We start from the raw sequence: 57,671 nt of genomic DNA, 5'->3' as shown, positions 1-57,671 counted from the left end.
GGCTGGTCTTCGTGATCTACGTCGTTCTGCCTGCGATCGTCATCACCGCTCTCATCCTCATCGCCTGGCTCCTGCCGTAGCGCGGGCGTGGTTTCCCTCTGGGACTACCGGGCGTCGCGCCGACGACGCGCGCGCTCGAACTCCGCGACATCCGACATCCAGGGACCGTGCTGTTCGAGTGCGGTGCAGCCGCCGCGGACGAAGGCGCTCACCAGGTGCCGGTACCCGCCGATCCCGTCGACCAGGCTGTACTCGACCTGGTACTGCGGATCCGACCCGGCTTCCCCGTGTCGTACGGTCGTGATCCGGGCGATGGAGTCCGCATAGAAGTGCAGCTGGATCCCCTCGCCCAGCTCCTCGTCCTCGATGGTGAACACTTCGTTGTCCGCGGCAGAGCGATCGGCGACGAACTCCCAGAATTCGGCGGAGGCAGTGCGAGGGCCGTCCCGTCGCCACTTCCTCTCGCCGCCCTTGTCATCGGTGAACGACAGGGCCGTCTTTCTCGCACTCTCACCGAGGTCGGCGCGGTCGTCGGCAGCCTCATCGTCGTCTTCCGCCGGGGCGGTCCTGGAGCGGTCCGCAGCCTCCGAGCACATCAGAAAGCTCACCGTACGCACCGCGTCATCGACGAGTTCGGGGTACGCGTGGCGCACGGCCGCATCGACCGTCGCCGCCATCCGGTCCCAGTCGCGCTTGTCCGTGGCCCGCCTTCCCCGCCGCGGATCGAGGCCGATCCGCATCCCGGCGCATGCCTGCTCCGCGGTGGCGATCACACGCATGACCTGGGGGAGCAGTGCGGGGTCGACGGCATCGGGTATCCGCCTGGGAATCGTCGCGCCATGCAGATACTGGCCCGTGTACCGCAGAATCGCGGCGTCGAGTGGCCCGAGGACTGCTCCGCGCTCGGCGCGACGGCGGTCGGCGTGGTACTCCTGGGCACGTTTCTCGTTCGACCTCTCCGTCGCCGCGCGCATCGCCTCGCAGACGTGACCGCGCTCAAGTAGAGCGATGTCGGCGCCGTGGGCGACGAGCCGGCTCCTGTCCCACCGGATGCGTCGGAAGAGCGCGTCGACGTCCGCGGGCGAGGAGAGCAGGACCGGATCCAGGAGCGCGACGGCAGCGTCCTCGTCGAGCCGGCCACGGGTGCCGGCGGCGTCGCACAGCGGAAGGACCGCACTCCACAGGAGCAGGTGTCTGGCCAGGTCCTCCCGGATCACCGCGAGGTGGGCCTCCCCGATCGGGAACGTGAAGGTGCGGGGCTCATGGTTGGCGTCGGCCCCGGCGGCGAGCATCAGCTTCAGCTCGCCGTCCTCGCGGATCACGTTCGGGATCCAGCCGCTGCTACGCGTGAAAACGGCGTCTCTCACCGCTCAGGCCTGCCCGCAACGGCACCGGCTGGGCGTGGGCGCTCCGGGCCCCGCGGCGAGTGTCACGGCGATGGTGCGGCCCATTCCGCACCACCTGTTCACGACCACCGCGCAGTTTCGACGTCGAGGCGTGGGTCGGTGCGTACCCAGACCTCGCCCCCGGCGGCCCCGGCCGGGGCGTCGACTCGTTCGAGACCGAGGAATTCGATCAACTGGAGCAGTTCGGCTCGTTCGGCTCGGTCGTCGTCGACACCGTGCGAGTCGAAGAAGACGTAGTACTTGTCGCTCGGGTCGACAATGCCCGAATCTGCCCAGATCCGGGCGACTTCTTCGATCGCCGCTGCTTCCGTCGTGATCGTGGCGGCGCGGGCGGCACCGCGGGTCTCCGGTGACGCGTCGAGGTCCGAGAGGTTGGAGAACCACTGGCCGAAGCGGTCGAGGCCGGCATATCCGTTCTCGAAGAACAGCATCGCGCTCGGAAGGTAGCGGTTGGGCCGGTCGACCTGGAGGTGTTCCGATCGAGGTTGGTCCGCGTCCCTGGTCCGGGAGATCACCCCCAGCCGGGGCATGAGTACCAAACTCTGCCCCGCCGGCTCATCCCTGATGGTGTAGGTGTCAGACTCGCGACCCCGGAAGAACGCAGAGAACGCTACGTAGGCCTCCTGGGGGTCGCCCACCGAGACTTGTTGATCGTTGCCATCACCGACAGCGAAGACGAACTGCTTCGGTCCGGGTTTGTAGGGGCGGGCCATGCGTGTCCTCCGGTCACGTGTGACAGCTCCACCACCGTAGTGGATCAGTGCAGAACTGCCTGCGGCCCTGGTCACAGGCGTGCGGTGCGCGCTGGCCCCGCGCGAGCGACCAGCCGCCCGCAAGCCCTGAACGGGACCAGCCCTCAAGCGGACTGAGGAGGCGCGGTGGGGGTGGCGGCGGCGCCGGCCCCACTGTCACGTCCCGGGGAGCGGCGCCGGCGGGGCGAAACGTCGGCATTGGCGGTTGGTGAACGACTGCTATCCCGGGCGGCGGTCGGCCGCGATCATTGCCCGGAGATAGATGTGAGCCAATCTCACCTCCGGGTGGAACGCCCGGGCGCGGAGGGCGAGACGTCGGCACGGCAGCCGGGCGTACCGAAGGCCCGACTCCGCGTCCCCGGAGGAATTCATGCCCCGTCCCCCACTCCGCGCCAGGCTCGCGGCGTTCACCGCCGCCGTCCTGACCGCGAGCGTCCTGACCGTCACCCCGCCGTCACCGGCACTGGCCGCCGCCACGTTCGCCGCCAACGACTACTGCCTCGGCCAGTGCGCCGACATCCTGCCGCCCGGGCAGAACGGCAACGCCACGCTGGCCGCCATCCTGGCCCACCAGGCGCTCGGCACCCGCCCCGCGCACTCCAGCGACCAGCTCGACGAGTACGCGAACCTGGTCTACAACTACGCCGGGCTGACCGACGAGCAGATCGCCCACTTCTTCAACGACGCCTCCTTCGGCGTCCCCGCCGCGCAGGTCGAGAGCAGCATCTCGCCGCGCGCCGACGTCACCATCGTGCGGGACAAGGCCACCGGCGTCCCGCGCGTCACCGGCACCACCCGCGCCGGCACCATGTTCGGCGCCGGCTACGCTGGAGCCCAGGACCGGCTCTGGGTGATGGACCTGCTGCGGCACGTCGGCCGCGGCAAGGTCACCTCGTTCGCCGGCGGCGCCCCGGGCAACCGAGAGCTGGAGCAGAGCGTCTGGGCCAACTCGCCCTACACCGAGGCGGACCTCCAGGCCCAGGTAAACGCGCTGCGCACCAAGGGCGCCCGGGGCCAGCAGCTCTACACCGACGTGGTCGACTACATCGCCGGCATCAACGCCTACATCGACAAGTCGATCGCCGACGACAATTACCCCGGCGAGTACGTGCTCGCCGGCGCCGGCAAACCGAAGCACTTCACCATGACCGACCTGATCGCCACCGCCGGCGTGATCGGCGGCCTCTTCGGCGGGGGCGGCGGCAGCGAGATGCAGTCCGCGCTGGTCCGGGTGGCCGCCCGGGCCAAGTACGGCGCCACTGAGGGCGACCGGGTGTGGGCGGCGTTCCGGTCGCAGAACGACCCGGAGACCGTGCTCACCCTGCACGACGGGCAGAGCTTCCCGTACGGCGCGACGCCGTCCGGCGCGACCAGCGCGGTGCTCCCCGACGCCGGCACGGTGGTCGCCGAGCCGCTCGCCTACGACCAGACCGGCGGGGCCGCCGCGCGCACCGGCGCCAGCACCGCCACTGAGGGGCTGATCGGCGGCTTGGCCAACCTGCGCGCGCACGGCATGTCCAACGCGGTAGTGGTCTCCGGACGGCACACCACCACCGGTAACCCGGTTGCCGTGTTCGGCCCGCAGACCGGCTACTTCGCTCCGCAACTGCTGATGCTCCAGGAGTTGCAGGGGCCGGGCATCAGCGCGCGCGGCGCCGCGTTCGCCGGGTTGAACCTCTACGTGCTGCTCGGCCGCGGCCAGGACTACGCGTGGAGCGCCACCTCCGCCTCGCAGGACCTGACCGACACGTACGCGGTGCCGCTGTGCACCACCGACGGCAGCGCGCCGACGCTGCGCACCAACCGCTACCTCTACCACGGCCAGTGCCTGGCCATGGAGGCGCTGGAGCAGCGCAACTCCTGGTCGCCGACGCTGGCCGACTCCACCCCGGCCGGGTCCTACACGCTGCGCGCGCTGCGCACGAAGTACGGGCTGGTCGCCTACCGGGGGCTGGTGAACGGGCAGCCGACCGCGTTCACCAAGCTGCGCTCCACCTACCGGCACGAGGCCGACTCGGCGATCGGCTTCCAGGCCTTCAACGACCCGTCGGCGATGGGCAACGCGGCGGCGTTCCAGACGTCCGCCGCGAGCGTCGGATACGCGTTCAACTGGTTCTACGTCAACTCCACCGAGGCGGCGTACTTCAACTCCGGCTCGAACCCGGTTCGCCCGGCCACCGCCGACCCGAACCTGCCGGCGAAGGCCGAGCCGGCGTACGAGTGGGTCGGCTGGAACCCGGACACCAACGACGCCACCTACGCCCCGCTCTCGGCCCACCCGCAGTCGGTCAACCAGGACTACTACGTGAGCTGGAACAACAAGCAGGCGCGGGACTTCGGGGCGGCGGACGGCAACTTCAGCTTCGGCTCCGTACACCGGGGTCAGTTGCTCGACGGTCCGGTGCGCGCGGCGATCGCCCAGCGCAAGCTCGGCCGCGCCGACGTCGTCAAGATCATGGCGGACGCGGCGGTGACCGACCTGCGCGGCCAGCAGGTCCTCGGCGACCTGCTGCGGGTGCTCGACAGCGCGCCGGTCACCGACCCGGCGCTGGCCGACGCGATCGGCAAGCTGCGGGCCTGGCAGCAGGCCGGCGCCCGGCGGGTGGAGAGCACGCCCGGCTCGAAGGTCTACCAGCACGCCGACGCCATCCGGATCTTCGACGCGTGGTGGCCGCTGCTCGCCTCGGCGCAGTTCCGCCCCGGCCTCGGGCCGGACCTCTACGCCGCGCTGGTCGACGCCATCGAGGTCAACGAGGCGCCGTCGGGCGGCCAGAACGGCGGGCGTGACGGCGCCGCGAGCTGGGCGTTGCAGGGCCAGGCGCACAAGGGCTCGTCGTTCCAGTACGGCTGGTGGGGCTACGTCGACAAGGACGTGCGCACCGTGCTCGGCGACCCGGTGGCCGGCGGCCCCGGGCGGGCGTACTGCGGCGGCGGCAACCTGGCCGCGTGCCGGACGGCGCTGCTCGGCGCGCTCGGGCAGGCGGCGGCCGTGCCGGCCACCACCGTCTACCCGGGCGACAAGTCCTGCTCCGCCGGCGACCAGTGGTGCGCCGACTCGATCGCCCACTCCGGGCTCGGCGGCATCACCCACCCGGTGATCGCCTGGCAGAACCGCCCCACCTACCAGCAGGTCGTCTCGTTCCCGGCGCGCCGGGGCGACGACGTCACCAACCTGGCCCAGGGGCGCCCGGCCACCGCGTCGAGCACCCAGTTCCTGACCAGCCACACGCCGGACAAGGCCGTCGACGGCAGCCTGGGCAGCCGCTGGGCCAGCAGCTACAACGACAACCAGTGGCTGCGGGTCGACCTCGGGGCGGCCCGCACCGTCAGCCGGGCGGTGCTGCGCTGGGAGTCCGCGTACGGCACGTCGTACCGGATCGAGGTCTCCGGCGACGGCAGCTCCTGGACGCCGGTGTTCGCCACCACCGCCGGCAACGGCGGCGTCGACAACGCCACCTTCGCCCCGGTCACCGCCCGCTACGTGCGGGTGTACGGGGTCAAGCGGGCCACCTCGTACGGGTTCTCGCTCCACGAGTTCGAGGTCTACGGCCGGTGACGCCGACGGCCGGCCGGCGGGAGCCCTCCGCCGGCCGGCCACCGTCCGGGCAGGTCAACAGCCGCTCGTCGAACGGACGTGCGAGGATGCGGCCCTCGATCAGGTGCCGCAGTAGTCCCAGCAGCGACATCGTCGCGGGGAAGTCCGCGTTGGTCTTGTCGCGCTGCCCGGGCTTCGGTGGACGGACCGTATCGTCGGGTCATGGCGGAACTCGATGTGGTGATGCGCGGCCTGCTGCATGACCTCGGCGTCACCTTGCACCCACGGGGCTTTCACAGCTCCGGTGCGGTGTGGCGACTGATCAGGCCCGAGGGCGTCGCCGTCATTCACAAACAGCCGTCGGAGCGGTCACGGCCCGACGCAAGAATGTTCTACATCGATACCGCGGTAGCCCCCAAGGAGTGGTGGGACTGGCTGGCTTACCGGACCGGGCAGACCCAGCCGATGAACAAAGCGAGCGATATCTACAGCATCGGCCTCATGGAACGCCGCGTGCTGTGCCCGCACCCCGCCGACAGCGACCGCGAGCGCTGGCAGGTGACAGCCGACACCGATGTGGATCGGCTGCGCGCTGATCTCCTCACTGGCGTGACACGGGCAGCGGATCGACTGGTAGAACTTTTGCAGCCAGGCCGCTACCTGGCCGAGCTGAACGCATTGCCCGACAAGCGGATCGGCCATTGGCCACCACTGGTCATCCTGCTCTCCGGGCGAGGACCGTCACCGGAACTGGATGCTGCCTGCGCCAAGTTGCGCGCGGCCTTCGCCGAGCGGCCCCGGGCGGCCGGATACGTCGACGAACTCATCGGCTGGGCGCATGCCCGCGCGTCGCGCTGAGCGCTTGGCACAACTCCATGACGGCCGGTCCACAGCGGCTCGCAGTGCCGCCGGCCGAGGGTCCCGGCGCGGACCCCGGTCACCAGCGGCCCGGCGCTGACGGGGCTTTACGACGTCAGAGCGGGGCCGGGGTGGGACGGTCGGGCGGCGGATTGCCGGCGGCGGCCGAGTGACAGGAGCAGGCCGGCGGCGGCGAGGGCGGCTCCGGCGGCGGCGGTGTACGCGGGAAGTTGGGTGGGGATGCCCAGGTGGACGGTGATGCCGAGGATGCGGGACAGGCCCCAGGGCAGCAGCGCGAGCTGGTCGTTCCACACCGTCAGCGCGCGTTCCAGACCCACCACCGACACCAGGGCGGACAGCACGCCGAGGGGCACGCCCGCGGCGGTGAGGGTCAGCCCGACGGCGCTTCGGCGGCGCAGGCCGTACCGGTCCCGCAGGATCACGGCGGCGGCCACGAACAGCCAGCAGAACGCCGCGATCGCGACGGTGACGTACGCCGCGCGCAGACCCGGCGCGGTCCAGAAGGCGAACCAGTACCCGCCCGGTCCGCGCCCGGCGAGCGCGGCCAGCAGCAGCACGCTGCGCAGCAGCGCGACGCCGCCCACCACGGCCCACAGGTGGAACGGGTCCCGCCGGCCGACGACGAGGCGTACGACGAGGGCGAACAGCGCCCACCCACCGAGCGTGACCAGCAGGTGCGCCGGCGCGGCGAACCAGGTCAGCACGAGCCGGCTCGCCACCAGCACCACGGCCGGGACCAGCCACACCAGCACCCGGTCCGCCCGCGCCCCGGGCGTCGGCAGCGCGGCGACCCGCCACGGCCGGAGCGCGCCGAGCAGCAACCCGCGCGCGGCGGCTCCGCCGAACCCGCGCCCGCGCAGGCCGAGCAGCACCACGAGCAGGATCGACCCGAGCAACGCCCGGGCCGCCCAGGCCATCGCCGGGTCCCGGTCGGCGCGCCGCGCCCCGAGGTCGGCGGCGGTGAAGTTGTACGCGGGCAGGTCCAGGTCGGCGCCGTAGCGCTGCCGGTGCGCGTCGCGTGCGTCGTGGTACGCCGCCGCGGCCAGCCGCCAGTCGTGGCGGGCGGCGGGGGAGCCGGTGTCCAGCCACTGCGCGTGCCGCAGCACCATGGCCCGGTACGCGCCCAGCGTCTCGAACAGGTCGACCTGGTAGTCGAGCGTCGTGGTGAAGCGCCGGCGCAGTTCGGCGTCGCGCCAGGTCGCCGGGTCGGTCGCGGCGACCAGGTCGCGCATGCGCCGGGCCAGCGCGACGGCCTGCGTGCCCTCCTCGATTGCCTCGTCGACGCGGCCGCCGGTCACCGCGTAGATGCTGTCGAGCGCGGCGGAGTCGCCGGTCGGGATGTCCCACTCGAAGATCCACATCATGGGCGGCGGTTCCAGCCCGAGCGCCCGCACCGACCGGTCGGCGTACGGGCCGATGTAGAGGCCCTTGGTGACCGCCTGCCGGGACAGCGCCATGGCCTGCCCGATCGCGGCGACGGTGGCCGGGTCGCCGGAGAACGTGCGGTACGCCCAGTCCGCCGTGACCTGCGCCGGGTCGGCGTGCGGGTCCCAGGCCAGGCGGCCGACGGCGTACGTGTTGAGCTCGTAGAGCTGCCAGAAGCCGGCACGCAGGTGCAGCGACATGGGCCCGGCACGCAGCGGCCCGCCGTCCTGGGTCCAGTTCCAGACGCCCTCGACGTTCGGGTTGGCGGCGAGGAACGCGCGCAGCGCCTGGCGGTGCAGCGGGCCGAGGTCGTTGGGCAGCGAGCCGAACGCCTCGAACTCGCGCCGGGCCTGGAACTCCACGATGCGGCGGTGCCCGCCGCCGAGCAGGGTGGTGTTCAGCGGCAGGTGGCTGTAGAAGTCGCCCAGGGTGTACTTGGTGGACACGATCAGGTGCGGGTCGTCGAGCCCGCCGAGCACCCGCGCGTACGACTCCGGGTTGGTGTGCAGGTCGCCGACGGCGCCGACGCCCACCGTCCAGGTGCGGAAGATGATCTCCTTGCCGGCCGCGCCCGCGGTGTCCAGCAGCGCCCGCAGCATCGCGCGCACGGACGTCTCCGTGGTGACCGCGAGCCGTGACGAGTAGTCCCAGCCGGCCCCGGCGTACACCTCGCCGCCCTCGCCGACGCGGACCATCAGGCCGTCGACGAACGGCATGCTCTCGAACAGCTCGGCCAGACCGGCCTGGTAGACCGCCCACAGCCGAGGGTCGGCCACGTCGAGGCCGCCGACGGTCCGCGTCAGGTACGCCTCCAGCGGGGGCGACACCGCGAGCATGTCGGTCAGCAGGAAGACCCGTACGCCCATGTCCTCGGCGTACCGGAAGACGGGGCCGAACGCCGCGACCATCGCCCGCGCGCGGTCGACGTGCGGGTCGCCGGGCGGATAGACCGCGCGCCCGTCGCCGACCTTCGCGAACGTGACGTACTCCAGGAAGCCGGGCACGACGATTCCGTTGAATCCCTGCGCCACCGAGTGGTCGACGAACTGCCGGAACTGCGCGTCGATGCGGGCCACCGCGCCGGCGTCCACCCACGGCGCGTCAGGCAGCACCGCCGATGCGACCACGTCGGTGTTCAGGCCGTAGTCGTCGCCGGCGGCGAAGGCGGCCGGATCGGGCTCGCGCCCCACCGAGCCCGCGTCGGTCAGCCGCAGGCCGAGCCGGGGGACGACCACCCGACCCGCGTCCGCCGCGGGAAGCGCCTCGGCACCGGAGCGGATCCGGTCGGCCAGCCGGTACATCCCGGCTGCCACGCCCGCGACATCGCCGCCCTGGACGGCCAGCTCGGCGCCGTGCACGTCGAGCCGGTACGACTCGGGCGCCCCGCCGAGGGTGGCCAGCACGCGCGCCCGCAGCGTGGTCACCGCCGACAGGTCCGGGGCCGCGCCGGTCCCCGGCGCGGCCGGCGCGGACCTGGCCGGGCGCGGCGCGGCCGGGGCGAGCACCGGCCGGGGCAGGCCGCGGGAGACGACCGCGTCGGCCACGGCGGCCGCGGCCTTCCTGACGCGCGGCTCGTCGGGCACGACGAGGGACGCCAACGGCGGGACCGGTGCGGGCGTCCGCGCCGGGGCGGCGACGGCGTCCTCGCGCGGCACGGCGGCGGGGGAGTGGCTCAGCCCCAGCGTGTCGCCGACCCCCCAGGCCGTGGCCGCGCCGAGCGCCAGCAGGACCGCCGCGGCGACGAGCAGCGAGTACGGCCTGCGGGCCCGAGCAACGTGAGCCATGCTCGGATGGTAGTGGCCCACCGGCCCCGTCCTCGACGTACGGAAAGCGCTCCCTCAGTGGCCAGCGATCGCTGCGGCCCGGTGCCGCGCTGACCTCGCGTGGCAGTTCCGTATCGGCAGCCTCGATCGCCGGTGTGTCGACCAACCCGGCGTGCGCCGGAAGGCACTGGACGAAGCGCCGCCAACCGTTCACACGCCGACGCCGGTGGCGAGCTGAAGCGGTGCTTTGATCCACGCATCAGTAGCCGAACCGTCCCACTTCACCAGGCGAAGTACGTCAGGCAGGTGACGTCCTTCGCCTGGTGCCGTCAGCCGATCGCCCGGCTGCTCGGACCGGGTCTGGCCGTGATGGTCGTCCTGCTTAGCGCACGTCGCAGCGCCCACAACACCGTGACCGGGTAGGGGCACACCCCAGCGGGCTTCACCGCTCAGGCACCGTACCCCCGCTCCGCCAAGAAGATCGCACCGCCGCGACAACATCCGCTCCTGCCGCGGACGCGCGGTGCAGGGCGCCGTGGCCGCCCGGGATGTGCTTACCTTCTGACATGCCGCATCCCATCATGTTCGACGAGGCAGATCCGCTCCTGGACCGGCTGCGGACGCTCGCCCTGGCCTTTCCCGACGCGGCCGAGAAGATCTCCCACGGGCGTCCCGCCTTCTACACCACCAAGGTCTTCGCCTACTACGGGGGATCGGTGAAGGTCGACGGCGTTCATCAACAGCACGAACAGTCGGTGATCGTGCTGGTTGACCCCGACGAGCGCGCGGCGCTGCTGGCGGAAGACCGTTGCTTCGTGCCGGCCTACCTGGGTGTCTCTGGGTGGGTCGGGGTGGACCTGACCGATGAGACCGGCTGGGATGAGGTCGGCGAGCTACTCGACGCCAGCTACCGACGTACGGCCGGGGCACGCAGGATCGCGCTGCTCGACTCCCGGCGGCCCTGAGCACCCCGCAGCTGCTCATTTGCCCTCTGTGGTGGTTTCGACGCGGGCGATCAGCACCTTCAGGCGGCCGATCTCCTCGGCGAGGGCGGTCTTGCCTTCGGGGGTGAGGGTGATCCAGGTGCGGCCACGCTTGCCCTCGTAGCCCTTCTCGATGTCGATCAGACCGGCCGTCTCCAACACGGTGAGGTGCTTGGAAAGGTTGCCGGCGGTCAGGTCGAGCTGGGTGCGCAGGTAGCCGAACTCGACGCGCCGTGCCTCGTGCGCGATGGCGAGGATGCCCAGCCGCACCCGCTGGTGCACGACCTCGTTGAGGCCGGTGACCGGGTGGTCGGACGGGTCCGGGGTGTCGGCCTCGGCAGTCACCGCTGCCTCCGGCGGGCCTGTGCAAAGCCGATCCCGCCCGCCAGGAGCACGGTGCCGGTGATGAGCTGGGGTGACGTCATCGACAGCCGGAGCTGGGTGTCCGCCCCCGACATGAACGACGGGATCACCCAATCGGGCAGTCCCATGCCCTCGGTCGTCGGCAGCACCAGCAGCACCAGCGCCAGGTAGCCCAGGGTGAACAGCAGCAGCGCGACGTTGCGTTCCAGGCGGGCCAGCACCAGCAGCGCAAGCCCGATCAGACCCCACGGTGCGATCAGCCGGTCCAGCACGATCCACCAGAACGGCATCGGGCCGCCCCCGAAAGGCGGGTGGCTCGGGAAATAGGCGGCCGCCGCCGTGTACGCGGCCGTGAGGACGACGGCCGTCGCGGCACCGGTGATCGCGTACGGCAGCACGCGGGCACCCAGCCCTCGCGCCCGGGCGGCCCGCACGTAGCTGACGGCGATCGCCGTGTAGGCGAGCAGCAGCGCGGCCGGCCAGTAGTAGAGCATGCCCCGGCGCGCGAACGAGCAGCCATCGCCGTCGCACTGCACCTTCATGAAGAGCCAGTCGAACACGACGGCCACGAAGGTCACCGCGGCCAGCACCAGCAGCGCGACCCAGGTCAGGCGCTGGTCGCGGCGCACGCGGCCGGCCAGGTCGCGCACGTCGGAGAGGAGGCGGTGAGGGTCATCGCCGGCGGACAACGAGTCAGTGGTCATAGCAATAGGTTTCCACAGCAAACCCGTTTGCACCAGTCCCTTGCTTGGCGACGGACAAAACTCGGCGCGATCACCCACCGCGATCGGTCACCGTCGCAGAGCCGTGTCTCTCAATTCGGGCGTACGGGGCATCGTGGTGGACGTGGCGGTGAGAGCCTGGGCGCCACGACAGACCTCGGCGCCCGCTCGTGCCGACCGGCACGAAGCTGCTCGGGCTGGTCAGGCACGCGGCCTTGGTGACCGTCGGATCGGCCTGTGGCATCGAGCCTGGGCGCGCGCGGACGCGACGATCGAGGCGCTTCCGGTCGACGCGCCCGGCTCGGTGCGGTGGTGGCGCCACACGCCGGTGACGCTGCACCACATCCTCATGCACGTGTTCGCCGAGCCGAACCGGCGAACCGGAACACTCAGCCCACGCAGATACCGCAGACCGGTCGTCCGCTGGCCCGACCGTCGCAGCCCCGCGAAGACCCTTGCCGCGAAGTCCTTCGACCGCGCCCGCACCACGGCGAGTTCCCGCTCATCCAAGCGCCGCAGCCAGACATCGCCACGATGTCCGTACAGGCGGTACGCCCGAAGGCCTGACCAGGCGCTACTGGAAGGTGTCGGGGGTGCGGATGCGGTCGCGGATCCAGGCACCGGCCGGCTTGAGGCGGCTGGTGCCGCCGAACTGGCCACTGCCACAGGTGCCGGTGGTGAAGACCGCGCCGGAACGGAAGTCGTCGGAGAAGTTCCAGTTGGTCCAGCTGATCTTCTTGCTGGCCATCAGGTCGAGGTAGCGCTGGGCCATGGCGAAGTCGTTCGGGCCGTCACCGGAGTAGTCCTGGGTGCCGAACTCGGTGACGAACAGCGGCAGCCGGTCGGCGGCCCGGGCGAAGGTGTCGTAGTACGCGTTGCCGTGCGAGGCGGCGTAGAAGTGGAAGACGTACATCAGGTTGCCGCCGGCGACCGGGTTCGCCGCGATCGTGTCCACCCCGCCGCCGCTGCCGGAGACGCCGAGAGAGGACCAGTCGGGGGTGCCGACCAGCACCACGGCCTCCGGGTCTCGGCTGCGGATGACCGGAATGACCTGGTCGGCGTAGCTCTTGATAGCGCTCCACGACACGCCGTTGGGCTCGTTGGCGATCTCGTAGAGCACGTTGACCTTGTCCTTGTGCCGGTCGGCGATCTCGGCGAAGAAGGTGCGCGCCCGGGTCAGGTTGTGGTTCGGGTCGCCGGGGCTGAGCATGTGCCAGTCGACGACGGCGTACATGCCCCGGGCGGTGGCCAGCTCGATGTACTGGTGCACCAGGTCGGTGAAGCGGCGCGGGTCGGTCTCGTACCCGCCCTCCTGGATGTACATCGAGATGCGCAGCACGTCGGCGTTCCACTCCCTGGCGAGCACGTCCAGGGAGGTCGGGGTGGCGCAGTTCGCGTACCACTGGAGGCCGTGCGTGCTCATGCCGCGCAACTGGATCGCCCGGCCGTCGCGGTTGCAGAGTTGGCGACCGCAGACCCGGAGCTGGCCGTTGGCCGCGACCGGCGAGACGCCGGTAGGCGGCGGGGTCGTGGGCGGGGGAGTGGTGGGCGGCGGGGTGGTGGGCGGCGGGGTGGTGGGTGGCGGGGTGGACGGTGGCGGGGTGGTGGGCGGCGTCGTGCCGCCGGTGCAGGGCTGGCCGTTGAGCGTGCAGCCGGTCGGGGTGCCGGTGCCGGTGGCGACGAAGCCGAAGGTCACGGAAGCGCCCGGGGCGACCGTGCCGTTCCAGGACCGGTTGGTGAAGGTGTGGCGCTGGCCGCTGCTGGTCAGCAGCGCGTCCCAGTACGTTCCGACGGTGGTGCCGGCGGGCAGGTCGAACTCCAGCCGCCACGAGGTGATCGTGCTGCTTCCGGAGTTCGTGATCCGGTAGCTGCCCTCCCAGCCGGAGCCCCAGTCGTTCACCTTGGTGAAGCTCGCGGTCGGTGCCGCTGCCGCGCCGGCGGTGCCGGTCAGGGTCAGTGGTGCCAGCGCCACCGCCGCCAGCAGGCCGACGGCCAGGATCGTTCTGCCGCGAAGTCGCACGGGGCACCTCCGGTGGTCGGGGAGGGAATCTAGTGCCATCGAACTATAAAGATACTTAAGTATTAGTGCAACGAGATCCAGCCCCGGTTGGGTCGCCGGTCCCGGCCACGCCGCCCGTACCCGTAGTTGCTCTCCCCGACCTCACTGCGCGACATCGGCCGATGGTGCGGTGCCGTCGGTCCGCGGCGGCGCGGACCGACGGCATCGCTCGTCCACCAGTGGCGGTCAGCCCGGCAGGGCCACCTGTGCCGGGGTCGACCGGTGGGTGGTGGTGCCGTCGCCGAGCTGCCCGAACGAGTTGTCGCCCCAGCACCACAGGCTGCCGTCGGCGCGCATCGTGCAGGCGTGGTAGGACGCGGCGAGGCTGTCCGTCCAGGTGGTGGCGGCACCGACCCGGGTCGGGGTCGACCGGTGGGTGGTGGTGCCGTCGCCGAGCTGCCCGGACGCGTTGTTGCCCCAGCACCACAGGCTGCCGTCGGTGCGCGTCGCGCACGACGAGTCGATGCTCGTCTCGACCCTTGCCCAGGTGGTGCCGGTGCCGACCTGCAGTGGGGTGGTCTGGAAGCCGAGGCCCCCGCCCACCTGGCCGTACCCGTTCTCGCCCCAGCACCACAGCGTCCCGTCGGCGCGGACCGCGCAGGTGTGCACGTACCCGGCCGTCACGCCGGTCCACGTGGTCGCGGTGCCCACCTGCGTCGGCGTCGCCCGGTAGTCCCGGATGCCGAGACCGAGCTGCCCGTCCGAACTGCTGCCCCAGCACCACAGGGTCCCGTCGGTGCGGGTGGCGCAGGTGTGCGCGTACCCGGTCGTGACGCTCGCCCAGGTGGTCGCCGTGCCGACCTGCACCGGGGCGGTCGCCTGATAGGGGGTCACGCCGGTGCCGAGCTGCCCGTGGCGGTTCTGGCCCCAGCACCACAGGGTGCCGGTGGTCTGGACGGCGCAGGTGTGGTTGGTGGCGGTGCTGACGCTGGCCCAGGTGGTGCCGTCGCCGATCCGTACGGGGCTGCTCCGTTTCGTGGTCGTCCCGTCGCCGAGCTGCCCGTTGTTGTTGCTGCCCCAGCACCACAGCGTTCCCTCCGTGCGTACCGCACAGGTGGTGCTGATGCTGGCGTCGATGCGCGCCCAGGTGGTGGCGTCGCCGATCCGGACCGGAGTGGTTCGGTCCGTGCTGGTCCCGTCGCCGAGTTGGCCGTAGAAGTTGTTGCCCCAGCACCAGAGTGCGCCGTCGGTGCGGATCACGCAGGTGTGCAGATTGCCCGCGGCGACCCGGGACACCGGCCCGGCGGCGACCGAGGCGTTCGGCGTGCCCCGGTCGGCAGAGCTGACGCCCGCCGTGGCTGCGCCCGCCGTGACTCCGATGGCCAGCGCGGTGATCCCGACAGCGGCCGCTGCCGCGACGGCGGCTCGGGCTGCCCGCCTCCACCGCGTCCGTAGCCGCCCCACCCGATTCTCGTTCATGATCTGCTCTCCCTGGACATCGTCGGTTCCGTACGGTGGAGGCGGCGTTGCCCCGACAGGTCGCCAGCGACCTTCACATCGATGAAACTCTACATTGATATACGTCAGTCAACTCGCTCGGGCTTCGCCGACCGGCCGCTTCCTGGCGGCCCGGCGCCCTGGTGGGGTGGCGGCCGAGGACGTCGCGTGGGTGCCGGAGTCGGACGAGCGGATCATCGGTCCCCCCTGGCTGCCTGACGTCGGGTCGGCAACCGCGAGCCGGCCAAGCTGGCGGGAGCAGGTCGTCCCACCATCTGCTCGGTGTTCGACGGCGCCCGCCAGGCCGACCTCCGGACCACTGCGTCGACGACGCAGTCCCGATGACCTAGCGGGATGCCTCCGACCGCGCGGCGCGGCGGATGTCGAGCAGGTGGTGTTCGCCCTCGTGGATGGTGTGTCGGCCGAGCCACAACAGCGTGCGGGCCTGCGGTCGCGGCCACGGGTAGACCCCGGTGCGGGCGAGTTCCGCAGGACCGAGCACGCCGAACCGGGCGGCCAGGTCGTCGGCGGCCGCGCCCAGCGCCGCCAGCACGGTCGCGGGATCCTGCTCGTTGTACGCCGCCGCCACGGCGCGCTCGTCGCGTCCCATCGGGGCGAATTCCGGCTCCTCGACGCGCAGCGCCAGCGCGAGGCGTTCGGCCTGCACGCCGAGCACGTCGCGGACGTGGCAGGCGTACTCCAGCGGCGACCACACCCCCTCGGCCGGTCGCCGGCGCACCTGCCGCACCTCGGCGAGGGCGGCTGAGTATCGCCCGCCGAGCGCGCGCAGGAACGGCGGCAGTTCGTCGGCGGAGACGCCGGCATAGTCGAAGCCGCACTCGTCGCACCGGTCCACAGGCCGAGGCTAGCGGCGTTGCCGTCCGCCGTCACGCCCCCACGGGCGCCACGCGGCGGTCGGGTAGGGGCCCGCCCGGAAACGTGGCGCCAGCGCCGCCGGCAGCCGCCACAGTCCGGGCTCACCCGGTCGGGCGGTCGGTCCGGCGGTCCGCCCGGGACGGCGGGGAGGGCACGGTACGGCCGGCGCGGTACGGCCCACTGCACAGGTCCCTCGGCGTACCCGCGATCCGGCGCTGCCCGGCCCGTCCACCCGGTTCTGCACCACCGCCCAGGCCACCTGCGAGCCGGCCGGCGCGTTCGGCAGCGACCAGCTCTACGGCGACGCCGGCAACGACGGCGTCTGGGGTCAGGACGGCGACGACGCCATCCGAGGCGACGACGGCGACGACGACCTCTTTTGAGCACCAGGTGGCCCATGGGCTCGGCGGGGGATGGCTGGTCGTTGGGCAAGATCGCCATCTCGCTCTGGCGCCAACCCGTGCCACTTGGTCATGACCGGCATCATGTTTCAGGTACCAGCCGCCCGACAGATCCAACACTCTGCGTCACCGTCTTGTGACCCCTTGCGTTGCCCTTGGTTGATCGTTAGGTTCGTTGACAACCATCGATCAACTGGAGGATGGATGTCAGGGAACGGGCTTCGATCGGCGCGGTTGGCCGCCCTTGTGGCGGCCTCGATGCTGGTTGCCACGGGGGGATTCGCATCAGCGGCGGCGGCCGATGTGGGGCCATTGGATCACTGCACGTCGGTCGATGGCGGGGAGCTGGTCTACGACGACCTCACCAAGTACAACAACTCGTTGTCGCACGCGGTGAATCAGTGGAACTCGCTGAACCCGATCAACGTCAAAGCTGATACGGCTTCGACCTACGCGGACGTCGACGTGTCCGACTACACCTCTTCGAGCGACAGTCGGGCGGGCTGGTTCGACTGCAGCACGGGCGCGGACGACATCAAACTGAACACGCACCACATGGACGGCTACAACGAGTCGCAGAAGCATGCCGTCATGACCCACGAGTTCGGGCATTCCCTCAAGCTCGGCCACGGGCCGGAGATCGCGGTGATGGACTCGTGCCCGGCCTGTTACAACCCGAACATGAGCAACAACCTGCAGTCGTGGGACATCAGCTCGTATCACAGCGTATGGGGGTACTGATCATGAACCGCCGCCTTGTTCGACCGCTGGTCGCAGGCGCCGCCGCTGTCGCGGTGGCCTCTGGCGGGTGGTTGGCCTATGACTCGCTGCGCGCGGGTGAAACGCACTCGGTGCACGCGTCCTACGCGTTCGACGTGAAGGATGAGACGAAGGTGGCGGGGTTCGCCGACTACGTCGTCGTCGCGACGGTGGACCGTATCGCCGAGGTGCAGGAGCGCGATGGCACGCCCTACACCGTCTTCGAGGTGACCGTGGACAAGACCCTCAAGGGCGATCCGGTCAAGACGCTGCGGGTGGTCCAGCTGGGTGGAACCCTCGGTAAGGACACCTGGCGGGTGGAGGGTGAGCCCCTGCTGCGGCCCGGCACGACCTACGTGCTGGCGGCGAAGACGGAGCAGGGGCGTGGGACGCACCAGCTGGTGGGCGGGGCGGACTTCCCGGCCGTTGACCGGGCCGCAGCCCGTGCCGGGGGGTCGGCCCCGGTGGCCGAGTGGGAGACCAGCGTCGACCGCCAGCGGTGGCCCGACGAACTCCCCAAGAGTTCCTGACCGCCGTCCTTCGGCCGGACCCATTTGGCCTGCCGCCCCGGTCCCGGAGCGGCAGGCCAAATGCTGTCCTGGCGAGGAGTTCTCCGGCAAGCGGTGCGCCGGGTGTTCGCTTCGTAGAACCAGGAGGCGTTCATGGCGGGCCACGTCGAGGCGTTCCGGGTGCTGGGCGGGGTGCCGAACCGGCACATCCGCTACGACGGTGGGGGGCGTTCCCAACTGTCGAAGATCGGTTGTTGACAATGCTGTCCCACGAGTGTGAGAGGCGTTTGAACCTCGTTACTTGCGGCGTACGCCTCGGTTTATTGAGGTCTCGTTTCCATGCTCGGCGGCGTCGGTCCCCGGGACGGCGGAAATTCCTCGGGGGACTGTGCTCAGATGGGCAGAAGTCGAAACTGCTGGGTCAACCAGTCGCCGCACTCGTCGACGAGTAGGCGGTCGAGACACTTCCCGTCTGCTGGCTGGGGGCGGGGAGTGTCCGTCGTGCCGCTCCGGGTGGAGAGCCCACCACACGCTTGAACGCTCGGGCGAACGCGGCCTCGGAGCGGTAGCCGAAGCGGTTGGCGAGTTCGGCCACGGTGGCGCCCTCGTCGCGTAGCGCCGTCGCGGCCAGGTGCATCCGCCAGCGGGTCACGTAGCTCATCGCGGGTTCGCCGACCAGTTCGGTGAAGCGTGCGGCGAAGGCTGAGCGCGACATCGGGATCTGGTCGGCGAGCGAGGCGACGGTCCAGTTCCGGCCGGGTTCACGGTGGATGAGGGAGATCGCGCGGCCGATCAGTGGGTCTCGCAGGGCCCCGAGCCAGCCGGACCGGGCGGCCGGGTCGTTCTCCAGCCACGCGCGTAGCGCCTGCACGACGAGCACGTCGGAGAGGCGGGTGATAACCGTCTCGCCGCCGGGGCGCAGCCCGTCGGCCTCGACCGCCATCAGTCGCAGGGTGGACTGGATCCAGTCGAGCCGGGCGGGGTCCGTCGCCGGGTCGAGGACGAGGATCTGTGGCAGCAGGGCCAGCAGTCTTCCTGCCGCCGGGTGGTCGGAGCGTACGGCTCCGCAGACCATGTCGATGCGCTCGCCGCCGCCGCCGTGGCGGAGGATCTCGTAGCGCTCGCCGAGCTGTTCGCGCTCCAGCTCGAAGATGCTCGGTGTCGGCGCGTCGGGTTCGCTGCGCAGCCGGTGGCCCTGGCCGTGCGGGACGAGGGCCAGTTCGCTCCCGGTGAGGCGGCGCGGCTGTGCCCCTGGCGCGTCGAGCCAGCAGCTCCCACGCGTGATGACGTGGAACCAGAGGTGGTCCTTGAGTGGCGGAAGCTCGAGCCCGAACGGGGCGGTGAACTCCGAACGGCAGTAGAACGCACCCCGCAGCTCGAGGAAGTGCAGCGCCTCGCCGAGCGGGTCGGCGGCCGAGGGCCAGGGGGCACGTTCGTCGGGCATGCCGCAAGTGTGCCAGGAGCAACGCACCGACGATCCAGACCGGCTGGACGAAAGAGCATGTAATGCGGACAGGAAGTCATAGTCAGTCCCTGAAGCCCGGCGGATGCTGGACGCATGGCAAGACATGCCGACTGAGGGGGACTGACATGATCGCCGTGATGGGGGCGACCGGGAACACCGGTCGCAAGGTCACCGAACTGCTGCTCGAAGCCGGCGAGGAGGTCCGGGCGCTCGGCCGCTCGCCGGAGCGGCTCGCCGAGCTGGCCGCGCTGGGGGCCGCGACGGCCGTCGGTGACGCCCGCGATGCCGACCACCTGGCGAGCGCCTTCGCCGGCGCCGACGCGGTCTACACGCTCACCGCGTTCGACCCGACCCTGCCCGACTACCACGCCGACCAGGACCGACGCGGGGAGGCCATCGTCTCGGCGATCCGGAGGAGCGGGGTACGCCACGTGGTCGCGCTCAGCTCGATCGGCGCGGAGCTGGCGGACGGTAACGGATTCATCGCCAGTCTGCACCGGCAGGAGCAGCGACTGCGGACGCTCGACGGTGTCGACGTCCTGCTCCTGCGTCCCGGTGCCTTCTTCGAGGGCTTCCACTCGGCGCTGGAGACGATCCGCCATGAGGGAGTCGTCGCCGACTCCGTCACGCCCCACGCGAAGGTACCGATGATCGCCACGGCCGACGTCGCGGTGGCCGCCGCCGGGGCGCTGCGCGAGCGGAACTGGAGCGGCGTGGTCGTCCGCGAGCTGATCGGCCCCCGCGACCTCACGTACGCAGAGGTGGCGACCGCGATCGGTACGGCGATCGGCCGCCCGGACCTTCGGTACGTCCAGCTGTCCGACGAGGAGATGGCGGCGATCCTCACCGGGACCGCCGGGTTCTCGCCCGACTTCGCCGCCCTGCTCGTCGAGTTCAACCAGGCGCTCAGCGCCGGTCGACTGCGTCCGATCGAAGGCCGCAACGAGGGCAACGCGACTCCGACCTGGTTCGAGGAGTTCGCCGCCACGCTGCGGTAGCGGTGGCGGCTGAAGGGCGCGTCGCCGGCGCCCTCGGCCGCCCCGCGCTTCCCGCTGCGGCTGCGGGCACCGTCGCGGCGGTCACGCCACGCGACGCCGGGTGGTGCGAGTCTGGAGGTGGTCGCCGTCGCCGAAGGTGGCGCCGCAGCGGAGGGTGCGATGGCCGAGCCACCGACCGGGGCCCCGTCGGGCAGCGCACAGGCGCACGGGCGGCGCGCCAACCGGCGAAGCTACCACGACGGTGTGCAGGTCAACGGGTACGTCGACGACCCGTACCACCGGGTCCGCCGGGCGGTCGCGGCCCGGTTGATGGTCGACGACATCCGTGGGGGAGAGCCGGTGCTCGAGTTGGGCTGTGGTCCGTGCAGCACGGTCGACCCGGCGGAGCTGCCCGTGCCGCTCGTGGTGGCGGACATGGCCGAGGCCGCGCTGGGTGCGGCCCGCCGGGCCGCCGCCGGTCGGGCGCTGCCGGTCTGCCTGGACGCCACCTGCGCTCTGCCGTTCCGCACCGGCAGCTTCTCCGGGCTGCTGACCGGTGAGTTGATCGAGCACGTCTACGACCCGGTGGCGTTGCTGCGGGAGTGTCACCGGGTCCTCGCCCCGGGTGGGCTGCTGGTGCTCACCACGCCGAACCTGGCGACCGTCCAGGACCGGCTGGCGTTCCTCGCCGGCCGCGCACCCCGCCAGGTGGACCCGCTGCACCCCTACCTCTGGTTGCACATTCGTCCGTTCACCGCGTCGCTGCTGCGGCGGGTGCTGCGGCGGGCCGGGTTCGCACCGCTGGCGCTGCGGTCCAACCACGTCGGGTGGCGGCTGCCCGGCGGACGCTGGGTCACCTCCCGGCTGCTCGCCCGGCTCGCGCCGGGGCTCGGCGGCTCGCTGATCTGCGCCGCCCGGCGGCTGGACGGACCACCTTCGCCGCAGGGCGCGGGACTCGGGAGCAGTGCGTGATCAGCCATTGACATAGGGCTATCATGAGGGCTCCGTCGTCGACCGGGAGATGTCATGGCCGGCCTTCTCACCTGGGTCGTCAGGAATCTCGACGCGTTCATCGGGCTGCTCCTGGCACTGACCGTCGCGACCCTCGGGCTCAACAACGGCGTCAGCCAGGACGTGGTGAACAGCGCAATCCTGCTCGTGCTCGGCCTGCTCGCCCAGGCGCTGCTGCGCGACCGGCTGCGCCGGGAGACCGCCGAGCGCGAGGTGCGGCAGGTCATCCGGGACACCCGGGACCGGCTCGCGGAGCTGGTGCCGCAGATGGGCGAGATAACCGGTCCGGAGGGGGCGCTGAACCGGGCCCGGGAGGCGATCGACAGCATCTCCATGGTCCGCGTCCTGCACGGCAGCGAGGTCGGGCAGGCCCTGGCCGAGGCCCGTCGGCACACCGACCGGTGGAACTTCAAGGGCGGCACCGGCACCTACACCCGGGCGGTCACCCTGCCCGACTGCCTGGAGCACGCTCGTCGGCGTAACGCCACCCTGCACTTCGCCATCGAGATCATCGACCCGACCGACGAGGAGGTCTGCGAGCGGTACGCACGGTTCCGGCGCAGCCTCGCCCCCGACGAGCCAGGCGAGCGGTGGACCGTCGACCGCACCCGCAAGGAGTCCTACGCCACCGTGCTGGCCGCCTGTTGGCACCGGCAGCGCTCCGGGCTGCTCACCATCGACGTCCGGGTCTCCGCGCAGATGACCACCTTCCGCTACGACCTCTCCTCGAGCTGCGTCATCGTGACCCAGGAGAATCCGCAGACCCCGGCTCTGCGGATCGACCGCGGGGAGCTCTACTACAACCGCTACAACATCGAGTTGCAGTACAGCCGTGAACAGAGCCGGCGGGTGCCGATCGAGGCTGCCGGGCAGGTCAGGCTCGACGACGAGCCCTCCGTGGAGCAGGTTCGCCGCCTGTTCACCGCGCTCGGGCTGCCACTGCCCCGGTCCTTCGGCGACCGCGAGGTCGCCGACATCGTGGGCCGGGCCATCCAGGCGAGGAACCCGTACGCATGATGAGCTACGCCGACCTCGAACGTGAGATCGACCGGGGCACCCGGCCGGAGCTGCTCCGCGACTGGGTGTCGGGCGTCCTCGACGACGTCGCCGAGGGGCAGCGGCCGTTGCTGGCCGTACGGCACCCACTCGGCTTCACCTGCCTGCCGGTGAGCCGTACCGGCGCCGACGGGATCTGCGTGCACGCCTGGCCGGCCGAGCCGCCGACCGTCCAACCGACCACGTCCACCGTGCACTCGCACAGCTGGGACCTGCTCAGCCACGTGCTGCACGGTCGGGTCCGCAACGAGCTCATCGAGGTGACCGAGGCGTCCGCCGACCCCGCCTGGCGGGTGTACGAGGTGCACAGCCGGGGCGACGTCGACGAGTTGGCGGCCACCGACCGGCTGGTGACGGCGGCGACCGTCACCGTGGAGACGTACGGCGCAGGCAGCTCGTACGCGCTGCGCGCCGGCGGCTTCCACACCTCGGAGGTGGACCCGGGGCAGCCGGCGGTGACCGTGGTGCTCGGCCGGGCCGCGCCCGGCTTCTGCGACCTGAGCCTCGGCGCCGTGGGCGGACACCGCCACCGGATACGCCGGGACCGCTGCGACGCGGCGGAGACCGCTCGGATGGCGCGGCAGATCGCTCGACTGGTGGCACGGGGCTGAGGGGTGGAGGAACCATGGACGTGCAGCCGGGCAGACCCGGGCCGGACCTGCGTGAGGCACACCGGTTCGCGGTGGAGGCCGCGCAGGCCGCCGGGCGGCTGGTGCGCCGGGGCACCCGGGGCGAGTTGCACGCTCGGGCCAAGAGCGCGTCCGGTGACCTGGTCACCGACCTGGACCTGGCCGCCGAACGGCTGATCGTCGGCCGGATCCGGGCCCGCTGGCCGGAGCACGGCGTGATCGCCGAGGAGGGCGGGGAGTACGCCACCAACGACTCCTGGGCGTGGCTGGTGGACCCGCTCGACGGCACCAACAACGTGGCGATCGGGCTACCCGCGTACGTGGTCGGGATCGCACTCTGCGACCGGGGCTCGCCGGTGCTCGGGGTGGTGCACGACCCGGTCGCCGGCCGCACCTGGTCGGCCGTCCGTGGTCAGGGCGCCTTCGTGCACATCGACGGCCCGGCCGGGCAGCCGCTGCGCACGCGGCACCGGCCGGTGCCGCCGGCGCCGGTGCTGGCCTGGACCCAGGGATACGAGGTACGCCGGGACGACAGCACCGCCCGGGCCCTCAAGGTGGTGCTCGACTCCACCGCGCGGCGGGTGCTGCAACTGTGGGCGCCGCTGCTGTCCTGGGTGATGCTGGCCCGGGGCGACATCGACGGCATCGTCGGCTACCGTCCGGAGGCGGTCGACCTGCCGGCCGGGATGCTGCTGGCAGCGGAAGCCGGCATGGTGGTCCGGGCCCTCGACGGCGGCTGCTTCGACGACCGGTACGGGGGCCCCGCCGAGCGGCGCAGCTTCGTCGCCGGCCCGCCGGAGACGATCGACCGGCTGGTCAAGCTGGTGACCGCGGCACAGTGGATCGAGCCGAAGGTCCGCCACCTCACGCCGATCAGCCTGACCACCGTCGGTTGGTGAGGCCGGTCAGCCCGGCGGGGTGACCAGCAGGGCGGCGACGCTGGCGGTGGTGGCCAGGGCGGCGAGGACGGCGCTGGTGGCCACGAACCGCCCCAGCGGGACCGCGACCCCGGCGGCCCGGCAACGCTCATACCAGATCAGCGTGGCCAGCGACGCCCACGGGGTGGCGAGCGGGCCGACGTTGGTGCCCACCAGCAGGGCCAACAGTTGAGTGTGGTGGTGCACGGCGATGACCGCCTCCCCGGCCACGTACACGGGCAGGTTGTTGACCACGTTGGCGAAGAGGGCGCCGACGGCGCCGGCCCGCAGCGCGCCCTCGGCCCCGGGGTCGTCGCCGATCAGCGCACCCATCACGGTGTCCAGCCCGAGCCGACCGATGGTCTGCACCACCAGGAACAGCCCGGTGACGAAGACCAGCAGCCGCCAGGGGACCAGGTGGAGTCTCAGGCTGCCCCGGGCGCGGACCGCGAATCCGGCGACCAGGATCGCGGCGGCGACCCCGGCGGCGATTCCGATCTCGACCTCGGCGAGGATCCCGGTGACGAACAGCAGGCAGGCCACGAGCGCGGTGCGGTAGAGCACGGGGTCGGACGGCACGTGCGGCGGCGGTGGCACGAACGGGTCGGCGCCGGCCCGCGCCGGCCGCCAGTACCACCACCAGAGCAGCAGCATGGTGATCGCGATGGCGACCAGTTGCGGCCACCACATCCGGGCCGCCCACGGCAGTGGGGCCAGCCCGATCCGGTCGCTGGCCAGGATGTTGGTCAGGTTGGACACGGGTAGCAGCAGGCTCGCCGTGTTGGCCAGCCAGACCGTGGTCATCGCCAGCGGGACCGGCGGCACACCGAGCTTGCGGGCCAGAGCGATCATCACCGGGGTGAGCAGGACAGCGGTGGTGTCCAGGTTGAGCGCGATCGTGGTCACCGAGGCGAACCCGACGCAGAGCCAGAACAGCGCGCGGAAGTCGCCTCGCGCGGTGATCGCCATCCGGGCGGCGAGCGCGTCGAAGACCCCGGCCACCGCGGTCAGCTCGGCCAGCACCACCACGGCGCCGAGGAAGATCAGGATCGGCAGGATCCGGCGTACGGTGGCCTCGGCGTCCGCGCGGGGGAGGAGGCCGGTCAGGACGCAGAGGACGCCGCCTGCGAACAGGCCGATCGCGATCCAGTCCAGTACGTGCAGCCGACCCCAGGAGGATCGGTCCGGGGCGGCCGACGGCAACTCGCCGGTGGTGTCCACAAGGCACGATCCTCGCACACCGTCGCCCGCCGGGTTGCGACCGACTCGACCGCGCATGGTGGCGACGGGTTGACCCTGAGTGGTCATAATGGCGGGGTGGCTGTAGGCGCGCAACCGACCCGGTCCGACCGCCCCATCGACTTCTTCGTCAGCTACTCGCCCGCCGACGAGCGCTGGGCGACGTGGTTGGCGTGGGAGTTCGAGGCCGCCGGCTACCGCACGATGCTCCAGGCGTGGGACTTCGTGGCCGGCACCAACTTCATCGACTTCATGGACCGGGGGGTCCGGGAGGCTGCGGTCGTGGTGGCCGTCCTGTCCGAACGCTACCTGCACTCCACGTACGGCAAGCTCGAGTGGCAGGCGGCGCTGCGCGCCGATCCGGACGGCACCGGCAACAAACTGGTCACCGTCCGGGTGGAGGACTGCCCGATCGACGGCCTGCTCGCCACCATCACGTACGTCGACCTGGTCGGGGTCACCGACCCGGTGCAGGCGCGTTCCCGGGTGCTGGACCGGATCCGGGAGGCGCTCGACGGCCGCGCGAAGCCCGTCCGGCAACCCGCCTTCCCGCACCATCCGGCCGACCCGGCCGGGGTGCTCTCCGCGCCCGTGGCCGGCCCGCCCGCGCCCCGCCGGGCCCGCCGTACGCCGATCAACCCGCCACCGTTCCCCACCGCCCCGGCGACGGTGCCGACCGCGCGGACGGCGCTGACCGTGCTCCAGGTGACCGGCCCGCGGTTCGGTCGGGGCATGATCGAGCCGGGCGCCCCGGTCACCCCGGGGGAGCTCCAGGAACACCTGATGGGTGATCTGACCCTGCTGATGAACGACGAGGTCCCCCGACCCGACCTGTTGGTGGTGGCGGGCAACCTGACCGAGTCCGGCAGTCCCCGCGAGTTCTCCGACGCGCTGAGTTTCCTCACCGGGCTGCGGGTGCTGCTCGGGTTGGAGCCGCACCGCCTGGTCGTGGTGCCCGGCCCGCGCGACGTGACCATGGCCGCGAGCCGCGCGTACTTCGCCACCTGCGAGGCGGACGACGTCGACCCGCAGCCGCCGTACTGGCCGAAGTGGCGGCACTACGCGCGGCTCTTCGACGACCTCTACCAGGGTCTGGAGGACCGGCTCTTCGACAGCGAGCAACCGTGGACGCTGTTCCCGGTGCCGGACCTGCGGGTGGTGGTGGCCGGGTTGAACTCCACCGTCGCCGTCACCCACCGCGAGGAGGACCGCTACGGCTTCCTCGGCGAGGCCCAGTCCACCTGGTTCGCCCAGCGGCTGCGTCACTACCAGCAGTCCGGCTGGCTGCGGCTGGGCGCGATGGCGCACGTTCCCGGCCCGCGCACCCCGTACGCCGACGAGGTCGCGGTCCCGGACGGGGTGACGCTGCGCGACCGGGGGTCGTTCAACCGCCTGCTCGGGCCGATGCTCAACCTCCTGCTCTCCGACGCCGTGCCGACCGGTGCCCAGGTCGACCCCGTGGTGCCGCTGGCCACCGCGACCCGCGACGGCCGGGCGCAGGTGCTCCGGCTCGCCGCCGACGGGATGACCCGCTGGGTTCTCGGCCGCGACGACCGGCGCGAGGTGGGCGAGTCGACGGCCGTGCGCTGGCCCCGGGCGGAGGCGACGTTCGGTGCTGTCGGGCCGGCCCAGATTCCGGACCCGCGGCAGCCCACCTCCGCCGAGGGAGCCGTCGGGGACGCGCCGGCCAGCACGCCGGCCGTGCTCCCGGTGGCGCCGCTGGACCGACTGCTCGACCGGCTGGCCGAGGTCTGCGAGGCGCGCCACGACCGGGTGCTGGTGCGTCGGGTGACGGTCGAGCCGCCGCACCTGTTCGTCACCTACCGCGCCGACGGGGTGGTCCGGCAGCAGCGGGTCGGGGCGTACGTCGGCACCCCGACCGCCACGGACCTCGACCACTTCGCCCGGCGGGTGCACGCCACCGACCCGGACATCGCGTCCGAGTTGGTCTACGACGGCGACCGGGTCCCGCGCGGACTGGCCGAGGAGGCACAGCGGCGCGGCGTACGGGTGCTGCACCTGACCGAGTTCCAGGGGCTGCTCGATCTGCGTGAGTACGTCGCCGCGCAGACCGCCCGGTTGCAGGCCGACCGGCTCTACCCGCCCGGCCAGTACGTGCCGCAGCGCTACCGCCACCTGGTCGGCGCCGACCAGCAGGTCCGCGAGGACGTGGTGGACCAGCTGCTCGAGTTCGCCGCCGCGCCGGACGGCCGGTTCGTGCTGGTGCTCGGCGACTTCGGCCGGGGCAAGACGTTCGCGTTGCGCGAGGTGGCCCGCCGGCTGCCGACGGCTGCCCCCGACCTGATCCCGATCCTGGTGGAGTTGCGTGCGCTGGACAAGGCGCACTCGGTCGACGGGCTGGTCGCCGCGCACCTGGCCAACCACGGCGAGCAGGTGATCGACCTGAAGGCGTTCCGCTACATGCTCCGGCAGGGGCGGATCGTCCTGCTCTTCGACGGCTTCGACGAGTTGGTGGCCCGGGTCACCTACGACCGGGCGGCGGACCACCTGGAGACGCTGCTCCAGGCGGCCGAGGGGAACGCCAAGATCATCGTTAGTAGTCGCACCCAGCACTTCAAGACCAACTCGCAGGTGCTCACCGCCCTCGGTGAGCGGGTGGGCATGCTGCCGCACCGGCGGGTACTGGCCGTCGAGGACTTCACCCCCGCGCAGATCGAGACCTTCCTGCGGCACCGCTACGGCGGGGACGAGCGGGCGGCCCGGGAGCGGATGGACCTGCTCGGCGGGGTACGGGACCTGCTCGGCCTCTCTCGTAACCCGCGCATGCTCGGCTTCATCGCCAACCTCGACGAGGGACGGCTGACCGCCGTGGCCGGTGCGGGCGGCACGTTCAGCGCCGCCGCGCTCTACCGGGAGATCCTGGAAGCCTGGCTGGACTTCGAGGAGCGGCGCACCCAGGGCGTGCCGGGTGTGCCGGTCAGCCTGCGCCGTCCCGAGCTGTGGCGCGCGGTGAGCCGGTTGGCCTTCCAGCTCTGGGAGAGCGGGGAGTCGTACCTGCGCCTGGCCGAGCTGGCCGAGGCCGCCGGGCAGTTGGCCGGGCTGGCAGAGTCCCAGCTCTCCGGATCGCAGGCGACGCACGCGGTGGGTGCGGGCAGTCTGCTGGTCCGCACCGACGACGGCCTGTTCGGCTTCATCCACACCTCCGTGATGGAGTGGCTGGTCGCCGCGGGGACCGCCGCCCAGCTCAATGAGGGCGAGGAGCCGTCGGCCCTGGCGGCGCGCCCGCTGTCGACGCTGGCCGTGGAGTTCCTCGGCGACCTCGCCGACCCGGCCCGCTGCACCGCCTGGACGTCCCGGGTGCTGGGCGACGAGGCAGCCGGCGAGACGGTTCGGGCCAACGCGTTGCGGCTCAGCGCCCGGCTGCGGCTGCCCGACCGGGCCGACCTACGTGGCGCGGTGCTGCGCGGTGAGGACCTGTCCCACCGGGAGCTGGCCGAGGCGGACCTGACCGGCGCGGACCTGACCGACACCCGCCTGGTCGCCACCAACCTGACCGGGGCCCGGCTGACCCACGCCCGGTTGCGCGGCGCCCGCCTGGACCAGGCTCGCCTCACCGGGGCCGACCTGAGCGGGGCCGATCTGGCCGGAGCCCGACTGTTCCGGGCCGACCTGCGTGACGTGCGGGTGGCCGGCAGCAGTTGGCACCGGGCCGCGCTGATCGACGTGAGTGCCCACCCGGCGCTGCTGCGCGCGCCGGAGCTGCGCGGCGCCGTGGTCGCCCCGGGCCGTCCGGTGACACCGGGCCTGGCCCCGTCCGCCGTGGGCGTCTCGTACGGCTTCGAGGTGGGCCGGCTGCCGTTGCCGGCTGCGTACAGCCCCGACGGCACGGTGCTCGCCGTGGGCAGCGACGACGGAGGGGTGCTGATCTGCGACACCACCACCGGCCTTCCGGTGCGGACCCTGCAGGGCCACCGGGGCCGGGTGTACGCGGTCCGATTCGACGCCGCCTCGCACCACCTGGTCACCGGCTCGGCCGACCTCAGCGTACGACTGTGGGACGCGGACCACGGCGACGTGCGGCACGTGATCGAGGACGTCTTCGCCGGCTGGGTGTGGCCGCTGCTCACCGACGGCGCCCGGGGCCGGCTGGTGGTGGGCGACGCGGCCGGTGTGGTCCGGCTCTACGACACCCGGACCGCCCGGCTGCTCCAGGAATGGCCCGGGCACGCCGCGCCCGTCTGGGGCACCTCGTTCAGCCCGGACGGGCGGCGGGTCGTGGTCGTGGACAGTTCCGGCGCGGTCCGTGGCTGGGACATCGCGTCGGGCGACCTCGCCTTCGAGGTGCGGGAGCCGGAGGTGGTCTACCGGGTGGTGCACACCCCGGACGGCCGGTCGCTGGTCGCCGTCGGACAGCACGGCCGGGTGTGGATCCGCCGGGCCGCCGACGGGGAGCTGCTGCGCCAGCCGCGCGGCCACGAGGCCGACGTCTACGCCCTCGACGTGCACCCCGACGGCGGGCTGATGGCAACCGGCGACACGCATGGCGCGCTGCGGCTGTGGGAGGTGGAGACCGGCCGCCCGGTCCGGGTGCTGGACCGGCAGCGTGGCGCCATCTACAGCGTCCGGTTCAACGCCGACGGCACCATGCTCGCCACGGCCGCCAGCGACGGCGCGATCCAGCTCTGGACCACCGCCGACGGCCAGCTCCGGCACGAGCTGAGCCGGCACCGTGGCTCGGTCTGGCCGGTGGTGTGGCGGCCGGACCAGGCCCAGGTGGCGACCAGCAGCAACGACGGCACCACCCGCCTCTGGGACACGCGGACGGGGCAGCTTCAGCACACCCTGCGTGGGCACGGGCGGCGGGTCACCTCGCTGTCCTTCCGCGACGACGGCGAGGTGCTGGCCGCCTGCGGCAACGACGGTGTGGTGCGGCTGTGGGAGCCACGCACCGGGCGGCTGGTCCGGCAGTTCGCCAGCCCGGCCGACCGGCTGCTCTCCGCCGTGTTCTGTCCGGGTGAGCCACTGGTCGCCGCACCGAGCGGGGACGGCGGCGTGCACCTGTGGAACACCGACACCGGGGTCGACGAACGCGAGCTGAACGTGGACACCGACCATGTCTGGGCGGCCGCGTTCAGCCCGGACGGCGATGCGCTGGCCACCGCCAACGACGATGACACGGTCCGACTGTGGTACCGGCGTACCGGCCGGCACTTCGCCACCCTCGCCCCGCACCGGGGCCGGGTCCGGGCGGTGGCGTTCAGCCCGGACGGCGAGACCATCGCCACCGGCTGCGACGACCACCTCGTCCGGCTCTGGGACGCGGCCACCGCGACCTGTCGCCATACGTTGGAGCTGCACACCGACCGCGTGTACGCGGTGTGCTTCAACAGCGAGGGGACGCTGCTCGCCAGCGCCAGCAACGACGGCACCGCCGTGGTGTGGGACGCGCTGACCGGCGAACGGCGCGTGGCGCTCACCGAGCACACCGGCCGGCTCTGGTCCTGTGCGTTCAGCCCGAACGGCGCGCTGCTCGCCACCGCCGGGGACGACCTGATCATCCGGCTGTGGGATCCGGGCACCGGTCGGCTGCACGGCACCCTGGCCGCGCACACCCGGCGGGTCTGGTCGGTGGCGTTCAGCCCGGACAGCAGCATGCTGGCCAGCGCCGGTGACGACGGCACCGTCCGGCTCTGGGACGTCGTGGACCCGGAGCACGCTCAGCTGCGCGCCACCCTGATCGGCCTGCCGGACGGCTGGGCTGCGGTCAGCCCGGACGGACGCTACAAGCTGGACGGTGATTCGGGCGGTCAGTTCTGGCACGTCATCGGCACCTGCCGGTTCGAGGTGGGCGAGCTGGACCCCTACCTGACGCAGGTGCGTCGACTCCCGGTGGACGCCCCGTTCTGACCGGTCGGACCCGTCGACGTGCCCGCGGTCGTCGTCGGCCGGCCGGTGCGGCGTCGACGTCATCCACCAAGCCCCGCCCGACCGGCTGCTGCCGTCGTGTCGATCGAGCGGGGCGGCGGATGCGATGACGGTCAGCGCGGCATGAGGTGGCGGGTGAAGAACCGGACCGCGCTGTCCAGCTCATGCTCCGGGAGCCGGTCGCCGTGGCGGCCCGGGTTGGCGTGCAAGGTCTTCTCGGCCGAGCCGAACGCGTCGAACAGGGCCAGGCTCTGCTCGCGGGGCACCCGCTCGTCGTCCCACTGGACCAGGAACTCGATCGGCACGGTGATCTGTGCGGCGGCTACGGCGGAAGCCGGGGCCGCGGCGCCACCCAGGCCCAGCACCGCCGCGCGGACCCGGGGCTCAGCGGCCACGAACGGCACGCCGAGCCCGCATCCCAGCGACACTCCCCAGTAGCCGACGGCTTCCGACCCGAGGTGGTCCAGGACGGCCCGCCACTCCGGTACGGTCTGCTCGGCGACGATGGCCTGGAACCCGGCGAGCAGCGGGGCCAGCTCGTCGCCGGAGTCGACGCGGGCTTGGATCTCGGTGGCGATGTCCTGGTAACGGGCATCGGTCGGCCGGTCGCCGTGGTTCGGAACGTCCACGCAGACGGCCGTGAATCCGCTGGTCACGAAGCGGTGGGCGCGGTGCAGGATGCCGGGGGCGGTCTTGTGCTGGCCGCCGCCGTGGCCGAGGAGGATCAGCGGGCGAGGGGCGGTGGTGTCGTCGTCCTGGGTCCACCTGACAGCGGGGACGCCACCGACGGTGAAGAACTCTTCGTGGATGTGCATCGGGAACGTGGGCCTTTCGGGTGCCTTTGCGGGCGCTCCCTAGACCATGCGGGGCAGGGAGTCCCGACCTGTCACAGCGTTGATCGGACTCACCTCCTCGGTCGGCAACCATGCACGGCAGGGTCGACCGTACACGAGCTGTCGCCGAGCCGGAGTGGAGTGCTCCCCTGAAGCGGCATCACCCCCGGTCATCGCCCGATGCGGCACCGGCGACGGGCACGCCCGGGGAGTGTCACCGCCGGGCGGACCAGTAGGATTCTCTGCTTATGACCTCTGTTGAATCTGAAGCGCCGACGCGGGCGCCTGTTTCTCGCGTGCAGCTTGTCATCGGCATCGTCCGGCGAGGCGACGAGATCCTGCTGGTGCGGGAGAGCCTCGGCGCGAACGGCGAGATGCTCTGGTCGCTCCCCGGCGGCGGCGTCCAGGACGGCGAGGTCTTCCACGAGGCGCTGCGGCGGGAGATGCAGGAGGAGACCGGCCTGGTGGTCGGCGACCCGGTCGCCACCGCGTTCGTGATGCACATCGACTCCGAGCGGTACCCGTCGGCACTCGCGATCGCGTTCGAGATCAACGACTGGGAGGGCGAGACCCTGCCGGAGGACGACGAGATCGCCGAGGCGGCGTTCTTCCCGCTGCCGGAGGCCCTCAAGCTGATCGGGCAGCTCGAGAGCGACAACCAGCGGGAGCCGATCCTCGGTTACCTGACCGGTGAGGTGCCGGCCGGCACCACCTGGATCTGGCGCAACCGGGACGACCGGGAGGTCCTGCTCGGGCGCTGGTGACCCTCAGTGCGCGCAATCCTCCACGACGTCGGGCCGGTCACGCCGGACGAGCGTGTCCGGGTGGAAGGCGGCCAGGAAGTCTCCGATCGGGCCCGACAGCCGCATCGTCGCGCGTGCAGCGGCGTCGGCGTGGCTGTCGGCCACCGCGACCCCGACCGCCGCAGAGGCCAGCAGGCACCGGTCGTTGCGCCCGTCGCCGAACGCGATGACCCGCTTCAGGTCGGCCTCACCGGCCTGCTCGGCCAGCAACGCCGTCACCGCGGCAGTCTTGCAGGTCCCCGCAGGCCGCAGCAGCTTCGCCGCGGTGCCGGCGAACGGGATCGCCTCGACCGCCCCGCCCAACAGCCCCTCGGGCAGCGGCACACGATCCAGCACCAGCACCGAGCCGACCTGCGCCCCCCCGCCGAGCTGCGGGTCGACCTCGATGGACGATCGGGGCAGCCGGTGTGCCATCGCGAACCACGTGGACGCCCGCCGGGACGTCGCGACATAGCGGTGATCCAGCTCCGCGACCAGCTCGGTGAAACCTGCGGCGAGCAGCGCTGGCACCACCTCGCGGGGCAGCGCGCGGCGATATGCCGCCCGGGCGGTGGCGCGGTCGTACTCGACGTTGCCGTTGTCGAGCAGCAGGCGCGGCCCGAACAGTTCGAGGAGGTGCTCGGGTAGACCGAGCGCCTCGAACAGCACCGTCGATCGTCCCGTCACCAGCAGGAGTGCCAGACCGCGGTCGCGCAGCCGGGCGAGCCCTTCGATCGTGCCGGGCAACGGCACACCGCGCTCGTCGACCAGCGTGCCGTCCAGGTCGAACGCGGCGAAGGCGAGGTCAGGCACGCAGCGTTCCGAGCGCCTCGCGGATGGAGCTGGACAGATTCACCAGCGTGTTGCGGGTGCCGAGCTCGGCGACCAGGATCGGCAACCGCATGAGTGCCTCGAACGTCCGCCCGGCCAGGGTGCCGATCTCGTCGCGGTCGCGGGTGCGGGCATGCAGCCAGTCCTCGACGAACACGTCGTCGTCCGGAGTCATCAGCTGCTCGGTGAGCACTTCGCGCGCCTGGTCCGGATCGACCCGACGCACGCTGAGCACTGCGGAGTCCTTCGTCACGCGGGGCAGCACGATGGCGGTCAGCCGCACGGAGGGGACCAGGGGGGTACCGGTGCGCGCACGCCACTCGACGGGCAGCAGGTTCAGCTTGGAGTCTCCGCAGAAGCTCTGCCAGTCGCTGGTGACGAAGTCCGGCTGCCGGCGGGCCAGCTGCCAGCTGGTCGCGTCCTTCAGGCCCAGCGCGTGCATGGTGCCGCCGTTGATGCGGATCGGCACCGGCATGCCGCAGGCCGTCACCTGCTCCCCGTCCGCGCGGACCATGACCCGGTCGTTGGCGACGAAGGCGCAGCCGGAGGCAGCGGCCAGGGCCAGGGCGGTGGTGGACTTGCCGGCACCGGAGCGGCCGATCACCACCACGTTGCCCTCGGGGGTGGCCGCGCAGGACGCGTGCAGCCCGGCCCAACCGTCGCTCTCGCCCCGCCGGTAGCCGAACTCGCGCAGGTGCCGGGCCAGCGCCAGGTGGGCGTAGGGGCGCGCGGTCGTGACGAACACCAGGCCCCGCGGGGACTGCACGACGAGGTTGGTGCCGTCGATCTCGTCGGGCTCCGAGACCACGGCGCAGGTCCCGTCGGCCAGCTCGTAGCGGATCCCGGGTGCGGCCACGTGCAGATGTACGGCTTGGCGCCGGACCGCCTGCGCCGCGTAGTGCTCGACCAGCCGGGCGAAACACGCGTCGGAGACGGCGAGGTTCACGGCGGTCAGCGAACAGGGCGAGAAGTCGTCGGGCAGGTGCTCCCAGATGTCGTTCGCCGGGGTGAACAGGTCGTGCAGGTACGTGATGGCTCGCGGGTCGGCGCTGCTCACCGCGATCCGGGTCTGGCCCAGCCGGACGGTCCCGGCGCGTACGCCGAGCCGTGCCGCCAGCGCGTGCGGATCGGCCAGCTCGGCCGGATCGGTGTCGAGGAGGGTTGCTTCGCTCTGGATCATCGGGTCCCCGTCGGTCGCAGGACGGCCCGCCAGACTGAGCGCTGGCCGGGGTCGGCATCGTGGAGGTATTCGAACGGGCCGTCGACGAACTGGAATCCGGCGCCACGGCAGAGCTCGGCGATCCGCACCGGCGGCAGCAGCGTCATCACCTGTCCGTTGGGGAGCCGGTGGCGGTCGTCGGCGAGCGGGGTGAGCCGGTGGTCCAGATGCGCCGCGCTGAACAGGTTCAGCGACACCACGCCGGCGGTGGCGACGACCCGACCCAGCTCGCCGATGGCCGCGGAGACCTGTTCCGGCCGGGGCAGGTTGTGCAGGACCCCGTGACACACCACGACCGCGGCCCGCGCGTTGGCTACCGGCAGCGCAGCGACGTCCGCCTGGCAGAAGGCGGCACCGGGGGCGACGCCCTGTGCGCGCAGCACCATCTCCGCGTGCAGGTCGAGTCCGACGACCCGGTAGCCTCGTTCGGCCAGCAGCGGCAGGTTCCGCCCACCACCGCAGCCGACGTCGAGCGCCACCGCGCCGGGGCCGCCCTGCGGCACGATGTCGGCCAGGTATCCCGGCGGCGACGCCGTGGCGAACGCCGTCACCACGTCCGGCCGGTTCCAGTAGTCACCCGTCGCGCGCATGGCGCTTCACCGTGCACTCGTCGATCAGGTAGCCCTGGTCCCACGGCATCGCGCGGAACGTCGTGAGGCCCGCGGCTTCGAAGCCGGCCGCGACGGCGTCGGGCTGCTCGGTGAGAGCGAAGAAGAGCGGCCCGACCGAGGACAGGCTGAGCACGGCGGCCTGTTCCGACTCGAACAGCTGCCGCACCTGCTCCGCGTACTGCAGCAGGCGGGGGTGCGAGAAGGCGCAGTTGCGGATGCTGCCCATCTCGAACCGGTAGTCGAAGACGAGCTGCCCGAGGGTGCGCGGAGTGCCGGTGACCAGGTCGGGCCAGCACTCGTGCAGCAACCGGTAGGCGATCTGCGGCGCGTATCGGCGGCCGGTCTCCAGGAACCCGTCGAAGTTCTCCGCCTCGGCGCGAAGGCTCTCCGAGGCGTCCCAGCTGCGCAGGTCCGGTGGTACGGCGAGCACGATCGTGTGCCCGGCCGGCGCGGGGGCGGCCAGCAGCGCGACGGCGTTTCCGGAGACCACCTGGATCGCGCCGGGTACCAGACCGGCGGCGGCCGAGCCGCCGATGCACTGGACCGGCATGATCTCGTCGTCGTTGCCGTCGATCTCCTCGCCGTGGTTGTCGACCAGCAGCCGCATCAGCGTCCGGTGGTCCAGCGGCCGACCGCACAGTTCGTTGATCGCCGCCGCCACGGCCGAGAGGACGGCGCTGCTGCTGCCGAGACCGACGTGCGGAGGCAGCGGATGCGAGCGGATCGTGATCCGCATTCCGCCGGTGAGGCCGAGGACCTGGCGCATCAGCAGCGCGGCGTGGCGCCCCAGGACCGGCCGGGCACTGTCGGCGGCGATCTCGACGCCGTCGCCGGACGCCGTGGCCTGGACCTCGACGCTCGTGAAGAGGTCGGTGACGAAGACCAGCTCACCGGCGGGGTAGGAGCCGGCGCCGGGCAGCACCTTGCTCGGGTCCAGTGCCATCGCGTTGAGCCGGTTCGGGTAGCGCAGGCGCACCCGGCCCTCGATTCCGGCGGCGGGTGGCACGGACGGGACTGCGCCGCGCACCGAACCCACCCGTACGGGGGCGAAGCCCGCCACACTACCGGTCGCGGTCATCGGCGCTTCCTCTCCGCTCTCGGGGCAACGGCAGCGTCACCGCGGCCTTGGAGGTGGTGATCTCGATGAGGTGGTCGAGGGCCTCGACGGTGTAGCCGCCGCTGCCCAGCGAGCCTTCGGCCCGGATCGCCATGTTGGCCCGGGCCACCTGGCGGTGGGGGTAGCGGAAGCGCAGGATGCGCTTGAGCAGCGCGGCATACTCCGCGCGCACCCGGGGCGACTCGAGCAGGCAGCGCAGCAGCGGCGAGTTGCCGCTGCGGTACGCCAGGAGCGTGTCGTCGCACACCGCCCGGTGGGTGGGCGGCAGGTAGAGCACGTTCTCCACGAGATAGTCGTCGTGCCACGCGCCGAGCTGCCCCGGTTCGCTCGGCGCGAGCAGAAGCACGTCGAGGACGAGCAGTGGCATCTGGGCGCCGCCGGGACCCATGTAGGCCTTCCCGCCGATGTCCATCGTCGGGAAGTAGGGCCGGAGCCGGTGCGAGAAGTAGTCGGGGGTGATCGTCCGCTGGACCGTACGCAGGTTCTTGCGCAGGACCTCGACCCCGTCGTGCACCTGGCCGAGTGCGGCGAGGAGCACGTCCTCGTCGAGGTCGGCGCGGTCGCGGCAGGCGGCCAGGTCGTCGACGGCCAGGTTCAGCGCCTGGGTCGCGGCGACGACCGAGTCGATGAACACGTGCTCTTCGTCGCTGAGCAGGAAGCCGCGGCGGCGGGGGCCGACCGGGTTGCGCGTGGTGTAGCTGTACACGGTGTCGCGGGGGACCTCGTCGGCGACGGCGGCCAGGCGTAGGAGTGTCGGCTCGATGCCGTGCAGGTCGGCGTCGGGATCGTGCCGGACGAGTGAGGCGGCGAGGAAGCCCAGGTCTCGCAGGGCGGCTCGGGCCGTGTGGACGTCAGCCGTATCGAAGTCGGCAATGAGGTCGGCCAGCGCGTCGACCATCCACGCCGTGTCGGCGCGCTCGTTGGCGGCGGGCAGTTCGGCGAGGATGTCGTCGGCGCGCAGCGGGTCCATCGCGGCCACGGCGAGGTCGTCGGCGTTCTGGTCGGCGCCGATGAAGGAAGTGGTCATGCCGCGACCCCGACCGCGGTGGCCAGGACCGTCTCGGTTCCGCCGTCCGTGCTCCGTACCGCCGCGTGCGCCCGGATCAGGTCGGCGCCGTGATCGGCGACGGCGACGACGTCGTCGACACGCAGCCGTTCCGGTTCGGAGACGTCGAAGACGGGCAGGAGGCGGGCCATTCGCTGGCCCACACCGGTGTCGACCGTCATCCGGGTCCGCCGTCCGGCAGGCAACGACGCGGTGGTCACGACAAGCTCGCCGGCGTTCCCGGACACGTCGGGTACACAGCGGCCGACCAGGCCCGACCGGGCGACCAGCGCGTCCGCCGCCGACGCGGCGACCAGGTCGGACAACCGCCAGGCGTCCGCCGATCGGGCGCCCACCACGACCGTGCACTCGATGTCGAAGAAGCGGTTCGGGAACCGCTGGTACTCCTGCCGTAGCAGGTGTGTCCGCCGGGGCAGCAGCGGATCGCCGCTGACCCGGAGCATGTCCAACCGGGCCGGGCGGTCGTCGTCGGCGAGTTCGACGGTGCACTCGAACGACGTGTCGATGGAGAACGAGTACTCGTCGCTGTGGGCGCGCCGCCGGAAGCCACGCGCGCTCTTTCCGAGCTTCACCACGACGCGGTCCCGGAAACACTGGATCTCGTCGGTGAACTCGCCCTCGCCGAACTTGTACTCCAGCGACCGGAACTCGCCCGTGCTCTCCAGGTTCATCAGCACCCGCTCGCCCGGGTCACCGGTGCCGACGCAGAAGTGCACGCCCCCGACCAGGGACAGCTTCTGCTGCGACCGGTCGAGCACTTCGACGTAGTAGTCGGCGGTCCGCACGCCGAACAGTTCGTTGCCGAACGGGTCGGCGAGATCCGGGGCGTACACGTGCGCCTGGCGACCCGTCGCGGTCTCGCCCCATTCCCGCACCTGGAGGGGTTCGCCGGTGGTGGAGCGGTGCAGGAAGGTGTGGAAGGAGTACCCGGGCTCGTCCGGATCGCGGCGGCCCGGCGGATGCACGATGTAGTGCCGGAAGCAGTCGGTGTCGGCGGCGATGTCACGCAACTGCTCCGGCACACCGGCGTCGGCCTTCCCGCGCCCGGGCCTGGCACGTGCGGCCCTGGCCTGCGCGACCGCCTCGGACAAGCCGGTGGCGAAACGGGCGATCTGCTCGTCGGTGAGGCTGTGTCCCGCGTAGAAGTGGTGGTAGCTGCGGCGTCCGCCCTGTGGCGCCGGCGCGCTGACCGCGAGGAGCCGGTAGCGCTCGGTGAATTCCTTCGGCAGCAGCCCGTCCGGTGTGGAGAAGCCGGCCACGACGACAGGTGAGGCGGGTGCCGGCCGGATCTCCGCCTCCGGGTCGGCGGCCCGGATCGCGTCGGCGATCAGGTCCCGGCGACGCAGGCACTCCTGGATCGCCGCGGTGAAACCGGCGTGGCCGAGGCCGAAGACGGTGGCCCACAGGGCGGCGGCCGCGGCGCCGGGGCGGGACCCGGTCAGGGTCGAGTCGACGATCCCGGTGACCGGGCTCGCCTCGGTGACGTGCCCCAGCAGGCCCTTGCGTACGAGCAGCACCCCGCACGAGTACGGCAGTAGCCCCGACTTGTGCGGGTCCAGGGCCATCGCGTGCACGCCGACGTTGCGGAAGTCGAAGGCCAGCGCGGGATCGCTGAACGGGAAGATGAAGCCGCCGTGGGCCGCGTCGACGTAGCAGAAGAACCGCACCTGGTCGGCGAGCTGCACCGCGCGGCGCCGCAGCAGCGCGGCCAGCTGATCGACCGGGTCGCACAGGCCGCTGTTGTAGTAGCCGGCCGTCAGCGCCACGATGATGCCGGTCGCGCCGGCGGCGACCGCCGCCTCGACGGCCTGCGCCAGCTGCTCCGGCTCGATGACCCAGCTCGGGCCGGGTGCGATCGTGCGCAGGTCGAGGCCGAGGACCTCGGCGGCCTTCGTGACGGAGTGGTGGGCGAACTCGCTGGTGATGAGGGTGACCCGCGACGCCGCGTCGGCCCGGACGGCATTGCGCCCGATGCGCAGTCCCTGGAGCACCGCCTCGGTCGCGCCCGAGGTGATGTGGCCGTCGGCCGAGTCGGCGTGCAGCAGGCCGGCGAGGCCCAGCAGAGCTTCTCGTTCGAGCCGCCGGGTGCCGGCGCGCCCGGCGCCGAAGGGGGTGTGTACTCCGACGTTGTTGCTGTTGAGCGCCAGGAACCGGGTCCAGGCGGAGAGGGCCACCTCGTGCGGGGCCGACATGGCGAAGCCGAGCCGGGTCACCGTGGGATCGTCCCAACCGGTCGTCTCCGCGTACGCGCGGTCGAGGCCGGCGGTCAGCTCGCTCGGGCTCAGCCCGGCGGCCGGGAACGTGTCGCTGATCGTCCAGCCGTTCTCCAGGTCACCCACCGGTACCGTCCTTGCCGTGCCGGGCGGCCGGCGTTCGGCCGAGCCGGACCTGCAGTCGCTGGGGTGTCAGCGGGTGCCGCGGCTGTTCTCCCGCCAGCACGCGCAGGATGTCGTCGGCGACGATGTCGGCGACCGCGATGTTGGCGTCCCTGGTTCGTCCCGCGATGTGCGGCAGGTGGACCACGTTGTGCCTGCCGATGAGGGGATCGCCCTCCGGCAGCGGTTCGACGTCGTACACGTCCGCGGCCCAGGCCAGTTCGTCGGCGAGCACCCGCTCCCGCAGCGCCGCGGCATCGATCGCGGCCGCCCGGGTGATGGTCACGACGAGCGCGCCCCGCCGCAGGGCGAAGACGTGGTCGCGGTCGACCACGCCGGTGACGCTGGGGGTGTCCGGTGCCGCGACGACGAGGATCTCGGAGTCCCGCACCAGCCGGTCGAGGTCCACCGACTCCGCCGAGACCTCGGCGAAGCGCTCCGGGGAGCGGTACGGGTCGTACGCCAGCACGGTCGCGCCGAGCATGGCGCACCAGCTGGCGATGCGCCCGCCGATCTCGCCGACCCCGATGATGCCGACGGTCTTGCCCGCCACGGTGCCGTTGGCGAAGCGCGGATCGTCGCAGAACTGCACGTACGGGTAGTCCCAGGGGCGGAAGCCGGTGATGACCTCGTGGTGCCACTGCGGGATGCGACGCAGCCCGCACAGGATCAGGCTCAGTCCGCACTCGGCGACCGACTGGCCCCAGCCGGGAGTTCCCTCGACGAACGGGATGCCCGCGTCCCACAACGCGTCCATGGCCTCGATCCCGCAGGTGTCGGTTTCGCTGGCCACCACCTTCAGCCGGGTCGCGGCGGCGATCATGTCGTGGGTGAGGTCGCCGCCGAACAGGGCGACGGCGTCGATGTCGGCCCAGTCGGCGGCGGCCAGATCGCTTTCGCGTACGTCGAGGTAGCGGATGTCGCAGGTCGGGGACAGGCGTTCTTCCAGCCGCTCGCGCAGGAACGCCCAGAATTCCGAGAGCAGACCGTCGTCGGTCAGCAGCACGACGGGTCGGCGGGAGGTGAGGTCGTTCATGCCCTGGCTCAAGATTCCTCGCTGTCACGTGTGCCGCGATGGCCCTGCTCGATGGTCCGGAACCACAGGCTGCTGCCGGGGGCGACGATCGCGTCGACCGCCTGACGGGCCTGTGCGTCGACGGTGGTCTCCGTCGCCCTGAGCGCGAGCGTGAGTTGGTCGAGGGTCCGGGGACCGATGATGGTGCTGGTCACGTCGCTGCTGCCGGACAGCCACGAGTGGGCGAACTCGGGCAGCGACTGCCCGTGCTCGGCGGCGAGCTCCAGCAGCGCGGCCAGGGCCCGCTGGACCGGCTCCCAGACCGTGCCGCGCGGTGACCACCATTCGGTGAAGCGGGCGTCGGCGGGCGGTTCCCCGAGGAACCGTTCGCTGAGGTAGCCCATCGCCAGCGGGCTGTAGGCGACGAAGCCGACGCCGTACTCGCGGCAGATGGGGAGGATGTCCCGCTCCACCTCGCGTTCGAGCAGGTTGTAGGGCGACTGCTCGGCGATCGGGCCGGGCGTGCCGAGCGAGCCTCGTGCCAGCACGGCCATCTCGACCAGACGCCAGGTCGGCACCACGCCGAGGCCGGGCTGCTCGGCCATCTCCTCCGGGCTTGGCATCGTGGACGTGCCGATGTAGCGGATCTTCCCCTCCCGTACGAGGTCCGCCAGGGCGCCGAGGGTCTCCTCGACGGGCGTCCGTAGGTCGTGCCGGTGCAGGTGGAAGATGTCGATGTGGTCGACGCCCAGGCGGCGCAGGGACCGCTCGCACTCACGCTTGACGGCGTACGCGGAGTTGCCCCAGTCGTTGGGCCCCGGTCCGACCTCGTTGTAGCACTTGGTGGCGATCAGGACGTCGTCGCGGCGGTGACGGATGGCCTTGCCGAGGATCTGTTCGCTGCGGCCGTCCTGGTAGGCGTTGGCGGTGTCGACGAGGTTGACGCCGGCGTCGAGAGCCGTGTGGATGATCTCCTCTGCCGCGGCCTCGTCGGTCGGGCCGCCGAAGTTGAAGGTACCCAGAGTGACCGTGGATACACGCAAACCACTGCGGCCCAGTTGATGGAACTCCATCCACGCCCCCTGCTGTCTCCACCGAACCCAGCGGCCATTGTGCCGCTGACGGTTATAGTGATCAAGATCGGAGCGAGAGTCCACTAATCAGCTGAACGATCGCCGGGCAGCAGTTGAGCGCTGGTCAACCTCCTTGCCGGCCCGGGCCCCACGCCAGCGCCCCACCCAGCAGCGGAACGCGCCCCGTCGGCGGCGACGCCCTTGCCCGCGTCTGGCCGACAGGCAGGTGAAACGCTTCCTGGAGACCGTTAAGCTTTGCCGCCGGTCCAGGGGCGAGCTTCACGCAGAGTGATCTCGTGGCCACTGCGGACGGATGTCGAGTCAGCGCCGTGCAATGCCGGGGCACCGTCGAGAAGGAGGCCGAATGGCCGAGTTGTCAGCCGAATCGGAGTTGTTGCTCCTGCTCAGCAGGCAGCAGGTGACGGACACGCAGATGGCTCGTGTGCGCACGATCATCAGTCAGGACGAGCCGCGCCTGGACTGGGGGCATCTTGCCGTCCAGGCCGCCAGGCACCGCGTCGCCCCCCTCGTGGGCTGGCATCTCTGGCGCCTGTTGACCACCGAGAGGGTCGCGGGCATCGACTCTCCCGTCGTGCTGCTCCTGTACTCCGCCTACCGGGACACGCAACGTGCCAACGAGCTCATGCTGGCTGAGGTCCAGGCGATCAGCGACGCTGCGGCGGACCAGGGCATCACGGTGCTCATGCGCAAGGGCGGCCATCTGGCCTTCGCGGTCTACCAGGAGCCCGGGACGCGACCGATGGGTGACCTGGACGTCCTCGTCACCAGGGAGGAGGCGCCCACCCTGGTCAAGGCGCTCGAGGGACTCGGTTATGTGGAAGGCAACCCGACGCGCGTCGACATCGTCCCGCTGAGCAAGCGGGAGCGGGCCTTCTGGCGTCTGTACGGCAGCGACCTGCCCAAGATGAACAAGTTCGGCGAGTTCCACCGGCCGATCGTCAGCATCGACATCAACGTCTCGCTGGCGCTGCCCGGCAAGGGTTACGACGTTCCGGTCGGTGCCGTCCTGGCGCACGCCGGCCGCCACCGGTACGGGGACGCCTCGTTCCTCGTGCCGTCCCCCGAGGACGCGGTCATCGACCTCGCCGCCCACATCTACAAGACCTCGACGACCCTCAGGTTCATGAACCGCGGCAAGCACCGGCAGTTGCTCAAGTACGTCGACATCGCCGAGGTCGTACGCCGTGCCGGCCCGGACCTCTCGTGGGACCTGTTGCTCGAGCGGGTGGACGAGTACGCGGTGGCCGGCCCCGTCTTCTACGGGCTCGCGCACCTGCGGATGCTCTTCCCGGACGCCGTCCCCGCGGACGCCCTGACCGCGCTGCGGCAACGGTGCCCGGAGCCGGAGCGCCTGCTCAACGAGTACGGCCAGTGGGACCTGCCGGAGCCGCGCGCCTGGCAGCAGGACTTCCTCACCCGGTTCTTCGACCCGGACGCCGACCGCGACCTGCCCGCCTCGAAGTCACTCGTGTGACGACAGGAGGCGCTTGGGCGATGCCGCCCGAGCGCCTCCTGCCTCGCGAGCGACGCGAGGACCGGTCTACCGTTCGGTCTTCCCGGACAGCACCGGCGTGCCCACGCGCCAGGAGCGGAGCATGCGCAGGAACATCAGCCACGGGCCGGTGGCGCTGACGAAGGGCGCGGCGACGAACGTCGCCACGAGCGTCAGCCGCGGACGTCTCCCGGTCAACCAGCTGACGGAGCGGTCCTGGCGGTCGATCCCGCCCAGTCGCGGCAGCAGCGCCAGCAGCAGGACGGCGGTGACGGGATATGCCACCAGGCCGGTGCCGACGGCGAGCACGGTCCACCAGCCGCCCCCCAGCGCCGTGATCACCAGCCCGGCGGGGATGAGCAGCACCCCGGCGAACCAGATGCCGATGTCGAACAGCTCTTTCGCCACCAGCAACCATTTGCCTGGCAGGCTGACCGGCGACGGGTAGGGGCGTACGTGGTCCAGTTCCCGGGCGACCCCCAGGCTGCCGTAGCAGACATTGGCCCACCCGTTCATCATCGACCTGGTCTGGTAGTAGGGCTCGGTCAGGTTGAAGCTCGGCACCAACGCCTGCTCGACGCCGAGCAGCGAGGCGCGGTGCCCGACCGGCTCCTGCATCTCCGGGAACGGGCCGAGCTCGCGCCACGCGCCGAGATGGACGAACGTCCCCGAGCCGATCGCGTAGATCATCGGGCGGAACGGCGCGGCGAGCAGTCGCACCAGGCGCGGGCTGCGGCGCAACAGGTCGTTCTGGAGTATCCGCCCGACCTCGACGGCCAGGCCACGCCGCAGCCAGTACAGCACCTGTCCGCGCATCAGGGCGCCGTCGGCACCGGGGGCGAAGGGAGCCCGGAACCGCAGCGGCAGCTGCACCTGGTGCAGCAGCGCCGGCGGGCGGCGGCCCGCGGCGACCGCCCCACGCACCAGGTCTCCCACCGCCACGAAGGTCTCCCCGTGGGCCACCGCGTCGAAGTCGTAGACGGCCAGGTAGACGCTGTCCGGGTCGACGCCCGGCAACAACTCGGGTAGCAGCTCCACCGCGTAGTTGAGCTGGGAACCCTTACGCCCGTCGGTGTGGGGGAAGTGGACGTGGCACGAGCGGTGCGTACCGGGCCTGCCGTTCAACTCGGCGGTGATCTGCCGGCACAGCTCCTCGGTGGTGGGCGTCGCGTCGAAGGCGCGGCGCAGCACGCCGGGCCACTCGTCCGGTGACGTCCGCTCCAGCTCGTCGAGGGTCGCGGCGATCACCGACGGCGCGAGCACCTTCTCCAGTGCCCGCTCCCGGCCGCCACGCCTGGCCAGACCGTGTAGTTCGGTGACCACGGCGGGCAGGGCCGCCTCCTGGGCGGCACGTTCGGCCGTCTCGCGTTCGCTCGTGATGGCGACCGATATCAACGTCCCGGGATAGCGCGCGGTGGCGAACGATTCCAGCGTCTCGCGCACCAGCCGCTGCTCGCGCAGGGCCGGCAGCATGACCACGATGACGGGAAGGTCCGCGGGGGCCGTGGCCGGCGCCGCAGGGCGGTCGCGGACCGCCCGTGCCGCCACGATGATCCAAACGAGTACCCAGACCGCGTGCGCGGCGAACAGGATCGCCACGACGCGGCCCAGCACGGTGATCGTCTGCAAGATGGTGCCTACTCTTTGTCGTCGGTGGTCGGACCGGTGGACCCGAGCGGGCGCCGATCGCGGAAGTAGGGCACGATCCGGTTCTCGAACATCGCCAGCGCGGAACCGATCGCCATGTGCATGTCCAGGTACTGGTAGGTGCCGAGCCGTCCGCCGAAGAGCACGTTGCGCTCGGCGGTCTCCTGCCGGGCCAACATCCGGTACGTCCGCAGCGCGTCCCGGTCCCCGGCCGTGTTGATCGGGTAGTACGGCTCGTCCTGGTCGCCGGCGGAGCGCGAGTACTCCCGGACCAGCACCGTACGGTCGCCGCGGTACGACCGTTCCGGGTGCATGTGGCGGTACTCCACGTTCCGGGTGAACGGCACCGACTCCTCGGCGTAGTTGATCGTCGTGGTCCCCTGGTAGTCGCGGACCGGCGCCACTTCCCGCTCGAAGTCGAGCGTGCGCCAGCCGAGCCGACCCCCGCTGTAGCGGAAGTAGCGGTCCAGCGGACCGGTGTAGACGACCGGCGTCCCGTCCGGAATGGCGTCGGCCAGTTCGAAGAAGTCCGTGTTCAGGCGCAGGTCGATGCGCGGGTCGGCCGCCATCCGCGACAGCCAGGCGGTGTACCCGTCGACCGGAAGGCCTTCGTACGTGTCGTTGAAGTACCGGTTGTTGAAGTCGAACCGCACCGGCAGCCGGGCGATGACCGACCCGGGAAGTTCCTTCGGGTCTGTCTGCCACTGCTTGGCCGTGTATCCCCGGAAGAACGCGTCGTAGAGGGGCCTTCCCACCAGTGAGATGCCCTTTTCCTCGTGGCTCGGATCAGGGGGGAGTTGACCGATCTCGGCCGCCTGTTCGGCAATCAGTGCCCGTGCCTCGTCCGGGGTGAGGTAGCGGCCGAAGAATTGGCAGATCGTCGCGAGGTTGACCGGCAGGGGATACACCTGCCCCTGATAGAGGGTGAAAGCCTTGTGCCGGTATCCGGTGAACTCGGTGAAACGGTTGACGTAGGCCCAGATTCGCTCGTTCGAGGTGTGGAAGATATGGGGGCCATATCTGTGCACCTCGATTCCGGTGTCCGGGTCGACCTCCGAGTAGGCGTTGCCACCGTGATGGTCGCGCCGTTCCAGGACCAGCACCCGCTTGTCCAACTCGGCGGCGGTCCGCTCAGCGATCGTCAATCCGAACAGGCCGGATCCGACGACCACCAGGTCGTAGCCTTCGAATGTCATGTCACTGCCTCTCCGAGTAGCCAGGCCGCCGACCGGCGCTCGTCGCTGAGGCGCTGCTTCCATTCGGCCACTGCCTGCGGCTCCTTCTCGGCGAAGAGGGCGACGTAGGAAAGAGCCGTGATGATTTTGTGCAGGTGCAGCCCGGCTTCGACGTCACGTGGCGGGGTCGGGTGGGTCCGGTGCGCCGCATAGGCGGTGTGGAACGCCGCCCGTTCGGTGTCGTCCGCGAAGCACCACCAGTCGAGCTTCACGAAGTCCTCCACCGGGTCACCGGGCCGGGCGAAGTCCATGTCCAGCAGCCATACGTCGCCGGATCTGTCGACCAGCACGTTGGGTAGGTGCACATCGAGGTGGGTCAGCCGCGGAGACATCGACGGCAGCACCTCGGTGACCAGTTCCAGCAGTTTGGCGACGAGCCGATCAAGATCGCTGGGGGTAAATATCTCCAACCTGGCTGCCCGGGCGGCGTAGCGGCGGATCTTGACTGCGACCGTGTCGTGGATGCTGGTCGGCCCCTCCACGGTGTAGGGGATGTCGTGCAGCCGGGCCAGCACCGCGCCCAGCCGTTCGAGCACCCGCCGCCGCTCCCGCCCGTCCCGGGCGGCGAAGTGGTCCTCGGCATCGGTGCCGTCGATCCACTCCTGGACGAGGAAGGCGTGCCCGTCACCGTCCGATCCCGAACCCAGCAGGCGCGGCACCGGCACGCCGTGCGCCAACGCGGTCTCGGTGGCCCTGCGGGCTCCCAGGAAGTCGTCCGCTGCCCGGGAGTCTTCGTTGATCTTGACCAGGTAGTCGCCGTCGGTGGTGTGTACCCGCCATCCGGTGCTGAAGATGCCCTTCGTGACCGGTGTCGCCCCCAGCGGGGCCGCCTGCGGCACCACCGAGGTCAGGATGTCGATGGCCGCGTCAGCTTGCATCGGAGCCTCCGGGGGAGTGGACGCCGTCGTACAGGTCGGTCAGCTCGGTCAGGCAGCGGTGCGCCAGCGCGGCCGAGGCGGCGCCCGGCCTGCTGCTCGCGCTCATCAGGCGGCTGAACAGGTGCAGCCGCAGGTAGAGGTCGACGGTGGGCGACCGTGGGTCGAGGCCGACCCATTCCGCCCACCGCGCCGGCGGCAGGCGCCACTCCCAGGCCAGCCTGACCAGATCCAGGTCGGGGTCGCCGAAGGTCGCCAGCTCCCAGTCGACGAGAACCGGGCCGTGTTCGGTCAGGATGACGTTGCCGGGGTTCGGGTCGCTGTGCAGCAGGTGGGGGCGGGTGTCTTCGAGCACGTCGAGCGCGTGGTGCAGGGTCCGGCACTGCCGCGCCTGCGCGGTGAGACCCAACGTCGCCAGTGTCTCGGCGTACGAGTCGAGCCGGCCCGCCAGGAACCCGGCCCAGCTCGGTTGGTCGGGCGCGTGCAGCCGACCGAAGGCGGGTCCGGTGATCGTGTGCGCGGCCCGCAACGCGGCGACCGACGCCCGCACGTCGAGGGCGCTGGCGGGGTTCGGTGCGCTGCCCCGCACGTACCGGATGAGGGCCGCGCTGTGCCGCCCGAACGTCGCGCTGCCGATGACCGCGGGTACCGGCGCGCGTCCGCGCAGCGACTCGAGCGCCGTCACCTCGGTGTCGCGGCGCCAGGCAGCGGTGTAGAGCTTGAGCACGGCGAGGGGGCGCACCACCAGCACCCGGTTGGTCTCCCGCTCGGTCACGACCGCCGCTCCGGTCCGGCGGCCGGTGCCCCACATCCTGGCGACCCTGCCGGCGACCGGGCGGGGTGGCGGTGCGCGGCGACAGTGGCCGGCAGCTTCAATTTCCGTGGCATTGCCCCGCCCGTACTAATTGGTTTGCTGGTGTCTCTCAAGTGTTTTGTCGAGCAAGGACGGACGGCATTTCTCGAACGTCGCGCCCGCCTTCGACCGGACACTGGCCAACGGTCTCGGGGCCTGCATAGTACCGACCGTGATGGTGATCCACAAGCATGCCCGTATCCCATTTGCGTCAGAGGGTCGCCACCCTCCGTGTTGCTCGGTCGCAATTCGACATGGACTGCGGCGGTTCCCCGCGCCGGACAATTACCGACCGTCCGCAGGGCGTTTACGCGCTGATGCTGCCGAGGTGTCCCGGTCCTGCTTGAGGTCGAACTGTCGGTGCGTTCGCCGTCACCGTTCGAATTGCTGTCGGCGGCGTCTGGAAGGCGTCTGCCTGCGGTTGTAGCATGGCCGTCACGGGTATTTCGTGACGGACGGGTAATGGTGGCGGGCGGCTAAATCGTCGGGTAGGTGCGACTGTGTGTTGTCGCAGGCGCATGGGCGATCAGCGCCAGCGCAACCATTCTGACTGTGGCGACTTGGCGCGAGGGACGAATGAAGAGACGACCGGATAGCGACTCCACCGCGCAGCCCGCCCAGGCGGGGGAGGCAGCGGCTCCGGAGGTCGACGTGGCCGACGTGCGCTCGTTGCGGGTCGGCTTCTCCCCGAGACTGGACGGGATCAGCGCGAGACACGTCACGACCCTCGTCGAGCTGACCGTCGAGCTGCCACCGATCGTCGTCCAGCGGTCCTCGTTGCGGGTGGTGGACGGCATGCACCGGCTACGGGCCGCGCGTGTGCGGGGTGACCGCCACGTGCCGGTCGTCTACTTCGACGGCTCCGACGCGGACGCCTTCGTGGCCGCGGTGCAGTTGAACCTCGAGGACGGCCTGCCGCTGAGCGCCCGGGACCGGCTGGCCGCTGCCAAGCGGATCCTCGCCTCGCACCCCCAGTGGTCCGACCGCCGGATAGCCGCGGTGTGTGGCGTCGCCGCCAAGACCGTCGCCGGCCTGCGGCGGCGATCCCTGGACACGGGCCACCACCAGGACGTCCGGATCGGCCGGGACGGGCGCCGGCACCCGGTCTCGACGGAAGAGGGCCGGCGGTTGGCCGAGGCGATCGTGCGTCGCGAGCCCGATGCCAGCCTGCGCGAGGTGGCGCGCCGGTCAGGCATCTCGGTCGGGACGGCTTTCGACGTCCGCCGCAAGGCGCTCGGCGGCGGCGCCTGTGTCCCGGCCGGGCAGAAGGCCCCGGCGCCGTCGCTCGCCGAGTTGGCAGCCGTCTCGTCCCCCGACGGGCTGCCGGTGACGGATCAGGATCTCGCCGCCAGCATCCGGCTACAGCTGGAGCGGCTCCGCCAGGATCCCGCGCTGCGCTACACGGACCACGGCAAGGCCCTGCTCCGGCTGCTCACCGGGACGCTCGCCTTCATCTCGCAGTCGTCGAACACCGCTGGCAACGTTCCCGCGCATTGCCACGAGTCGCTTCGGGCTGTCGCCCAGGCCTGCGCGGGGGGCTGGTACCAATTCAGCCAGATGCTGCCCGAGGAGCGCAGACGGCACCGGACGGTCGGGCGTTGAGCCTCGCCGCCAGGGGCAGCTCAGCCCGGTCCTGACATGCGGATCCACACCCTGCTGGACACCGCCGCGCGTCGGCATCCCCAGCGCACCGCGGTCGTCGACCGGAGTCACCGGTGGAGCTATCAGGAACTCCGGCAGCGAAGCGTCAACCTGGCCGGTCGGTTCCGCGCACTGGGCCTGCTGCCGGGGGACCGGATCGCCGTGCGGTCCGGCGGCGCCGGCTTCGCCGCGATCCTGTTCGCGGCGTCGTACGCGGACCTGACGCTGGCGCCGCTGTCGGCCACGATGCGTCCGTTCCAGCTTCGGGCGGTACTCGCCGACATCGAACCAGCCCTCGTGGTGGGGATCGATCCCGCAGCGGTCGAGGTGCCCGCCCGCGCCTGGTCGTCGACACAGTTCGGGGAGATCCTGGAGACGCTCGACGCGCCGGTCGGGGACGCGGTCCAGCCCGATGCCAGCCGTGCCGACGGTGGCCCGGAGGCGCCCGCCCTCCTGATGTACACGTCGGGCAGCAGCGCGCGGCCCAAGGGGGTGGTCTGTCCGCACGACAGCGTCCTCTTCGCGACCCGGGCGATCGGACAGGTCCTCGGCTACCGGCCGGACGACGTCGTGCTCTCCTGCGTGCCGCCCTCGTTCGACTACGGGCTCTACCAGCTCCTGCTCGCCACGGCTGCGGGCTCGCGGTGGGAGGCGCTCGAGGCAGGGGAGGGGATCGCCCTCCTCGAACGGATCACCAGCGCGGGGGCCACCGTCGTGCCCGTCGTGCCGGAGATCGCCACCGCGCTGCTCCGGCTGGCGGCCAGGACGGCGCTCCCGGTGCCGCAGCCGGTCCGGATGTTCACGAACACCGGCGCCCGGATGTCGCCACGGCTCGCAGACGGGCTGCGGGACGCGTTCCCGGGCGCGGCCGTGGTGCAGATGTACGGCCTGACCGAATGCAAGCGAGCCACGATCCTGGAGCCAGACGGCGACCTGGCACGCCCAGGGTCCGTCGGGCGCGCGATCCCGGGCACCGTCGTACGCGTCGTCGACCGTCAGGGTCGACCGCTACCCGCCGGCGACGTCGGCGAGGTCGTCGTCGAGGGCGCGAACGTCATGGCCGGATACTGGCGCGACCGGCAGCTGAGCGCCGCCACCTTCCGGGCGACCGCGGCTGGCCGGCGGCTGCACACGGGCGACCGCGGCCACCTGGACGTCGACGGCCACCTGTATCTGCACGGTCGCGGCGACGACGTCTTCAAGCACCGGGGCGTGCGGTCGAGCACCGCCGAGATCGAAGCGGCGGCCATGGACATCGACGGCGTCGACGGGGCCGCCGCCGTCGCGCCGGACGAGGCGAACCCGCTCACCGTCGTGGTGGCCACCGTCCTGCCGGAGAACGACGTGCTGGCGGAGCTGGCGCGCCGCCTCGAACCGGCCAAGACGCCGGAGCGTTGCGTCGCGGTCCACGCGCTGCCGCTCACCCCGCACGGGAAGGTGGACCGTCAACAGATCCGGGCGATCGCGCGTTCGCACCCACCGCCGACCCCCGTTCAAGTGCGGATTCCTTGACGGTGTCCGGGGAGTTGCTAATCTGCCGATCTTGAATCTGGCCTCCGGTAGGTGACCACTGCTGCTGGGATGAGGACCGTATGTCGTCGCGACCCACCCGCCTTGAGGCGGTCGATCTCGACACCGCTGTCCATCCCCTGCTGCCGGGCCAGCTCGCGCACCACCGCGCCCTGTCGGGGACGGCGGAGCAGGGCGTGGCAGTCTGGATGTCCTACCAGGTCACCGGCCCGCTGGACGTCGCCGCATTCGTCGGCGCGGTGCGCTCGACGGTCGCCCGGCACGCGGCGCTGCGGATCGGTGTCACGACGCTCGACGGTGAACCTGTCCAGTGGGTGCGGCCGATGCCCGACGATCGCCGGCTCGTGGCGATGACCCAGGTCACGGCGAACGACACCGAGCAGTTCACCCGCTACGTGCGCTCCGTCCTCGCGGCGGACATCCGGCGCCCCTTCGACCTCGCGGTCGAGTACCCGTTCGTGCTGCGGTTGCTGCGGTTCACTCCGACTCTGCACGCCGTGCTCGGGGTGTTCTCCAACTACGCCGTCGACGCCACCGCCCGGATGATCGTCGTACGCGACCTGTGGGGGGCCTACTTCGGCGGCGGGACCGACGCCGACCCCGTGGACGCCGACTACCTCGCCGCGGTGACCGGCCAGGCCGCCGCCGCCGACTCGGCGCGCGCCCAGGCGGTGTCCGCGTACTGGCGGCAGCGTGGCCCCTGGCTGCCGCCCCGGTGCCAGTTCCTTCCGGGGCTCGGCGGGCCGTCCGCGAGCGTCGCCCACACCGAGCTGCTGACCCTGGTCGAGGACGAGTGGAAGGACGTGCGCGAGCGCTGGCAGGCCGCCGGCTTCAGCACCGTCCAGTGGCTCCTCACGTTGTTCGCGGCCGCCGTGTTCCAGCTGACGCCGCAGGACCGCCTCGTCGTCTCGATGAAGCTGAACGGCAGGCGTCACGCCGACCAGGGCGTCGTCGGCATGTTCGACGTCGTCGTGCCGGTCGTGCTGGACCGGCCGGACCGGCCCGCCGACCTGCTGGTGCAGGTGCGGCGGGAGCTGTTGTCGGCGACCTCGCGCCGCACCGTCACGCGGCAGGCGTTGGACGACATGTGGGCGACGGCGGTCCGACGCCTGGGCCGTCCGGTCCACGACACCCTGTCGATGACGTACCTGGAGGACACCGCCGACCGCGACGACGCCGACGGCGGCGCGATCGCCATCGAGCGCGGCGCGTACACCCCGACGTTGGTCAGGACCGCCGACGGCCTGCGGATCGCCGCGAACGAGCGGCCCAACGGGCTGGGCGTCCGGCTGACCGTCGACGGCGAGACCATGTCGCAGGCCACCTTCACCAGGTTCGTCGCCGCCTTCCGCGCACTGCTGGCCGGAGACGACCCGGCCAGCGCCGCGCCGGCGACGGAGAGCGGCCCCGGGCTCACGCCACTTCGCGCACCCGACGGTGCGGTCGTGCTGGTCGTCGACCTGGCCGAGGTGACCTCGGTCCTCGACTCGCACCCCGCGGTCGCCTCCGCCAGGATCTCGGTGGAGGTCGCCGAGGACGGCGGATCGCGACTCGCCGCCGAGGTGACGCCCGCCGACGCCGGAGTCACGGCGGACGATCTCGCCAGCCACGTCCGTTCCCACGTCGCCGGCCGGCCGTTCCTGGCGGTCCCGGTGCGCATCGCGGTGGTGTCCGGCACCCCCGACGACGAACGGTCCGAGGAGCTATTCATGGATGGAGTTGGTTGAGCGTGGAGAGTGTCCACGTCGACACGGTGATCGACGAGGAAACCCTTGACGCGGTGGCGAAGCGGGTGCTCACCGTGCCGCCGGTCGGCGACGCGCCGCGCTACACCGGTGCGATGCAGTTGGCCGAGCTGGAGATCGACAGCCTCGTCGTCGCGGAACTCATCGTCGAGTTCGAGCAGGAGCTGGGTGTACTGCTGGACGTCGTCGCCGTCGACCGGATGGAGACGCTCGCGGACCTCTGCCGGGCGCTGCAACCGGCAGCAGGCTGAGCCATGCCCGTGACTATCCATGCCGATCCGCTGGCGCAGCGGATCGTCCGGCTGCGAGAGGCGGTCGCGGCGACCGGCCTGCGCCACCTCGCGGTCGAGGTGGCCTCCGGGCCGGATCTCGTGGTCGCACTGCGTGCGCTCCGCCCGCTCGACGCGTCCGTGGTCGTGGTGGGTCCGACCGTCCCCGCGTCGGCGCTGGCGGAGCTGCGCCCGCAGGCCGTGCTGAACGTCGCGAGCGGGCGGATCCAGCCCACCGATGAGGGCAGCCGGCCCTCCGGCGCAGGGCAGGGCGGGCTGTGGATCTTCTCGTCGGGCACCACGGGTACCCCGACCCCGACCTACTGGCCCTGGCCGGAGCTGACCCGCGGCGCCGACTGGGACACCGCGCACCGTGACGAGAGGTGGGGGATCGGCTACGCACCCTTCACCTACGCCGGGGTGGAGGCCGTGAGCCAGGCGTTGGGCCGGGCTGCCAGCATCGACTTCCTCACCCCGACCGACCTGGCCGTCGGGACGGGCGCACGCTACGACGTCGTCGCCGGCACCCCGTCGTTCTGGCGGATGGCGGCGCTGCACCGGGGGACCGACGAGGCCCGACCGCAGGTGCACACCGTCTCGATGGGCGGCGAGCCGGTGGACGCGCAGCTGCTACGGCTGATCGAGTCGGCGTTCGCGCCGCAACGCGTCCTGCAGTTCTACGCCAGCACCGAGCTGGGCCGGATCGCCACCGTCTCCGACGGGCTGCCGGGCCTGCCGCTCTCCGTCCTCGACGGGTACGGGCCGACCGGGAAGGCGCTGACGGTGCGTGACGGCGAGCTGCTCCTGTCCCCGGCGCCCGGCGCACCGTACCTGCCGACGGGGGACGAGGCGGCGATCCACGGTGGGCGCCTGCACATCCTCGGGCGACGCGGCGAGGTCATCAACGTGGGTGGGGTGAAGGTCGTGCCCGGCCACGTGGCCCGGCTGCTGCGGGAACTCCCGGACGTCGTCGCGGTCCGCGTCTACCCGGTGCGCAGCAGCGTGCTCGGCGCCGTCGTCGGCGCCGACGTCGTCACGCCGCCGGGCGCCGACCGTGACCTGGTCGTGCAGCGGGTCAAGGCCCATGCCCGCCGCGTACTGGCCCCGGCGGAACAACCGCGTCGCGTCACCGTCGTCGACCAGCTTCCGACGGCACCGTCCGGAAAGGCGGCCCGCGGTGAGTGAGGCGCTCGGGACGGTGTTCGTCACCGGCGGTACCCGGGGTATCGGGCTGGCTGTCACCCGGCAGCTGCTGACCGTCGGTTACCGGGTGGTCGCCGTGGCACGGACCGCTCCCAGCGAGTTCGCGGCCCTGCGGGAGTCCGTCGGTGACCCGCTGACGTTCCTCGCCGCCGACCTCACCAGCGGCGACGATCGGCTCGCGGTGGCCAACCGGCTCCGGGAGTGCGCCGATCTCCACGGTCTCGTCAACAACGCGGGGGTGGCGAGCGCGGCTCTGCACGTGGCCGCCGCACGGTCGGACATGACCCGGATGTGGCAGCTCAACGTCGAGGTCCCGATGTCCCTGTCCCAGGCGGCGGTCAAGGCGATGTACCGCCGTGGCGGACGCATCGTCAACATCACCTCGATCGCGGCCCATCGGACCTTCCGTGGGCTCGGCGCGTACACCGCGACCAAGTGCGCTCTGGAAGGGTTCTCGAGGGTGCTCGCCGCCGAGGTCGGCAGCCGGGGCATCACGGTCAACTGCGTCGCACCGGGCTTCATCGACACCGCCATGACCGCATCGATCGAGGACGGCCTCCGCGCCGCGATCAATCGACGGAACATGCTCAACCGGGCCGCCACCGTCGCCGACGTGGCGCGGTCGGTCGAGTTCCTGCTCTCACCCGCCGCGGAGGCCATCACCGCGCAGGTGCTCCGGGTCGACTCGGGCAGCGGCGGATGAGCACGCTGGACAAGACCGGGCAGGCGGAACAGGCCCCCCGGCCGCCGGAGGCGACGAGCCTACCGACGGAGTTCACCGACCGACGGCAGCGCTTCCGGCGCGAGGCGTTGCGTCACCACGGCGTCAACCGGGATGCCGGCGACGCGGTGGAGCTCGGCTGGCGGGCGCTACCCGGCCTGGCCGCGTTGCGCGGCCTGCGGTGGCGCAACGTGCGGGCCGCGCTGCGGGTCTCACGCACCCGGGTTCCGGTCGTGCTCCAGTCGCAGATGAGCGAGTGTGGGGCCGCCGCGCTGGCGATGGTCCTCGCCTACTTCGGTCAACCGGTCCCCCTCGACGAGTTGCGCACCGAGACCAACACGGGCCGGGACGGGGTCGCGGCCCGCGCGATGCTCGCTGCCGCGCGGCGGCGCGGCCTGGTCGCGCGTGGGGTCCGGGTCTCCATCGAAGGGCTGCGCAACCTCCCCCCGGCGACCATCCTCTTCTGGAACTTCATCCACTTCGTCGTGTTGGAGCGGGTGACCGACACCCACCTGTACATCGTCGATCCGGCCTTCGGCCGGCGTAAGGTCAGCCTGGCCGAGGCCGGCAAGGCGTTCACCGGTGTGGCGCTGGAGTTCCATCCACCGGTCGGCGCCACGACGTCGCGGCGAGGGGCCGACGCCCGGAACCTCGGCGCGAGCCGCCTGCCGTACCTGTCGAAGTTCTTCCCGCGTACGGCCGCCTGGGTTCCTCTCGCGCTGACCTCGGTCGCGCTGACCCTGTGCGGCCTGGCGGTGCCGGCCGCCTCCACCTACGTCGTGCACCGGGCGGGCCAGCCCGGCGAACCGGTCAGCGCCTGGCTGCTGTTCGGGGCGGCGGTCGTGCTGTTCGCGATGTACTTCTGGATGCAGACCGTCCGTCGGCTGGCCCTGCTGTCCGTGCAGACCCTCGCCGACAAGTCGGTGACCCTCGGAGCGGTCCACCACCTCGTCGCCCTGCCGTTCGACTACTTCGCCCAGCGCCACACCGGCGACCTCTCCATGCGGGTCCGCACCAGCAACGCGGTCCGTCAGATCCTGACGGGATCCGCGCTGTCGGCCGTGCTCGACGGGGTGCTGGTGCTCGTGTACGGCGGGCTCATCGTCGTCGCGGACCGGCGTCTCGGCGCACTGGTGCTCACCCTCGCCGTCGCCCAGCTCGCTCTGCTCGCGTTCAGCTGGCGCAAGCAGGAATACCTGACCGCGGCGTTGTTGGAGGCGCAGGCGAAGAGCCACACGGAGCTGTTCCAGTTGCTGGACAGCGTGCCGACGCTGAAGGCCTCCGGGCTGGAGGGCGCCGCGGCGGAGACCTGGAGCCACACGTTCGTCGCCGAGGTGAACGCCAGGACCCGCAGCCGGCGGTTCCTCGGCGTGTGCGAGGCCGTCAGCACCGCGATCCAGTTCCTCGCTCCGCTCGCCGTGCTCGCCGCCGGTCTGGTCCTGCTCGGTCGCGGCGAGATCTCCCTGTCCCGGGTGGTGGGCTTCTCCGCCCTGGCCATGGGAATGTTCGTACCGCTGGCGAGTCTGGTGCAGACCGGGCTGGAGGTCGCCGGCCTGAGGGCCACGTTGACCCGGCTCGCCGACATCCTGGACGCGCGACCGGAGGCCGGCCCGGACGCGGTGGTGCCGTCCCGCGTCACCGGCGCCATCACGCTCGACGACGTGCGGTTCGCCTATCCGGGCGCGCGGACGCCGGCGCTCGTGGACGTCAACGCACAGATCGAGCCCGGGCAGTTCACTCTCATCCTCGGTGAGTCCGGCTCCGGCAAGTCGACGCTCGCCATGCTGCTGGCGGGGCTCTACCTGCCCAGCGCCGGCACGGTGTCCCTCGACGGCACGCCGACGGATCAGCTGGACCGGCCGGCCGCGCGGCGGTCGATGGCGTACGTCCGGCAGGACGCCCGGCTGTTCGGCGGGACCATCCGGGAGAACATCGCGCTCGGCCGGCCGGAGTGCTCCCTGGAGGACGTCATCGCCGCTGCCCGGCTGGCCGAGGTCCACGACGACATCGACGCGATGCCGATGCGGTACGAGACGCTGCTCGGCAGCTCCGGGGCGGGCCTGTCCGGTGGGCAGATCCAACGCATCTCCCTGGCGCGGGCCCTGCTGCGGAACTCCGAGCTGCTGATCCTCGACGAGGCGACCAGCGCCCTCGACCGGCTCACGGAGGACCGCATCATGGCCAACCTGCGCCGGACCGGGCGCTCGCTGGTGGTCGTCGCCCACCGCCTCTCCCATCCCGAGGCCGCCGACCAGATCCTCGTCATGAGCGACGGCAGGCTCGTCCAGCGTGGCCGCCACGAGGACCTGATGGCCGAGGACGGTCTGTACCGGCGCCTCGTGGGAGGTGCCTCGTGACAGCCGAGCGTTGGCTCGACCGGCAGGCGCTCGACGCCCTGCTGCCGCTGATCCTGCAGGTGCCGCACTCGCATCGGCGCTTCGAGATGGACGCTGCCACGGCCGCCGCCG

Annotated in this window: 45 protein-coding genes and 1 pseudogene (2 of these 46 running past the window's edge); 23 read left to right on the top strand and 23 right to left on the bottom strand. The window is 71.7% G+C overall.

Translation table 11 applies throughout. From position 1 onward, the window contains the following. Positions 1-80 carry the 3' end of a hypothetical protein gene (locus ABZ573_RS22115; RefSeq protein ID WP_358120526.1) on the top strand. The gene continues 568 nt to the left of window position 1, outside the view, so the window shows 80 of its 648 coding nt (coding positions 569-648); its start codon lies off the left edge, out of view; it ends in the stop codon at positions 78-80. Between the two features lie 24 nt (positions 81-104). On the opposite strand, the gene ABZ573_RS22110 is transcribed toward ABZ573_RS22115, so the two are convergent. Both ABZ573_RS22110 and ABZ573_RS22105 read right to left on the bottom strand, forming a co-directional pair. Continuing rightward, positions 105-1,367, bottom strand: a complete 1,263-nt coding sequence (locus tag ABZ573_RS22110; RefSeq protein ID WP_358120523.1) for a DUF6357 family protein — start codon at positions 1,365-1,367, stop codon at positions 105-107. A gap of 98 nt (positions 1,368-1,465) precedes the next feature. Beyond that, positions 1,466-2,119, bottom strand: a complete 654-nt coding sequence (locus tag ABZ573_RS22105) for a hypothetical protein (protein ID WP_358120520.1) — start codon at positions 2,117-2,119, stop codon at positions 1,466-1,468. A gap of 409 nt (positions 2,120-2,528) precedes the next feature. On the opposite strand from ABZ573_RS22105, the gene ABZ573_RS22100 reads away from it, so the two are divergent. Beyond that, a complete protein-coding gene (locus ABZ573_RS22100) occupies positions 2,529-5,714 on the top strand; it encodes a penicillin acylase family protein (protein ID WP_358120517.1) in 3,186 nt (1,061 codons plus the stop codon). Between the two features lie 201 nt (positions 5,715-5,915). Beyond that, positions 5,916-6,551 carry a DUF4304 domain-containing protein gene (locus tag ABZ573_RS22095; protein ID WP_358120514.1) on the top strand — a complete coding sequence of 212 codons (636 nt, stop codon included), beginning with the start codon at positions 5,916-5,918 and terminating at the stop codon, positions 6,549-6,551. A gap of 107 nt (positions 6,552-6,658) precedes the next feature. Here ABZ573_RS22095 and ABZ573_RS22090 read toward each other — a convergent pair whose 3' ends face one another. Continuing rightward, positions 6,659-9,781: a hypothetical protein gene (locus tag ABZ573_RS22090; protein ID WP_358120511.1), complete on the bottom strand. Its 3,123-nt coding sequence runs from the start codon at positions 9,779-9,781 to the stop codon at positions 6,659-6,661. Positions 9,782-10,326: 545 nt separating this feature from the next. Between ABZ573_RS22090 and ABZ573_RS22085 the strand changes: the two genes are divergently transcribed. Then, positions 10,327-10,725 (top strand): MmcQ/YjbR family DNA-binding protein, encoded by a 399-nt coding sequence (locus ABZ573_RS22085; RefSeq protein ID WP_151453009.1) that lies wholly within the window; start codon positions 10,327-10,329, stop codon positions 10,723-10,725. 15 nt (positions 10,726-10,740) lie between these two features. Here the strand turns inward: ABZ573_RS22085 and ABZ573_RS22080 are convergent, their stop codons facing one another. Next, positions 10,741-11,088: a transcriptional regulator gene (locus ABZ573_RS22080; protein WP_151453008.1), complete on the bottom strand. Its 348-nt coding sequence runs from the start codon at positions 11,086-11,088 to the stop codon at positions 10,741-10,743. Then, a complete protein-coding gene (locus ABZ573_RS22075; RefSeq protein WP_151453007.1) occupies positions 11,085-11,810 on the bottom strand; it encodes a hypothetical protein in 726 nt (241 codons plus the stop codon). Before ABZ573_RS22075 ends, ABZ573_RS22080 begins: the two co-directional genes overlap by 4 nt. Between ABZ573_RS22075 and ABZ573_RS22070 the strand changes: the two are divergent. Then, positions 11,803-12,153 (top strand): annotated as a pseudogene (locus ABZ573_RS22070) (hypothetical protein); the annotation flags it as partial. The gene ABZ573_RS22075 and the pseudogene ABZ573_RS22070 sit on opposite strands and share 8 nt — an antisense overlap. A 249-nt stretch (positions 12,154-12,402) precedes the next feature. On the opposite strand, the gene ABZ573_RS22065 reads toward ABZ573_RS22070, so the two are convergent. From ABZ573_RS22065 to ABZ573_RS22055, 3 genes are all read right to left on the bottom strand, one after another. Next, positions 12,403-13,827: a cellulase family glycosylhydrolase gene (locus ABZ573_RS22065; protein WP_358120538.1), complete on the bottom strand. Its 1,425-nt coding sequence runs from the start codon at positions 13,825-13,827 to the stop codon at positions 12,403-12,405. Between the two features lie 246 nt (positions 13,828-14,073). Next, positions 14,074-15,306 carry a hypothetical protein gene (locus ABZ573_RS22060; protein ID WP_358120506.1) on the bottom strand — a complete coding sequence of 411 codons (1,233 nt, stop codon included), beginning with the start codon at positions 15,304-15,306 and terminating at the stop codon, positions 14,074-14,076. Positions 15,307-15,670: 364 nt separating this feature from the next. Next, positions 15,671-16,180 carry a DinB family protein gene (locus ABZ573_RS22055; RefSeq protein ID WP_358120503.1) on the bottom strand — a complete coding sequence of 170 codons (510 nt, stop codon included), beginning with the start codon at positions 16,178-16,180 and terminating at the stop codon, positions 15,671-15,673. A 655-nt stretch (positions 16,181-16,835) separates the two neighbouring features. Here ABZ573_RS22055 and ABZ573_RS22050 point away from each other — a divergent pair. Both ABZ573_RS22050 and ABZ573_RS22045 read left to right on the top strand, forming a co-directional pair. Beyond that, on the top strand, positions 16,836-17,342 hold the full coding sequence (locus tag ABZ573_RS22050) for a hypothetical protein (protein ID WP_358120500.1): 507 nt from the start codon (positions 16,836-16,838) through the stop codon (positions 17,340-17,342). Continuing rightward, entirely contained in the window at positions 17,330-17,890 is a 561-nt protein-coding gene (locus ABZ573_RS22045) for a hypothetical protein (RefSeq protein WP_151455288.1), read from the top strand. Before ABZ573_RS22050 ends, ABZ573_RS22045 begins: the two co-directional genes overlap by 13 nt. A 400-nt stretch (positions 17,891-18,290) precedes the next feature. Here the strand turns inward: ABZ573_RS22045 and ABZ573_RS22040 are convergent, their stop codons facing one another. Further along, a complete protein-coding gene (locus tag ABZ573_RS22040; protein ID WP_151455289.1) occupies positions 18,291-19,313 on the bottom strand; it encodes an AraC family transcriptional regulator in 1,023 nt (340 codons plus the stop codon). A 146-nt stretch (positions 19,314-19,459) separates the two neighbouring features. Between ABZ573_RS22040 and ABZ573_RS22035 the strand changes: the two genes are divergently transcribed. The 5 genes from ABZ573_RS22035 to ABZ573_RS22015 all read left to right on the top strand — a co-directional run bounded on the left by ABZ573_RS22035 (position 19,460) and on the right by ABZ573_RS22015 (position 23,906). Beyond that, positions 19,460-20,332, top strand: coding sequence for an NAD(P)H-binding protein (locus ABZ573_RS22035; RefSeq protein ID WP_358120496.1), 873 nt, complete (start codon positions 19,460-19,462; stop codon positions 20,330-20,332). A 159-nt stretch (positions 20,333-20,491) separates the two neighbouring features. Beyond that, positions 20,492-21,283 carry a class I SAM-dependent methyltransferase gene (locus tag ABZ573_RS22030; protein ID WP_151455291.1) on the top strand — a complete coding sequence of 264 codons (792 nt, stop codon included), beginning with the start codon at positions 20,492-20,494 and terminating at the stop codon, positions 21,281-21,283. 54 nt (positions 21,284-21,337) lie between these two features. Next, positions 21,338-22,339: a hypothetical protein gene (locus ABZ573_RS22025; RefSeq protein WP_151455292.1), complete on the top strand. Its 1,002-nt coding sequence runs from the start codon at positions 21,338-21,340 to the stop codon at positions 22,337-22,339. After that, entirely contained in the window at positions 22,336-22,989 is a 654-nt protein-coding gene (locus ABZ573_RS22020; protein WP_151455293.1) for a hypothetical protein, read from the top strand. Before ABZ573_RS22025 ends, ABZ573_RS22020 begins: the two co-directional genes overlap by 4 nt. 14 nt (positions 22,990-23,003) lie before the next feature. Further along, a complete protein-coding gene (locus ABZ573_RS22015; RefSeq protein ID WP_151455294.1) occupies positions 23,004-23,906 on the top strand; it encodes an inositol monophosphatase family protein in 903 nt (300 codons plus the stop codon). A gap of 6 nt (positions 23,907-23,912) precedes the next feature. On the opposite strand, the gene ABZ573_RS22010 is transcribed toward ABZ573_RS22015, so the two are convergent. After that, positions 23,913-25,145 carry an SLC13 family permease gene (locus ABZ573_RS22010; RefSeq protein WP_358120491.1) on the bottom strand — a complete coding sequence of 411 codons (1,233 nt, stop codon included), beginning with the start codon at positions 25,143-25,145 and terminating at the stop codon, positions 23,913-23,915. A gap of 96 nt (positions 25,146-25,241) precedes the next feature. On the opposite strand from ABZ573_RS22010, the gene ABZ573_RS22005 reads away from it, so the two are divergent. Beyond that, positions 25,242-31,031: a TIR domain-containing protein gene (locus ABZ573_RS22005; RefSeq protein WP_358120488.1), complete on the top strand. Its 5,790-nt coding sequence runs from the start codon at positions 25,242-25,244 to the stop codon at positions 31,029-31,031. A gap of 131 nt (positions 31,032-31,162) precedes the next feature. On the opposite strand, the gene ABZ573_RS22000 is transcribed toward ABZ573_RS22005, so the two are convergent. Then, positions 31,163-31,864 carry an alpha/beta hydrolase gene (locus ABZ573_RS22000; protein ID WP_151452708.1) on the bottom strand — a complete coding sequence of 234 codons (702 nt, stop codon included), beginning with the start codon at positions 31,862-31,864 and terminating at the stop codon, positions 31,163-31,165. Positions 31,865-32,178: 314 nt separating this feature from the next. On the opposite strand from ABZ573_RS22000, the gene ABZ573_RS21995 reads away from it, so the two are divergent. Beyond that, complete coding sequence (locus ABZ573_RS21995; protein ID WP_225851927.1) at positions 32,179-32,646, top strand: NUDIX hydrolase; 468 nt, start codon at positions 32,179-32,181, stop codon at positions 32,644-32,646. A 3-nt stretch (positions 32,647-32,649) separates the two neighbouring features. Here the strand turns inward: ABZ573_RS21995 and ABZ573_RS21990 are convergent, their stop codons facing one another. Genes ABZ573_RS21990 through ABZ573_RS21955 form a run of 8 tightly spaced genes read right to left on the bottom strand, consistent with a single transcriptional unit; the run spans position 32,650 to position 41,971 of the window. Continuing rightward, complete coding sequence (locus ABZ573_RS21990; RefSeq protein WP_358120483.1) at positions 32,650-33,477, bottom strand: HAD hydrolase family protein; 828 nt, start codon at positions 33,475-33,477, stop codon at positions 32,650-32,652. After that, on the bottom strand, positions 33,470-34,675 hold the full coding sequence (locus tag ABZ573_RS21985; RefSeq protein ID WP_358120480.1) for a hypothetical protein: 1,206 nt from the start codon (positions 34,673-34,675) through the stop codon (positions 33,470-33,472). The genes ABZ573_RS21990 and ABZ573_RS21985 overlap by 8 nt, the downstream gene beginning before the upstream one ends. Next, complete coding sequence (locus tag ABZ573_RS21980) at positions 34,672-35,304, bottom strand: class I SAM-dependent methyltransferase (protein ID WP_358120477.1); 633 nt, start codon at positions 35,302-35,304, stop codon at positions 34,672-34,674. Before ABZ573_RS21980 ends, ABZ573_RS21985 begins: the two co-directional genes overlap by 4 nt. Continuing rightward, positions 35,288-36,403, bottom strand: a complete 1,116-nt coding sequence (locus ABZ573_RS21975) for a hypothetical protein (RefSeq protein ID WP_327027932.1) — start codon at positions 36,401-36,403, stop codon at positions 35,288-35,290. The genes ABZ573_RS21980 and ABZ573_RS21975 overlap by 17 nt, the downstream gene beginning before the upstream one ends. Further along, positions 36,387-37,469, bottom strand: coding sequence for a monodechloroaminopyrrolnitrin synthase PrnB family protein (locus ABZ573_RS21970; protein WP_192581246.1), 1,083 nt, complete (start codon positions 37,467-37,469; stop codon positions 36,387-36,389). The genes ABZ573_RS21975 and ABZ573_RS21970 overlap by 17 nt, the downstream gene beginning before the upstream one ends. Then, positions 37,466-39,847: a pyridoxal-dependent decarboxylase gene (locus tag ABZ573_RS21965; RefSeq protein WP_358120472.1), complete on the bottom strand. Its 2,382-nt coding sequence runs from the start codon at positions 39,845-39,847 to the stop codon at positions 37,466-37,468. Before ABZ573_RS21965 ends, ABZ573_RS21970 begins: the two co-directional genes overlap by 4 nt. Further along, the gene (locus ABZ573_RS21960; protein WP_151452702.1) at positions 39,840-40,931 is read right to left on the bottom strand and encodes an NAD(P)-dependent oxidoreductase; all 1,092 of its coding nucleotides are present in this window, start codon (positions 40,929-40,931) and stop codon (positions 39,840-39,842) included. The genes ABZ573_RS21965 and ABZ573_RS21960 overlap by 8 nt, the downstream gene beginning before the upstream one ends. After that, on the bottom strand, positions 40,928-41,971 hold the full coding sequence (locus ABZ573_RS21955) for an aldo/keto reductase (RefSeq protein ID WP_151452701.1): 1,044 nt from the start codon (positions 41,969-41,971) through the stop codon (positions 40,928-40,930). The genes ABZ573_RS21960 and ABZ573_RS21955 overlap by 4 nt, the downstream gene beginning before the upstream one ends. 364 nt (positions 41,972-42,335) lie before the next feature. Between ABZ573_RS21955 and ABZ573_RS21950 the strand changes: the two genes are divergently transcribed. Then, positions 42,336-43,466 (top strand): nucleotidyltransferase family protein, encoded by a 1,131-nt coding sequence (locus ABZ573_RS21950; protein WP_192581245.1) that lies wholly within the window; start codon positions 42,336-42,338, stop codon positions 43,464-43,466. Between the two features lie 66 nt (positions 43,467-43,532). Here the strand turns inward: ABZ573_RS21950 and ABZ573_RS21945 are convergent, their stop codons facing one another. From ABZ573_RS21945 to ABZ573_RS21930, 4 genes are read right to left on the bottom strand one after another with little or no spacing between them, the layout of a single operon-like run. Continuing rightward, complete coding sequence (locus tag ABZ573_RS21945; RefSeq protein WP_151452699.1) at positions 43,533-45,113, bottom strand: hypothetical protein; 1,581 nt, start codon at positions 45,111-45,113, stop codon at positions 43,533-43,535. Between the two features lie 8 nt (positions 45,114-45,121). Beyond that, positions 45,122-46,327, bottom strand: a complete 1,206-nt coding sequence (gene glf, locus ABZ573_RS21940; protein ID WP_089000857.1) for a UDP-galactopyranose mutase — start codon at positions 46,325-46,327, stop codon at positions 45,122-45,124. Continuing rightward, complete coding sequence (locus ABZ573_RS21935; protein WP_327027944.1) at positions 46,324-47,244, bottom strand: aminoglycoside phosphotransferase family protein; 921 nt, start codon at positions 47,242-47,244, stop codon at positions 46,324-46,326. The genes glf and ABZ573_RS21935 overlap by 4 nt, the downstream gene beginning before the upstream one ends. Beyond that, positions 47,234-48,016 carry a phosphotransferase gene (locus tag ABZ573_RS21930; protein ID WP_327027945.1) on the bottom strand — a complete coding sequence of 261 codons (783 nt, stop codon included), beginning with the start codon at positions 48,014-48,016 and terminating at the stop codon, positions 47,234-47,236. Before ABZ573_RS21930 ends, ABZ573_RS21935 begins: the two co-directional genes overlap by 11 nt. Before the next feature lie 654 nt (positions 48,017-48,670). Here ABZ573_RS21930 and ABZ573_RS21925 point away from each other — a divergent pair. From ABZ573_RS21925 to ABZ573_RS21890, 8 genes are all read left to right on the top strand, one after another. Continuing rightward, entirely contained in the window at positions 48,671-49,696 is a 1,026-nt protein-coding gene (locus tag ABZ573_RS21925) for a ParB N-terminal domain-containing protein (RefSeq protein ID WP_151452695.1), read from the top strand. Between the two features lie 36 nt (positions 49,697-49,732). After that, complete coding sequence (locus ABZ573_RS21920; RefSeq protein ID WP_358120465.1) at positions 49,733-51,247, top strand: class I adenylate-forming enzyme family protein; 1,515 nt, start codon at positions 49,733-49,735, stop codon at positions 51,245-51,247. A gap of 80 nt (positions 51,248-51,327) precedes the next feature. Further along, on the top strand, positions 51,328-52,992 hold the full coding sequence (locus tag ABZ573_RS21915; RefSeq protein WP_358120462.1) for a condensation domain-containing protein: 1,665 nt from the start codon (positions 51,328-51,330) through the stop codon (positions 52,990-52,992). A 2-nt stretch (positions 52,993-52,994) separates the two neighbouring features. Then, positions 52,995-53,261, top strand: a complete 267-nt coding sequence (locus ABZ573_RS21910; RefSeq protein WP_089000851.1) for an acyl carrier protein — start codon at positions 52,995-52,997, stop codon at positions 53,259-53,261. Between the two features lie 3 nt (positions 53,262-53,264). Continuing rightward, a complete protein-coding gene (locus ABZ573_RS21905) occupies positions 53,265-54,464 on the top strand; it encodes a class I adenylate-forming enzyme family protein (protein ID WP_358120459.1) in 1,200 nt (399 codons plus the stop codon). After that, a complete protein-coding gene (locus ABZ573_RS21900; RefSeq protein ID WP_192581243.1) occupies positions 54,457-55,185 on the top strand; it encodes an SDR family oxidoreductase in 729 nt (242 codons plus the stop codon). The genes ABZ573_RS21905 and ABZ573_RS21900 overlap by 8 nt, the downstream gene beginning before the upstream one ends. Next, a complete protein-coding gene (locus tag ABZ573_RS21895; protein WP_151452690.1) occupies positions 55,182-57,560 on the top strand; it encodes a peptidase domain-containing ABC transporter in 2,379 nt (792 codons plus the stop codon). The genes ABZ573_RS21900 and ABZ573_RS21895 overlap by 4 nt, the downstream gene beginning before the upstream one ends. Then, on the top strand, positions 57,557-57,671 hold the 5' end (the start) of the coding sequence (locus ABZ573_RS21890) for a transglutaminase domain-containing protein (protein ID WP_358120455.1). 797 nt of this gene lie beyond the right edge of the window; the window shows 115 of its 912 coding nt (coding positions 1-115); it begins with the start codon at positions 57,557-57,559; its stop codon lies beyond the right edge, outside the window. Before ABZ573_RS21895 ends, ABZ573_RS21890 begins: the two co-directional genes overlap by 4 nt.

The sequence above is a fragment of the Micromonospora sp. NPDC007220 genome, assembly GCF_040634035.1.
GTDB lineage: Bacteria > Actinomycetota > Actinomycetes > Mycobacteriales > Micromonosporaceae > Micromonospora > Micromonospora reichwaldensis.
This window is presented reverse-complemented; position numbering and strand designations above follow the sequence as displayed.

Excerpts from the sequence above, each read along its gene's own strand:
- ABZ573_RS22105 (WP_358120520.1), bottom strand. The coding sequence starts at position 2,119 with ATGGCCCGCCCCTACAAACCCGGACCGAAGCAGTTCGTCTTCGCTGTC.
- ABZ573_RS22100 (WP_358120517.1), top strand. The coding sequence starts at position 2,529 with ATGCCCCGTCCCCCACTCCGCGCCAGGCTCGCGGCGTTCACCGCCGCC.
- ABZ573_RS22095 (WP_358120514.1), top strand. The coding sequence starts at position 5,916 with ATGGCGGAACTCGATGTGGTGATGCGCGGCCTGCTGCATGACCTCGGC.
- ABZ573_RS22090 (WP_358120511.1), bottom strand. The coding sequence starts at position 9,781 with ATGGCTCACGTTGCTCGGGCCCGCAGGCCGTACTCGCTGCTCGTCGCC.
- ABZ573_RS22085 (WP_151453009.1), top strand. The coding sequence starts at position 10,327 with ATGCCGCATCCCATCATGTTCGACGAGGCAGATCCGCTCCTGGACCGG.
- ABZ573_RS22075 (WP_151453007.1), bottom strand. The coding sequence starts at position 11,810 with ATGACCACTGACTCGTTGTCCGCCGGCGATGACCCTCACCGCCTCCTC.
- ABZ573_RS22060 (WP_358120506.1), bottom strand. The coding sequence starts at position 15,306 with ATGAACGAGAATCGGGTGGGGCGGCTACGGACGCGGTGGAGGCGGGCA.
- ABZ573_RS22045 (WP_151455288.1), top strand. The coding sequence starts at position 17,330 with ATGGGGGTACTGATCATGAACCGCCGCCTTGTTCGACCGCTGGTCGCA.
- ABZ573_RS22040 (WP_151455289.1), bottom strand. The coding sequence starts at position 19,313 with ATGCCCGACGAACGTGCCCCCTGGCCCTCGGCCGCCGACCCGCTCGGC.
- ABZ573_RS22035 (WP_358120496.1), top strand. The coding sequence starts at position 19,460 with ATGATCGCCGTGATGGGGGCGACCGGGAACACCGGTCGCAAGGTCACC.
- ABZ573_RS22030 (WP_151455291.1), top strand. The coding sequence starts at position 20,492 with ATGGCCGAGCCACCGACCGGGGCCCCGTCGGGCAGCGCACAGGCGCAC.
- ABZ573_RS22025 (WP_151455292.1), top strand. The coding sequence starts at position 21,338 with ATGGCCGGCCTTCTCACCTGGGTCGTCAGGAATCTCGACGCGTTCATC.
- ABZ573_RS22020 (WP_151455293.1), top strand. The coding sequence starts at position 22,336 with ATGATGAGCTACGCCGACCTCGAACGTGAGATCGACCGGGGCACCCGG.
- ABZ573_RS22015 (WP_151455294.1), top strand. The coding sequence starts at position 23,004 with ATGGACGTGCAGCCGGGCAGACCCGGGCCGGACCTGCGTGAGGCACAC.
- ABZ573_RS22000 (WP_151452708.1), bottom strand. The coding sequence starts at position 31,864 with ATGCACATCCACGAAGAGTTCTTCACCGTCGGTGGCGTCCCCGCTGTC.
- ABZ573_RS21985 (WP_358120480.1), bottom strand. The coding sequence starts at position 34,675 with ATGATCCAGAGCGAAGCAACCCTCCTCGACACCGATCCGGCCGAGCTG.
- ABZ573_RS21980 (WP_358120477.1), bottom strand. The coding sequence starts at position 35,304 with ATGCGCGCGACGGGTGACTACTGGAACCGGCCGGACGTGGTGACGGCG.
- ABZ573_RS21975 (WP_327027932.1), bottom strand. The coding sequence starts at position 36,403 with ATGACCGCGACCGGTAGTGTGGCGGGCTTCGCCCCCGTACGGGTGGGT.
- ABZ573_RS21970 (WP_192581246.1), bottom strand. The coding sequence starts at position 37,469 with ATGACCACTTCCTTCATCGGCGCCGACCAGAACGCCGACGACCTCGCC.
- ABZ573_RS21955 (WP_151452701.1), bottom strand. The coding sequence starts at position 41,971 with ATGGAGTTCCATCAACTGGGCCGCAGTGGTTTGCGTGTATCCACGGTC.
- ABZ573_RS21950 (WP_192581245.1), top strand. The coding sequence starts at position 42,336 with ATGGCCGAGTTGTCAGCCGAATCGGAGTTGTTGCTCCTGCTCAGCAGG.
- glf (WP_089000857.1), bottom strand. The coding sequence starts at position 46,327 with ATGACATTCGAAGGCTACGACCTGGTGGTCGTCGGATCCGGCCTGTTC.
- ABZ573_RS21935 (WP_327027944.1), bottom strand. The coding sequence starts at position 47,244 with ATGCAAGCTGACGCGGCCATCGACATCCTGACCTCGGTGGTGCCGCAG.
- ABZ573_RS21925 (WP_151452695.1), top strand. The coding sequence starts at position 48,671 with ATGAAGAGACGACCGGATAGCGACTCCACCGCGCAGCCCGCCCAGGCG.
- ABZ573_RS21920 (WP_358120465.1), top strand. The coding sequence starts at position 49,733 with ATGCGGATCCACACCCTGCTGGACACCGCCGCGCGTCGGCATCCCCAG.
- ABZ573_RS21915 (WP_358120462.1), top strand. The coding sequence starts at position 51,328 with ATGTCGTCGCGACCCACCCGCCTTGAGGCGGTCGATCTCGACACCGCT.
- ABZ573_RS21905 (WP_358120459.1), top strand. The coding sequence starts at position 53,265 with ATGCCCGTGACTATCCATGCCGATCCGCTGGCGCAGCGGATCGTCCGG.
- ABZ573_RS21895 (WP_151452690.1), top strand. The coding sequence starts at position 55,182 with ATGAGCACGCTGGACAAGACCGGGCAGGCGGAACAGGCCCCCCGGCCG.